Source organism: Microbacterium sp. RU33B (assembly GCF_900155915.1).
GTDB lineage: Bacteria > Actinomycetota > Actinomycetes > Actinomycetales > Microbacteriaceae > Microbacterium.
This window is the reverse complement of record NZ_FTPO01000003.1, coordinates 343,238-400,908: the sequence shown is the minus strand read 5'-3', so window position 1 is coordinate 400,908 and position 57,671 is coordinate 343,238. Positions and strand designations below refer to the sequence as shown.

The window sequence follows — 57,671 nt, the reverse complement described above, 5'->3', positions numbered from 1 at the left end:
ACCGCGCTCAACACCGCCAGGACGATGAGCCCGATCGTTGACAGCAGTTCTACTCGAGTCCACAGGTGGGCCGCGCAATGGAACGGGATCACCTGGTCGCAGATCCGGACGAAGTCCTCGAGATTCGACGCTACGGGACGCAGGGTGAGCCCGAACGCGACGAAGGCAGCTGTCAAGACGAGGGCTGCCCCCAGATACCAGTCCACCCTCCGCTCACGTACACCCTCCACGACAAGCATCGACGCGAGAAGGACGAGTGCGATCGAACCCTGCTGTACGTGAACGATCGCGATGAGCGGCGCGAGCACGATGACAAGGATGCGGCGACCGGTGAGCAAACCTGCGATCAACAGGTATATGAGATTGGCCGAGAGAACGGCGGGAAGAGCCTGCGCGATCATCCCTGAGCCTGTGCCACCGATGGCCCAAGGAGTGATGGCCGTGACGATAGTGACGCCCACCGCGACGGGCCAGACGATGGACGGGAAGAATCGATAGGCGATGAGGGCCGTGGCAAGGCTGAACGCAACAAGCCCGAGGCCCCAGAACACCACGTAAACCAACGACAGGATTCCCAGGCTCTCGCCGGCAAAGGTGAGCACATCGAAGAACCAGTGCGGCTGAGGTGCGACTTCCATGAACCAGTCGTTGCGAAATGCTCCTGGATGGGCCCAGCTGAGTCCCTCGACGGACAGCACGAAGTGATCGCCCCACCCGGCGAAGTAGCCGAATCCGATCGTCCCCCAGATCTGCAGGACTGCGAGCAGCGCAGTGAGGACTCCGGTGAGAGGCAACAGTCTGCGTAGAGACCCCCCGCGCGCAACTGAAACGCCCTCATCGGTGCGCGCCGTCACGGCGTTACCTGTCAGCACGCGTACTCCCCTCCCTGGCCCTGCTCTGCTCTTCTTCCAACTGGGCAGTCGTTCGTGTCCAGGTCTCATTGGCGTAATCGTCTTTGTAGACCGCAAGCCGAGTGAACCCGACAACCGATGCCCAGGCATCCGCAAGACGGAATCGGCTCGAGCCTGTCTCGTGCGCATCGCTCAGTGAGACGGGGACCTCTTCTACCCTGATCCCCTGCTGCTCGGCAGCGAGCACGAGCTCGGTCGTCCACATCAGACCCATCTCGCGCGAGAGGAGGGCGAAAGAACGAGCCCAGTCGCCCTCGACCCAGATTGTCCCTTGACTGTCTCCGACCCGAGACTGCAGAAGTGCCGCACGCAGGAAACGAAAGACGCGGGACTGAATGACACGTCTGCTGCTGCGGACGACCTCGGACTCCGGGTGCGCCTTCGACCCGACCGCGACCACTGTATCTGCCGACAGCTTGTTGAACTCCTGCAGATCGGAGAAACCGAAGGGCAGGTCATCCGCAGTCAGCAACAACCACTGACCGGAGCTCGCAAGAACTCCTGTGCGCAATGCTTCGCCGAGACCGGCGCCCGAATGCAACACCACGAGAGCGCATCCATGGCTCCAGGACCCCTCCAGATCTTCGAGCACGGCGGTGGTGCGATCCGTCGAGCCGTTCTCTACGACGATGATCTCGTCGCCTGAGCGAAGGCGTTCTGCCAACTGATCGATCGTGTCGCCGATGACGGACTCGCCGTTGCGAGTGGGCACGATCACGCTGGTGTGTGACCGGACGTCGTCGGGCGCGAGGCGCGCCCCCAGACGCCGACTGAGCCGACTGCGCTCCATCGAGCGCACGTGGGACGGCATGGAGGTGAGCGACCAGACCAGTCCTCCGAGGGATACCGTCACCAACAGGCCGAGGGCAGCGGACAGCTCTGCGTAATGATAGAGGTCGGGAAGTACCAGCACGGCCGACGCGAGCCCAACCATGAGCGTCGGCGATGCGATGGCGAGAGAGGCCTTGAGCAATCTTCGCTGGGGTGATCGTCTCATCATCGCGATCACGTACGCCACGATGATGAAGGCGATCATCGCACCGAACTGCTTGATCACGTAGAGGGCCTTCGCCAGGTACAGACCCACGGCGTCGAGGGGTTCTGCTGAGATGGCCGTGAAGTACGCATCGCGGAGGATCGCATCGTACTCGGCACTTCCGACCGTGACCTCGGGCGCGACCTCAGCGACAAGTTCGCGCGTTTCCTCAGGATCGGGTGAGATCTCGAAGACCGACGGCTCACCTGTGATCGATTGAGGGTGCGACAGTCCCAGGTACAACTGCTGCCATGTGCCGTGGAAATCGGGCGTCTCCGCGCTGGTCGTCAAGATCGCGCTGGAACGCCCCGCGTCGACGAGCGTGGTGACCGCTGTCTGAATGCCGACCGACAGGGAAACGGCCACCACGGCTGCGGCAAGAGCGCGAACCCATCTGAGACGGTCGTTCACCATGAGCCACCACAAGACCCCAACCGCGATCGCGACACCGACGCCGGAAAAGGACTTGGTGACGTTCCCTAATCCCGCAATGAAGACAAGGCCGGCACTCGCCACGATGACACGCGTCCACGAGAGTCTGTACGTACTCAAGTGCAGAATGAGCGCCAAGGAGAGAAATGCAAGGGACGCCGCGACGCCGTAGAACGCGTGTACGCGCAGAGTGCTCACGCTGTCCGAGAGCCCGTACTCCGTCCCCACGAGGATCGTTCCTTGATTGAGCAGCCACATCGCGGCGGGAAGCAAGATCAGTGCATACCCGGCTCTGGCTCGACGGAAGATGCGTGCGACGGACGTGGGGAGCCAGAGCAGTGGCGTCGCTACGAGGATCGCCATGAGGAGGGAGAGGCCGGGGTACGGAGACGTCGAGCCGGTGAGATGACCCATCAGGCTTGCAGCGAGATACGCGCCAGTGTCGTCATTCCATGCAGCAGCGATCAGTTCGACACGATCGCTGCCCGGGTCCGAAGCGGCCGCGCTCTGCGTCCGCGGCGAACCCGTGTCGATCTGTTTGACGAGAAGAACGCCAGTCTCGTGATACGTCTCGTACGTGGCCCTCAGTTCGGCGCCCCGATCCGCCTCCCACGCAAGCTCCGGCATGCTGACGACGGCGGCGAACGACGCGAAGCTGAGGACGGCACCCACGAGGAGGAGAAAGAGACTCGTCGAACGCGGCCACATCCTGTTGGTCGCGGAAAGAGAGCCTGACGAGTGCATGGATCCTTCTCGTTCGAATGGCAGGGTTGTCGGACGGCCTCGACCGTCGCACGCCCGGGAACAGCGGACACTTTCAGCATCCGATCAATCGCGTCCGTCATGGCCGAGCCAACACCGGCCCGACATGAGACAGTCGTCGAAAGAGAGCGAGATGACTCTATTGTGCCCGATCGGACGCTGGGAGTCCGTCGGACGCGGCGCGGCTCACTCCAGCTGATTGCTCCACATCGATAGAGCAGACCCTATGGCCATGTGCATGTCGAGGTACTGGTACGTCCCCAAGCGTCCGCCGAAGTAGACATCTTTCTCCGCTTCCGCAAGCCGCCGATAGGCCAGGACAGCGGTACGGTCGTCGGGCGTGTTCACGGGGTAGTAGGGCTCGTCAGCCGCGTCAGCGAACCGCGAGTACTCACGGACCACCACAGTCCGGTCAATGGGGTAGATGTCGAACCGCTCAGGGTGGAAATGCTTGAACTCGTGGATGCGGGTGAACGGGACGTCGAGGTCCGCATAATTCATCACCGCCGTCCCTTGGTAGTCACCGACGTCGAGTACCTCTTGCTCAAAGTCGAGTGTGCGCCATGCGAGTTTGCCTTCGGAGTGGCCGAAATAAGCGTCGAGCGGCCCGGTATAGACCACGGGAACCTGACCGACGACGTCGCGCTTGTTCAAGGGCTGTCCCTCGTCGAAGAAATCCGTCGAGAGAACCACGTCGATCCGGGGGTGGTCCGCCATGTTCTCGAGCCACGCCGTGTACCCGTCATTGGGTAACCCTTGCCAGGTGTCGCTGAAGTAGCGGTTGTCGTAGGTGTACCGAACCGGCAGGCGCGTGATCACCTCGGCGGGCAGTTCACGCGGATCGGTCTGCCACTGCTTCGCCGTGTAGTCGCGGATGAAAGCGTCGTACAGAGGCCGACCGATCAAGGCTATGCCCTTCTCCTCCAGACTTGTCGCGTCCGACAATGACGAGCCCGACGTCTGCGATTGCAGAAGCTGTCGTGCCTCTGCGGGTGAATAGGCCGATCGGAAGAACTGATTTATCGTGCCAAGGTTGATTGGCATGGGGTACACCACGCCGGCGTGCGTGGTGAAGACGCGGTGTTCGTACGAGGTGAACCGCGTAAAACGATTCACGTAGTCCCAAACTCGCTGATTGGACGTATGGAACAAATGGGCGCCGTACTTGTGGACCTCGATGCCGGTGGTCGGCTCGCGTTCACTGAATGCGTTTCCGCCGATGTGGGCGCGGCGGTCGATAACGGTCACACTGCGCCCTGCAGCGGCGGCTCGTTCGGCGATCGTAAGGCCGAAGAATCCCGACCCTACGATGAGGATATCCATCGTCCTGACCTCCCGGTTGTTGGCCTCCAGCCCACACTACCGGCGCCGTCGAAGGCATGTTCCCGGCGCGGCGCATGTGATGATGGAGAACATGCATTCGGACCGCTTCTCCCGGTCGGCGTCGCTGATCTCCCGCGCATGGTCGTCGAGCGCCGTCAGGTATCTGGCCGTCGGCGGCTTCAGCTTTCTCTTCGATGTATTCGTGCTGTGGCTACTGCATGAGGTCTTCCTCGTTCCCCTTACTATCAGTACCCCAGTCGCGTTCCTCACGAGTTTTGCCGTGACCTACACGCTCCAGCGAACCGTCGCATTCCGGGCCACAGACGGCGTCGCCCCCAGCGTGGTGAAATACGCGATCCTCGTGGGTGTCAACACGGTCGCGACCACCGCCATCGTCTGGGCAGCAGATGCCCTGGGTCTCCCCTGGATCGTGGGCAAGGTGGCCGCAGTGGTCACCACGACGATCTGGAACTACTTCGCATATCGTTACTGGGTCTTCGCAGCCCGGAAAGTTGTTGACTGATGTACAAAGGCGCTCGGATCGCGGCCGTCGTTCCCGCTTACAAAGAAGAACTGATGATCGCACGGGTCATCGAAACCATGCCGGAATATGTCGACGACATCATCATCGTCGACGACTGCAGTCCGGATGACACGAGCGGCGCGGTCGCCAGGGTCGCGGATGCACGTGTCACGCTGATCCGCCACGAAGTGAATCAGGGCGTCGGCGGTGCCATCATCACGGGGCACAAGGCGGGGATCGAGCTCGGCTCGGACGTCCACGTCATCATGGCCGGAGACGCACAGATGGATCCGGACTATCTTCCGGCCCTTCTCGATCGCGTCACCGACGACGGCTACGGGTTCTCAAAGGCAAACCGCTTCTACTCACCAGAGTCCTTCGACGGAATGCCCCGCTACCGGGTCTTCGGGAACATCACTCTTTCCTTTATGACCAAGCTCGCCTCCGGTTATTGGAACCTCTTCGACCCCCAGAACGGCTACACGGCCGTGCGCACCGAAGTATTGCGCAGGCTGCCGCTCGATCGTGTCGCCAAGCGCTACAGCTTCGAGAACGATCTTCTCATGCACCTGAACATCCTTCAGGTGCCCGCGGTCGACGTCCCCATCCCAGCGGTGTACGGGGACGAAGTCTCGAGCATCAAGCTGCGCAACGTCGTGCCCGAGCTCATCAACCGGCTCACCGTGGGATTTTGGACCCGAGTCTGGTATCGCTACGTACTCTGGTCGTTCTCCCCGATCGCGCTGTTGCTGTTCCTCGGCCTTGCTCTCTTCCTATTCGGAATCGCGGTGAGCATCTGGATGGTATTCCAGATTGCCGCCTCGGTCATCGCAACGGCAGCCACTGTCATGCTGGCCGCGCTCCCACTCATGATAGGCACCCAGATGCTGATCAGCGCGTTGCAGCTCGACATCCAGGCAACGCCCTCAACACCGTCGTATGCACCGTTCCGCGACGCCGATGAGGCCGGGCCTAAGCGCGGACGGTAGAGACGACGGCGCCGCCGCCCGACGCGGACCGAAGCGCAGACTCAACGACTTCGAGCGTGTGCGCGGCCTCAGCCATGGTTGACAGCTCGGTGGGAGCTCCGAGGACCGCGTCCCTGAACGCCTCGAGCTCGGCGCGCAAAGGCTCTTTCTTCGCGAACGCGAATCGAGTCACATCGCCCTCCGACACTCCGCGGAAGGAAGAGACCGACTCCCACTCCAAGGCGACAGTACCGTTCGCGTAGAACGTGAGGTCACCAGTCGCAGTGTCGGCGATGAACGTTCCTCGCTCCCCGGTGACTACGGTAACCCGCTCCTTCATGGGGCTCAGCCAGTTGATCAGGTGATTGGCAATGATTCCATTTCTCAGCCGCCCGGTCATCGAGATCATATCTTCGTGAGCGCGACCGCTCTTATGGGCAGTCTGCGCCGACACCGACGCATAGCCCGACTGCGCCACCCACGCAGTGAGGTCCACATCGTGCGTCGCGAGATCCTTCGCCACACCGACGTCGCCGATCCGACCGGGGAAACTGCTCTGGCGGCGTGTGGCGATCTGATACACATCGCCGGCGTCGCCTGCAGCCAGCCGCGCGCGCAACTGCTGCAGAGCGGGATTGAATCGTTCGACGTGTCCGACGACGCCTACGAGACCACGTGCGGAGAACGCCTCTGCCACCGTGTACCCGGTCACGGTGTCTTCAGCGATCGGCTTTTCTACGAGGGTGTGAATCCCCGCTTCAGCGAGCGCGAGCGCGGCTTCCGCATGAAATCTCGTCGGAATCGCGACGATGGCCACGTCAAGCCCGACAGCGATGAGGTCATCGACACCATGAAGGACACTCAGCCCACCGGCGACACGATGAGGATCGCCCCCCGGGTCAGCAACGGCAACCAGTTCAACACCCGGCACGTCCCGGAGAATGCGGGCATGATGGCGACCCATCATGCCCAGCCCAATGAGCCCCGCACGAAGATCGGCCATCAGGCACCCGCCCGCGCGACAGCGTTCACCGCAGTGACCACGCGCTCGAGGTCGTCCTGCGTCAGCGAGGGATGGACGGGAATCGAGACGACTTCGCGCGATGCGCGTTCCGTCTCAGGAAGCTCGAGACCTGGGGCGTACGAGGCGAGAGACGGGAGACGGTGATTCGGAATCGGATAGTAGACACCGCTTCCGATTCCATACTCATCGCGCAGTGCCTTGACGAATCCGTCGCGGTCATCAACGACACGGATCGTGTACTGGTGGTAAACGTGCACGGCGCCATCGCGGACCGGCGGGACGACAACGCCCGACAGATTAGCATCCAGGAACGCCGCGTTGTCCTGCCGAGTCTTGGTCCAGCCACCAACCTTTGTCAACTGAACTCGTCCGATGGCGGCGTGGATGTCTGTCATGCGAGCGTTGAAGCCCACGATCTCGTTCTCGTACTGCTTCTCCATGCCCTGGTTTCGCAGGAGCCTCGCGTTGCGTGCGATCGACTCATCGGCCGCGACGATCATGCCGCCTTCGCCGCTGGTCATGTTTTTCGTTGGGTAGAGAGAGAACATTGCGAACGAGCCAAAGCCTCCGACAGGGGTTCCGTGAAGCGAGGCACCGTGTGCCTGGGCTGCATCCTCGTAGAGGGCAATACCGTGCTTGGCGGCGATCGCTCCGAGCTCACCCATGAGCGCGGGATGACCGTACAGATGGACCGGCATGATGCCCTTCGTCCTCTCTGTGATCACCGCCTCGACGGAGTCGGGAGACAGTGTGAAAGTATCGGGCTCGATGTCGGCGAATACGGGCTTTCCGCCCGCTAATGCGACAGAGTTCCCGGTCGCAGCGAACGTAAATGAAGGCACGATGACTTCGTCGCCTACTCCGACACCGGACGCGATCAAGCCGAGATGCAGTCCTGCCGTACCAGAGTTGACGGCCACGCTGGGTCGACCCGGCACGAAGTGTGCGGAGAACTCTTTCTCGAACGCCGCGACCTCGGGCCCCTGCGCAACCATTCCGCTGCGCAGAACTCGGTCGACGGCAGCGCGCTCATCGTCCCCGATGATGGGCTTGGCTGGGGGAATGAAATCGATCACTGTTCCGCCTTTCTGAGGATCCCGTCGATTTCGACGTATCGCTCGCCGGTCGTGGGGCATTCCCACTCTCCGGGCTCCATTTCTCGCAACGGGATGCCGGCGGTCCCGACCCAACCGATGCGCCTCGCCGGCACACCCGCCACGAGGGCGAAAGCCGGCACGTCCTTGACTACTACGGCACCCGCGGCCACCGTCGCCCACGCACCGACAGTGACCGGCGCGACGCAGGTGGCGCGCGCGCCGATCGACGCACCTCGCTCGACCGTTACACCCACAGGGTCCCAGTCGTGCGCGCTCTTGAGTGAGCCGTCCGGGTTGATGGCGCGAGGGTAGGTGTCGTTGGTGAGAACCACGGCGGGCCCGATAAACACCCCATCGGCGAGTCGAGCGGGTTCGTACACGAGGGCGTAATTCTGAACCTTGCAATTGTCGCCGAGCACGACCCCGGTGCCGATGTAGGCGCCACGTCCTACGACGCAATTGATTCCGAGCGAGGCATCCTCGCGAATCTGAGCCAGATGCCAGATCGAACTCCCATCACCGATGATTGCGCTCGGCGAGACGTCTGCTCCGTCCGCCACGCGAACAGAAGAAGGTACGCCCCCGGTAGAAGGGGGTTGGGAATCAGGTGCGGACACGTCTACGGAGTCTAGTCGGGGATCCGATCCGGTCACGACTACCATGGGACGGTGATAAACGGATCCCCTGGAAGAGCCCGGCGAGTGGCATCCATCGCGGTTCCGATTCTTTTCTTGATGACACTCGTCAGTTGGGCATTTGCTTCCCCAGTCGGCTCGAGCCCCGACGATAACTTCCATCTCCCATCGATCTGGTGCGGTCTGGGCGATCGCGAGGGCCTCTGCGAGCCGTCGGGAGACGACTCGACCCGACTCGTTCCCACACCTGTCACGACAGCGCCTTGCTACGCATTCCAGCCCAACGAGAGTGCCGCCTGCTGGATCTCCGATGAATCTGGCCTGTCCGAGGCCACTTGGATGAACGCGGTCGGACTCTATCCGCCCCTCTTCTACACCACGATGTCTGTCTTCGTCGGACCGGACGTGACGACATCTGTGATCACTATGCGGATCTTCAATTCGACGTTGATCGTAGGCATTCTGTCCACAGTGTTCTTCGTTCTGCCAACGCGCCTACGGCCCGCTCTAGTGATCTCCATACTGGCAACGTCCGTGCCACTGGGACTTTTCGTCTTCGCGTCCACCAACCCTTCGTCATGGGCCATGCTCGCCGCAGCGATCATCTGGGTTTCCCTCTACGGGGCTACGCAAACGACGGGTCGTCGCCAAGTCGCCCTGGGCTCGCTCGCTGTGTTGGGGGCAGTGCTCGGGGCCGGTTCACGGGCCGACTCCTCCATCTACGCGGTGTTCGCGGTGGTGCTCGCAGCCGTCCTCGGCGTACGCCGAGGACACGCACGGTCCCTCCTCGTGCCCGGTATCGCCGCCGCCGTCATCGTCGCCGTCTGCGCAGGGTTTTACCTGTCATCGGGTCAGAGCGCTTCACTCGCCGCGGGTCTTCCGACAGACAACCCACCCCTGACGGGCGGACAGCAGCTCGCGAATCTGTTTGGTGTCCCCGTCTTGTGGTACGGGGCGTTCGGTGCATCGGGCCTCGGCTGGCTGGATACTGTGCCCCCGGCTGCCGTCACCAATCTCGCCTTCGCCGTGTTCGCCGCAACCATTTTCATCGGGATTCACCGCCTTACTGCGCGGCGGGCACTGGCCGTCGCGGCAGCCTTCGGCGCGCTGTGGCTCGTTCCTTTCGTCCTGCTTGCCCAGTCCAGGGCCGTCGTCGGTACGGAGGTGCAGTCGCGGTATCTGCTCCCCCTCATCATCATTCTCGTCGGAGTCGCAAGCCTGACTCCCCAAGCGAGTGCCGCATGGCAGGGGCCGCGTTCGCTCGTCGCAGGGACGGCGCTCGCCGTAGCGATGTCGCTTGCCCTGCACGCGAATATCCGCCGATACACCGTTGGCGCAGACAGCAACGCCATCGATCCCGGGGCCGGTGCGGAGTGGTGGTGGGTGACAGGCCCGTCTCCCATGGGGATCTGGATCATCGGGACGGTGTGTTTCGCAGGTATCTTCGCCCTCCTCTACGTCGTGCTGCGCAATGGCGTCGTCGAACCCGGAATCGACAGTGAAGAGCTCACGCGCTGATGGCGGTCCCGCTCACGATGCTTTGTTGCTGATGCCGTCCCTCGTGCCGCGCATGGCGGCGGCGATCTTCTGAGGACGGTCTCGCTCGCAGAGCAGGACCTTGATCCACGCCTTGAGGTTGTAGGCGACGTCTTCGCGGAACCACGGACCCGGCCCGAACCGGCGGAGAAGGAGGAGCCGATTCCGCGACATGTAGTACTGCCGCATGGGCGAGTAATTGGACAGATAGACCCGTCTGCCGAAGAGACGCGCTTCCTGCGATGCACCGAAGCGATGGTCGAGCACCGTATCGAACGCCTTGAGGTTGACCCATCCCGCGCGACGGGCGCGGAGAGAGATGTCGTGGTCGACGTAGTCGATGAACAGCGATTCGTCGTGCAGGCCGATCTCCTCGAGCATCCCGCGAGGGAAGAGCGCGCCCGAGGAGATGAGCACCTCGCGTGGAGCCCATCCCGATCCCCGCTCCGCGTTATACATGAATCCGGTCTCCTCGGCGCGGAGCGCCGGCCCGACGATCCCGGCCCGAGGCCCGGCCGCACCGTGCACCGAGAGGAGCACCTCCAGCATGCCCGGAGTCACCGTGCTGTCCTGATCGAAGATCCAGACGAAGTCGTACCCCTCGGTCAGCGCGCGACGCATGCCGGCGTTGAATCCCGCCGCCACCCCCACGTTCCCGTCCTGCGTCAGGAAGGTGACCCGTGGGTCGTCGCCGAACCTGGAGAGCACCTCGCGCGCCGAGCCATCTGGGGAGTTGTCGACCACGAAGACCCGGTCGACCTCGCCGAGGAGGGCGACGAGGTTGCCCTCGGTTTCGGCAGGGGGGTGGAACGTGAGCATGACGCCCGCTGTGGCGGATCGGGTCACTCGGAGCGCTCCGCCACGCTCACCTTGGCCGACACCGTGCCCATCGTGCTGGTGTCGCCGCGGACGGTGAGGAGCGCGCCCTGCTTGAGGCCGTGACTGCTGGGCTCACTCACTCCGGCGGCGTTCGCGTTGATGAAGTACTGACCGGGACCGAAGTGCACCTGCGCGATGGAGAGGTCGACGCGGGTCGGTCCGGAGATGGGGGCGAGGCGGACCCCGAGGATGTCGGTGTTCGATGCGAGCACCATCTGCCCGAGCGGTGTGTCGATGCTGAACCCGACCTCCCAGCGCTCCATCGGGCGCAGAGCGTCGACGGAGACCCGGATCGTCATCGGATCACCCTCGGAGATCTCGGCTGCAGGCTGGCCGTCCGCATCCAGGATCTCGATCCTCTTCACCTGGATCGGGTGGATCGTCTCCTCGCGTGCGGCCTCGTCGGCGCGTCGGCCGTCGAGAACGTTCCGCAGCGCGCCGATGGCCTCGTTCGTGTCGCCATCGAACACCACCTTGCCGTCGCTGAGGACGACGCCGCGATCGCACAACTCGGCGACCTGCTGCGCGGAGTGGCTGACGAGGATGATGGTGCGCCCCTCCTCGCGGAACAGCTGGATCCGCTCCATGCACTTGCGTTGGAACGCCTCGTCGCCGACGGCGAGCACCTCGTCGACGAGGAGGATGTCGGGGTCGGTGTGCACGGCCACGGCGAAAGCGAGGCGCACGTACATGCCCGAGGAGTAGAACTTCACCGCGGTGTCGATGAAATCGCCGATCCCGCTGAACGCGACGATGTCGTCGAATCGTTCGTCGATCTGAGCGCGGGTGAGACCGAGGATGGATGCATTCAGGAAGACATTCTCACGTCCGCTGAGGTCGGGGTGGAATCCCGCCCCGAGTTCGAGCAGAGCCGCCATCCGACCGCGCGTCTGCACCGTTCCGCTCGAGGGCGACACGATCCCGCCGATGAGCTTCAGCAGGGTGCTCTTGCCCGACCCGTTCGCTCCCATGAGTCCGACCGTGGTGCCCGCCTCGATCGTGAGCGTCACGTCGTCGACAGCGTAGAAGTCCTGTCGGTGGGCCTTACCGAGCCGCCCGAGATGCACGATGCGGTCCTTCAGGCTGTTGTCCTTGCGTACCCGGAAGAACTTCGTCACGCCCGCGAGGCGCACGATGTCGGGCCGTGCCGTGGTCATGTCGTCGGTCATCACAGCTCCTGCGCGAAGTTGCCCTGGAGGCGGGTGAAGACCCGCTGCGCGATCCACAGGAGGACGAGGCCGATGAGGCCCGCGATCAGCATGCGCAGACCCAGGTTGGGCGGGTAGTCCGCCAGCGTCCCAGCGCCCCAGAAGGCCCGGTGGAAGCCCAGGACGCCGATGGTGATCGGGTTGGCGGCGTAGATCTCCAGAACCCACGACGGCAGCGAGAGACGGTTGATGGCGTCGGTCACCATCTGCCACGAGTACACGATCGGCGACGCCCACATCGCCAGCATCATGACGACCTCGGTGAGGTACTGGATATCGCGGAGGTAGACGTTCAATGCGGAGAGGAGGAGTCCGATCGCCACACCGTAGACCAGGATCAGTCCGACGGAGGGGAAGAACCACAGCATCTCGGCGGGTGCGGGAAGCGCTTTGAAGAGGACCGCCGCGAGGAGCAGGATCCCCAGCTGGACGACGAACATGAAGGCCGCGCCGCCGATGCTCGCGAGCGGGAAGATCTCGCGGGGCAGGTAGATCTTCTTGACCAGCCCGGCATTGCCGATGATCGATCCCGTCGAGCCGAAGACCATGTCGCTGAAGAACGCGAACAGGGTCAACCCGGAGAAGAGGTAGATCGCGAACTGGTCGATGCCCTGGGCCGCGCGCAGGAACTGACCCAGAACGATGAAGTACATCAGGAACTGGATGATCGGGCGGATGACGGTCCACAGGAACCCGAGGAAGCTGTCTCGGTAGCGCGCTTGGAGGTCTCGCCGTACGAGCAGGTTGAGAAGCTCGCGGCGGGACGCGATCTCGCGCAGTTTGCCTCCACGCCGGTTGGTGCGGAGACCACCGGGGTCGACGGTGATGAACGGCTCGCGAGCGAGCCGTTCGAAGCGTGCGGAAGTATCCACGGTTCCTACTCGGGTCTCAGAACGGTCACTGCACTATATCCGCGCGCAGGTGGGCATCCGCCCGACCGTCGTGCGGCGCGAGGCTCACGACGTCCCTCCGGCGTGGCCGAGGCTGCGGCGGAGGCGCCTGAGCGCGCGACGCGGGATCGACAGGACACGGCGCGGCACAGTCAGCGCGCGATGAAAATGGCTCGAGCGATCCAGCATCCACCCGAGCTTGCGGCCGACGCGGGGATGGAGGGAGAAGTACATGCGCACGAAGTCCCGTAGACGACCCTCGCCGGTGTAGCCGGCGCTCTTGATGAACATCGTCTTCTCGACATTGTCTCCGGGCAGAGTCGTCGAGATCTGATCGAGGTTGAACTCCAGCGACGTGTGGCTGATCGACATGTACTCGGCCGTGGAGATCGTGCGGGTGTGGAAGCCCAGCTCCGCCGCGGCGTATGACGGCATCCGCTCGAGCACGTGCGCGAGTCCGCCGTCCTGGTAGGCCTCCGCCCCGCCGAACTGCCCGTACGTCCAGTCGTGCTCCACGAGGAGTCGGAGCGATTCGGGACGAGCGATGTACATGGACCCGTACGGTGCGAGCGGAGAGATCTCGTCGAGGGGAACCCGGATGCCGAGCACATGGCACAGCTTCTCGAATGCCGGCTTGTTCGACCACCATCCACGGCCCATGGCGGGGTAACCGATGTGGATCATCGGTGGGTAGACGAGGCCGAGACCCGGCTCCTTCTGGAACAGTCCGAGAACGTTGGCGGTGTAGCCGGGGCTGTTGAGGAGATTCGTGAACTGCTGCGACTTGAAGTGACGACCGATGTTGTATCCGTCCTGGGGCGTCTTCTTCGAGTGGAGCTTCACGACGAGGTCGTAGCGGTCCGATGTGAGGATGTCGCGACAACCGATGAGGAAGGCGCTCTGATCACGGCCGTCGTTGGAGGCGAGCACGCGGACGTCGACCCCCCGACCGTCGCGGGGACGCCGTGCCACGATCTCTCGGATCTGCTGCGCCCTGTCGGCATCCGGTGTGGTCACGACGAGGTCGTATACGCCCGGAAGCGTGTCGACGAGGTCGAGCATCTCGTCGGTCATCTCGACGTAGAAGATGTGCAGCAGAGCGGCGATCCGGAACGGCCGTTCGGGGTCGTAGGAGACGTCGATCTCGGGCAGGACCTCGTGCATCGCGAGATCGGCATTGAACGCCTTCGGCTCGACATTGCGTGCCAGGTTGCTCAGGATGAGGTCGACCGGATACCCGTATCGCCGGGCGTCGTCGACGAGCCACCTGCCGATGACGCCGTGCCGGTCCAGGAAGGGCGGCCAGTGGAAGAACGGACGACGCTTGAGAACAGGACACCCGTCCGCGAGCAGGAGATCCGCATTGAACAGCGCCGGATGATCCGTCGGATAATCCGCCGACGGATACGCCACCCCCGACGAGAACCCCCGCGACAGGAAATGCTCCGTGAACACCGCCTCGTGCTTGAGGACCGCATCGAAATACCCCGGCATCACCGGCAGATCCCGCCAATACTCCGCCCACGCCTCCGACAGGAACATCTCCCGCCGCACCGCGATCCAGAACGACTGCAGGTGATAATCCAACACACCCTCACCCGTGAACGGATTCGGCTCCTCACGCGCATGATCGGTCATCCCCCAGAAATGAACCGACTCCGCACCCATCCGCTCGAACACCGGACCATACGGACGCACCGGACCGAACCACGTGTCATTGGTCAGCAGAACCTCATCGAACTCCGAGAGCCCCGCACCCACATGATCCAACGCATCCTTATGCGCCCAGATATCGAACCCACGGTTCTCGCGCACCAGGATCTCATCCGACACCGGCTCCAGCTTCGCCCGACCCTCCGCCGACAACGAACCATTCACCACCACCAGCACACGAGCCGCATGCTCCCGCAACCCCGCCAACGCGAACGGAATATAGTCCTCGACCTCACCCCGCCGATCCCACACCACATACACCACAAGACGACGACCACCCACAGGAAAAACCGCAGGCGCGGCCGACGCGCTCACGAGCGTCCTCGCAGTCGATCGTTGAGCACGCGCGCCCGGATGACCGCACGCCGCGCGGCTTGGTACACCGGGTCGATGGCGTGGGAGACCCGGGGGTGATTGAGGCGGAGGTACATCCGCGCGAGCGGCACCGCTCCCCCTCGCCCGGTCCATCCGGCACGGTGGAGGAACTGGATCTGATCGATGGGGTAGCCCGGGGTCGTGGACGAGAGCTGGTCGAGCTTGAACTCGATCGCCGTATGGCTGATGTCGGCATGCTCTGCATTCAGGACGGTTCGGCAGTGCATGCCGCTCTCGCCCGCCGCATACGCGATCAGACGCTCCTGGACGGGGCCGAGCAGGAGTCGATCCTTGCCCTTGGGCGCATAGTCGTCGTACGTCCACTCGCGACGCAGGAGCACTCGGAGAGCTTCGGGACGGGCGAAGAACATGCCCCCGAGCGGGGCGAGCGGCGACACGTCGTCGAGGGGAACCTTGATGCCGAGCTCCTCCACGAAGTCCTCGATGAGCGGGCGGTAACCCGACCATCCCTGGCCCATGGTGGGGATCCCGATGTGGACCATAGGCGGGAAGACGACGCCGAGGCCAGGCTCCTTCTGGAACAGCGCCAGCACGTTGGCGACGTACCCCGGAGAGCTGGAGAGGTTCTCGAACTGGTGGCGCGTGAAGTACCTGCTCGCGTTGTGCGACTTCTTCGACGACCTCTTGGAGTGGAGTTTGAGCACGAGGTCGTAGTCGTCGGAGAGCAGGATGTCGCGACAGCCGATGAGGAAGGCGCTCATATGGCGCCCGAGCTTCGACGGCACGACCCGCACTTCCGTGCGACGATCGGCTGGATGTGGCCGCTCAGCGAGCAGCCGACGGATCTTCTCCGCGCGTCGCTCCTCATTCGTCGTGATCACCAGGTCGGCGCCCGGGAGGTGGTCGACGCGGTCCAGCATCTCGTCAGCCATGTCGACGTTCGTGATGTTGAGGATGGCGACGATCCGCAGGGGTCGCTCGGGGTCGTACGAGACGTCGATCTCGGGAAGCACCTCGAGCATCGCCGCATCCGCGTTGAGCGTCTTCGGCGGGACATTGCGGGCGAGGTCCTCCCACAGCAGCGGCATCGGATAGTCGTAGGCCGCGACCTTCTGCAGGATCTCGCGGCCGATGACGCCGTGTCTGTCCAGGAACGTCGGGTAGTGGAAGAACGGACGACGCTTGAGAACAGGACACCCGTCCGCGAGCAGGAGATCCGCATTGAACAGCGCCGGATGATCCGTCGGATAATCCGCCGACGGATACGCCACCCCCGACGAGAACCCCCGCGACAGGAAATGCTCCGTGAACACCGCCTCGTGCTTGAGGACCGCATCGAAATACCCCGGCATCACCGGCAGATCCCGCCAATACTCCGCCCACGCCTCCGACAGGAACATCTCCCGCCGCACCGCGATCCAGAACGACTGCAGGTGATAATCCAACACACCCTCACCCGTGAACGGATTCGGCTCCTCACGCGCATGATCGGTCATCCCCCAGAAATGAACCGACTCCGCACCCATCCGCTCGAACACCGGACCATACGGACGCACCGGACCGAACCACGTGTCATTGGTCAGCAGAACCTCATCGAACTCCGAGAGCCCCGCACCCACATGATCCAACGCATCCTTATGCGCCCAGATATCGAACCCACGGTTCTCGCGCACCAGGATCTCATCCGACACCGGCTCCAGCTTCGCCCGACCCTCCGCCGACAACGAACCATTCACCACCACCAGCACACGAGCCGCATGCTCCCGCAACCCCGCCAACGCGAACGGAATATAGTCCTCGACCTCACCCCGCCGATCCCACACCACATACACCACAAGACGACGACCACCCACAGGAAAAACCGCAGGCGCGTGCGCTGGAAGCCCGGTGGACATCAACGATTGCCCTGGGCGAGCGCTTTCAGAAGGTACGCTCCGTATCCGCTCTTCACCAGGGGCTCAGCGCGGTTGCGGAGCTCGTCGTCCGAAAGGAATCCCATCCGCCATGCGACCTCTTCCGGGCATCCGATGGACAGACCCTGGCGCTTCTCGACCGTGCGGATGAAGTCGGTCGCCTCGCTGAGGGAGTCGAAGGTTCCGGTGTCGAGCCAAGCCGTTCCGCGAGGGAGGAGCTCGACGCGCAGGTCGCCCCTCTCGAGGTAGACCTTGTTGATGTCCGTGATCTCGAGCTCTCCGCGCGGCGACGGCCGCAGGGCCTTGGCGATCTCGATCACATCGTTGTCGTAGAAGTACAGGCCAGGCACGGCGTAGTTGCTCTTCGGGTGCGACGGCTTCTCTTCGAGCGACACGACGCTGCCGTCGGAGTCGAATTCGACGACGCCGTACGCGGAGGGCTCGTCCACCCAGTATCCGAAGACCACCCCGCCGGTCAGCTCGGTGTACTGGCGCAGACGTGTGCCCATGCCCTGTCCGTAGAAGATGTTGTCTCCGAGCACGAGCGCAGCGGATTCGGACCCGATGTGCTCCTCGCCGAGGATGAACGCCTGCGCGAGACCATCGGGAGACGGCTGGGTCTTGTACGTGATCGAGACGCCGAACCGCTCGCCGTCTCCGAGCAGCCGCTGGAACTGGTCGGAGTCCTGGGGGGTCGTGATGATGAGGATGTCGCGGATTCCCGCGAGAAGCAGGGTCGACAACGGGTAGTAGATCATCGGCTTGTCGTACACAGGAACGAGCTGCTTCGAGATGCCGAGCGTGATCGGATGAAGCCGCGAACCCGTGCCGCCGGCCAAGATGATTCCGCGCATTGATCTAGTCTCCCATCGAGGACGGGCCGAGCCAACCTGAAACACCTCTGCCCGCCAACTCCACAGGAAGCCACCAGTACCCTGGACGCATGCGCAGACTCCTCGTCACCGGGGGTGCCGGATTCATCGGCTCCAACTTCGTCCACCACGTCATCTCGCACACCGACGACCACGTCACGGTGCTCGACAAGCTCACCTACGCGGGCAACATCGCCTCGCTCGACGGGCTCCCTGCCGAGCGACTGGACTTCGTGCACGGCGACATCGCCGATGCCGAGCTCGTCGACCGGCTCGTGGGCGACGCCGATGCCGTGGTGCACTACGCCGCCGAGTCGCACAACGACAACTCGCTGCACGATCCGCGACCGTTCCTCGACACCAACATCATCGGCACGTACACCCTGCTCGAGGCAGCCCGCCGTCATGACCGCAGGTTCCACCACATCTCGACGGATGAGGTGTACGGCGACCTGGAGCTCGACGATCCGGCGCGTTTCACCGAGCAGACGCCCTACAACCCCTCATCGCCGTACTCGTCGACGAAGGCCGGCAGCGACCTTCTCGTGCGTGCGTGGGTGCGTTCGTTCGGCGTGCGGGCGACGATCTCGAACTGCTCGAACAACTACGGGCCGTACCAGCATGTCGAGAAGTTCATCCCCCGTCAGATCACCAACGTCATCCGCGGCATCCGTCCGAAGCTCTACGGCGCAGGCGAGAACGTTCGGGACTGGATCCACGCCGACGACCACTCGTCGGCAGTGCTCACAATCCTCGACAAGGGAAAGATCGGCGAGACCTACCTCATCGGCGCTGACGGCGAGAAGAACAACAAAGATGTCGTCGAGCTGATCCTCGAGCTCATGGGCCAGCCGAAAGACGCGTACGACCACGTCACAGACCGCGCCGGTCACGATCTCCGCTACGCGATCGACTCCACCAAGCTGCGCACGGAGCTCGGCTGGGCACCGTCGTACGGCGACTTCGAAGCCGGGCTCGCGGCCACCGTGGAGTGGTACCGCGACAACGAGTCGTGGTGGGCGGGCACCAAGGACGGCGTCGAGGCCTTCTACGCGACCAAGGGCCAGTGATGACGGAGTTCGGCAAGCAGCTGACCGCCCTCGAGACACCCATCCCCGGGATGGTCGTGCTCGAGCTCCCCGTCCACGGCGATTCGCGCGGCTGGTTTAAGGAGAACTGGCAGCGCGAGAAGATGACGGCGCTCGGCCTTCCGGACTTCGGCCCGGTGCAGAACAACATCTCCTTCAACGATGCCGTCGGCACGACCCGCGGCATCCACGCCGAGCCGTGGGACAAGTGGGTCTCGGTCGCCACCGGCCGCATCTTCGGCGCGTGGGTCGACCTGCGCGAAGGTCCCTCGTTCGGCACGGTCTTCACGATCGAGCTCGACCCCTCCCGGGCGATTTTCGTCCCGCGCGGCGTGGGCAACTCGTATCAGACGCTTGAACCCGACACGGCGTACACCTATCTCGTGAACGACCACTGGTCGCCTGACGCGTCGTACTCGTTCCTCAACCTGGCCGACGAGACCGTGGCGATCGACTGGCCCATCGCGCTCTCCGACGTCGAGATCTCCCCGAAGGACCTCGCCCACCCGCGCCTCGCCGACGTCACCCCGATCCCGCCGCGGAAGATCCTGGTCGTCGGCGCCGGCGGCCAGCTCGGACTCGCGCTGCGCGAGGAGTTCGCCGGCGAGGACCACGTCGAGTTCGCGACCAGAGCCGAGCTCGATGTCGCCGACCCCGGCCTCGTCGACGCCCGCCGCTGGCGCGACTACGGCGCGATCGTCAACGCCGCCGCCTACACGGCGGTCGACACGGCCGAGACGCCGGAAGGCCGACGGGATGCCTGGGCGTCGAACGTCACCGGTGTGGCGGCGCTCGCGCGGATCGCCGCCGAGAACGGGCTGACCCTCGTGCATGTCTCGAGCGACTACGTCTTCGACGGCTCGCTGGAGCGCCCGTACACGGAGGACGACGCCATCAGTCCGCTCGGTGTGTACGGCCAGACGAAGGCGGCCGGCGATGCGGTCGTGTCGGCGGTGCCGCGCCACTACATCGTCCGGACGTCGTGGGTCATCGGCGAAGGCAAGAACTTCGTGCGCACCATGGCCTCGCTGGCCGAGCGGGGCATCGATCCGAAGGTCGTCGATGACCAGGTCGGGCGCCTGACCTTTACGGGCGACATCGCGCGCGGCATCCGGCACCTCCTCGAGAGCGGGGCGGCGTCCGGGATCTACAACCTCACCGGCGGGGGCGAGCCCACGACGTGGGCGGACATCGCCCGGCGGGTCTTCGAGCTCACCGGGCACGATGCGGCGAGGATCACAGGGGTGTCGACCGACGAGTACTTCGGCGCGGCCTCCGCACCGGTGGCCCCTCGCCCGCGCAACAGCGTCCTCGACCTGTCGAAGATCACCGCGACCGGACTCTCCGTCGCGGACGCCGCCGCGTCGCTGCCTGCGATTCTCAACGCGTCCACATGAATCTCACCGCGGCCTCAGCCGGCCGCGGTGAGATTCGGGGTGGGATCGTCAAAGAACCCGGAGATCGCGGGTCAGGGCACCGTCACGTCCCGGCAACCCATCAGTGTGTGGCCACCGACGCCACTGTTGATGGCGTACACGCAGATGCGATGCACGCCCGCTGCGACGGCAACCCGCTCAGAGATTCCGTGTCGATCTCCGAAGGCGGGGTACGCGCGGGCCACATCAGACCTCGACTTGTCAGCCGTGTACTCCGCACCCGCAGGCCCGACATACACGTGAGTCTTGATGGGCGCGGAGGTGTCTGGATCGATCGCCCAACCCACGACATCTACTGCTCCCGTAACGGCGGTGACCGACTCGAGGTTCCCAAATGGGGCGCGCCCCAGATCGGGACTCGTCGGCACCACATTCACCACCCTGCAACCAAGGAGTGGGTGCCCTCCTGCTGCGTTATTGATCGCGTAGACGCAAATGGTGGAAGTGCCGGTCGGCAACGTGATCGTCTCCGAGAAGCCGTGATTCGCGCCCGAACTCGGGTAGAGTGATCCGACATCGCTCCGAGCCTTATCCGCGGTGTACTCGAAGCCCGCACCCCCCACATAGACGTGCACCTTGATCGGAGCTGCGGTGTCGGGGTCGATCGCCCAGCCCGAGACGACGGCGATGTTCCCAGCGAGAGTGACCCCTTCATAGTTGCCGAAGGGCATGCGACCGAGATCAGCGGTGGGAGCAGCTACTGTGACGTTCTTGCACCCGAGGAGGGTGTTGCCGCCTGCCGCGTTGTTGATCGCGTAGGCGCATACGGAACTCACTCCGACCGGGAGGGCAACGCTGTCGAAGAATCCATGGTCAGGCCCGAACCCGGGGTATTGCGCACCGATATCAGATCGTGGTCTGTTCGCGGTGATTTCGCTCCCGGCTGCTCCGACGTAGAGGTGGACCTTGATAGCCGCGGTCGTGTCAAGGTCGAGTGCCCACCCCGTAACCTCCGCTCGAGCGCCGACAACGACAACCGATTCCAATGCCCCGACCGGCGCGCGCCCGAGCTCGGCTGCACCGGGCACCGTAATTGTCTGGCACCCCAGTGCCGTGGTCGTGCCCGGGCCAGAGTTGATCGCGTACACACATACTGTGTATACGCCCGGAGCCGCGGCGAGCTTCGCGTCAAAGCCATGGTTTACCCCATAAACCGACGGGTAGGCGACCGAGACAAGATCGGATCGAGCCACCCCCGCGTTCAGTGCCGTCCCTGCATTGCCCACGTAGACGTGCACCGAAGTCGGACCGACCAGATCGGGATCAAGAGCCCAACCGGTGACTTGAACACCTCCGTCGACGCCACGCACGGACTCGAGCTTGCCTTGGGGCGCTCCACTCATCGCATCCGTGAGCTGACAGCGAAGGAGGACGTTCGCCCCCGCACCTACGTTCATGGCGTACACGCACACGTTGACACTTCCCGATCCCGTCGCAGGGATCTTCACGTCGAATCCGTGCTTGCTGCCCAACGCCGGGTACGCCGCACCGACATCTCCACGCTCGACTGCTGCCAAGTGAGCCGACCCCACGGGGCCAACGTAGACATGGATGGCCAGCGACTCCGTGGAGTTGGGGTCGGCCGCCCACCCCACGACGCGATACTCGCCGGGGGATGCCGCGACGAGTTCGACATTGCCGAAGGGACTGTTGGCTGCCACTGAGCTTGCGCCGAACCAGTCATTGAAGAACTGATAGAAGTTCCTGTTGCCGTAGGCCGAACATCCATCGCCGAGCCCGTAGCCCGCACGCAGCGCTGCGGCGTTCGGCTGGTACGGCGTGTAGTAGTACAGCGCAGCGGTCGCCTTGTTCTCGATCAGCACGGGGGAGGAACCGCACGCTGCGTTCGGGTTGTAGAGGACATTGGAGACGCGCCCGACGGGGTACCACGTGAAGTACTGGCTCGTTCCGGGTGGGTTGCCGTAGCGCTTCAGCTGCCACGCGGCTCCCATGACCTGATTGAAGAAGCCGTAGTAGCGCGTGTCGCACGCCGCGGTGTCGGGGCAGCCCTGCCCCATCGCGATCCGGTAGCGCGTCGCACTGGGGTTCGTGTGGGTGATCAGGCTCTGTTCCTTCTCGAGCATCACCAAGATGACTTGGGGGTTGAGTCCACACGCCTGCGCGACCCGGAAGATGATGGTCGAGGCTCGCTCTCTTCCTCCGCCTTGGTAGGCGCCGCACATGGCGTTCGCCTCAATGGCGCGCGACGTGTCGTAGTAGTCCTTGAGGCAGGTGTTCCCTGCGGCACACGATCGGACCTTCGAGTCGAGGAACGCCTGGATCTGCCCCTCCGACATGGTGCCGGAGTTGTAGAAGACGGCGTCGGAGATGATGTTCCCGGGGCGGAACTGCGACAGGTCGGCTGTCAACGCGGGACCACTCGGACCGGCGATCGCCGGAGCAGGGCCCGTCGCCGCCGATGCCGGAGCCGTGGGGAGCAGTCCGACACAGAGCGCGGCGCAGATCGCGAAGGCGACGGCGAGGCGCGCTGTCGACGCGCGCACCGAACGTCCGAGAACAAGCTTCATGTGATCAGTGTGACTGAAGTGACTGGTGAATACCAACGATCAGTTGGAGAGCACTGCAACACGCCGGGCTCGTGATGACCTCTCGGGCGGTCGAGTCCTACAGCTCGGCGTGCAGCTCCCACACGCGGTTCGCGGCATCGCGCCAGTCGAAGGCCCGTCCGCGATCGCCCGACAGCACGCCGAGCCGCTCAGCGGCGGCCGAGGAGCCCAGCGCCTGCGCCAGAGCGGCGCCCGCGGCATCCGGCCCCGACACGAGCAGACCGCCGTCGACGATGATCTCGCGATGCACGGCGGTGTCCTCGGCGATGACCGGGACGCCGAGGGCGAGCGCCTCCACGATCCTCCAGGGAAACGCGGTGCCCTGCCCGGCGGTGACATACGCCACCGACGCGCCGAGCACGGCGGCGCGATCGGGGTCGTCGAGCGCACCTCTCACGTGCACGACGCCTTCGCGGATGCCGGCGGCCGAGGCGAGGTCCGCGATCGCGGGCTCCTCCCCCTCCCGCGCGCCGATCACGACGATCGGGAGGTCGACGCCGGACGCCGCGACGGCCGCGAACGCCTGACCGAGACCGTCGGAGGGGTCGGCCGACCCGGCGAGCAAGACGAAGCCCTCGGGAAGCCCGAGATCGCGGCGGCGTCCGATCTCGTCGCGCGGCACGATGAAGCCGAGCGGCGCTGCGCCGGCGACCACGCGCACGCGATCGCCGAGCTTCGGCGCGATCTCCCGCAGACGGGCGGCGTGGGCGTGAGTGGGCACCACCACGGCGTCTGCGTGCTTGACGGCGCGCTTGAGCATCGACTTCTGCCACGCCGCGGCTCCGCGACCCACCTCGTCCGGCGCCTCCCAGGCGCGCAGGTGCCAGATCGTCACGACGGTCTGGTCGCCGGAGTGCACGCGATCGTGGCGCACGAGCGGAGCGAACAGCGACGGCGAGTGGATCAGGCCGCCGCCGATGCCCGACGGCGCACCGAGCTGCAACGCCGTCGCGAGCTCGCGCCGCGGAAGGCGCGAGGTGTACACGTCGGACAGGCCGGGGACGGCGTCCCGCACGCCGTCGCCGTCGCCGGCCGGGGCGATCGCCTCGACCTCGCAGCCGCGTGGGGTGGTCGCCACGAGGGCCCGCGCCAGCTCGCGCGAAGCGATGCGCAGATCGGGCTCGGGTGACGTGTCGAGGACGACGCGGAGTGTGGCGACCACCGGTCACCCCTCCGGTGACGGTGTCGGCGTCGGGGGGTGGAGCGACGCGTCGACCAGCGACCGGATGTAGGAGAAGTCCGGGTCGAACTCGTCGATGCCGCCGGCGGGGGTCAGCTCGATCGTCGAGACGGCCTGCTCCTTGGCCTTGATCGCGAGCTCGGCGAAGTACGGGAGCATCGACTGCGGCAGGTCCGTCTCGACGATGGCCGAGCCGGCAGCGGCGATGTCGTTGAACCGCGTGAGCACCGTGGTGGGGGTGAACTGCGCGAGGATCGCCTCCTGCAGCTGGCGCTGCCGCAGCATCCGATCCCAGTCGTTCGTGGTGTACCGGGAGCGGGCGTACCACTGCGCGGTGTCGCCGTCCATGTGCTGGGCACCGGGCTCGATCCAGCCGATCGCCCATTCCTCGGCCGACTGACCCGCGTACGCGGGGCCGCCGCCCTTGGGCAGACGCTCGGCGACGGTGATGTCGACGCCACCGAGCGCGTCGACGAGGGCGGCGAAGCCGTGCATGTCGATGAAGACGTAGTACGGGATCTCGATGCCGAGGATGCCTTCGGCGGCATCCTTCGTCGCCTCGACCGCGGGGCGCGAACCGACCGACGCGGTGTCGGGGTAGAGCGCGTCGCCGTCGCCGCAGATCTCGACCGCGTTGACGAGCTGGTTGATGCCCGAGCCCCAGCCGCACGTCGACGAGTCGTGCCCCTGCAGACCGTCGGGGTAGAGCGCGTGCATCGGGCTCGTCTCCGGGAACGGCGCGTGCGGGAGGTCGCGCGGGATGCCGGTGATCGTGACGGCGCCGGAGTCGGCGTTGATCGAGACCACGGAGATGCTGTCGAAGCGCATCGAGTCGCGGCCCTCGCCCGAGTCCGCACCGAGCAGGAGGACGTTGTAGTACCCGTTCGACGGCGGCACGGTGGGCCCGCTCTGACCGAACACGAGTCCGATCGCGTCGCGCGTGGAGCCGGCGAGCTGCGACGCGTACACGGCTCCCCCGCCCGACACCACGAAGAGGACGACCGCGAGGATCGAGATTCCGAAGCGCGACGCGGACTTCACGCGGACGAGCCGCACGAGCCGCAGCGTGTCGATCGTGAGGACGACCCAGAGCAGCGCGAACGCGAGCAGGACGACCTGGACGAACAGCAGGAAGAACCAGTTCGTCGCGACGGTGACGAGGGCCTGACGCCAGAGCAGCCCCACGGCGACCGTCACGATCACCGCCACCCACAGCGCCAGCGTCGCTCCCAGTCCGATCCGGCCGAGGCGGCGGTTGCCGGCGAGAGCCTGCGCCGATCCCGGGATGAGGAAGTTCAGGACGACGAGCCACCAGCCGCGACGCGTCATCATCGACGGCGAGCCGTCGGGGTGGCGCAGCGGCCGCTCCTCGACGACGGAGCGCGGACGCGGGGCCGTCGCCTGCGGGCGCGGCGGGCTCATGACGCTCACAGTCCGTCCTTGAGCCGCTGGTTCTTCTCCTCGACGACCGCCTCGAGATCGCGCGCGTACTGCTCGACGCGGTCGGCGAGCTCGTCGTCGGACGTGCCGAGGATGCGTGCCGCAAGGAGCCCGGCGTTCTTCGCGCCGCCGATCGAGACGGTGGCGACGGGGATGCCCGCGGGCATCTGCACGATGCTGAGCAGCGAGTCCATGCCGTCGAGGTAGGCGAGCGGCACCGGCACCCCGATGACGGGGAGCGCGGTGACCGATGCGAGCATGCCCGGGAGGTGAGCGGCTCCGCCGGCTCCCGCGATGATGACCCGGATGCCACGACGACGCGCCTCGCGTCCGTACCGGACGAGCTTGTCCACCGTGCGGTGAGCCGAGACCACCTCGACCTCGTGGGCGATCCCGAAGTCGGTGAGCGCCTGCGACGCGTCGCTCATGACGCGCCAATCGGAGTCGGAGCCCATGACGACGCCGACGAGGGGCGCGTGGGACGAGTGCAGCGGCACGTCGTTCACAGGGACATTCACTCGACCAGGCTAGGGCGCACACCTGCGAGAACCCCGCAACGGCGCGCGTCGCCGCCGACGAGGGGCGGGCATCCTGTGCCGCCAGCACGGAAGAGGGAAGTTCGGCGCCCCGCCCGGCGTTGTCGCGGGCATGACCTCGACTTCTCCGCTCGACCACGATCCCCTCGATGTCAACGCGCTCCTCGCCGAGCGCTACGGGTCGGGCGCGCCCCGGTTGACCGAGCCCGCCCTGCTCGCTTCGGACACGCTGGCCCGGCTCCTCTCCCACCGCTCGGTCCGGCAGTTCCGCGAGCAGCCGATCTCGGAGGAGACCGTCACCGCGATCGTGGCCGCCGCGCAGTCGGCGTCGAGCTCGTCGAACAACCAGGCCTGGAGCGTCGTGGAGGTGCGCAGCGCCGAGGCTCGCCGGCGCCTCGTGAACGAGGCCGGCGGCAGCGCGCTGATCGCCGACGCTCCCGTCATCCTGCTGTTCGTCGCCGACTGGGCGCGCGCGGCCGCGATCGCGGCGGGAGAGGGGGAGGCGGCCGTCGCCGTCGACTACCTCGAAACCACTCTCGTCGGCTTCGTCGACGCCGCGATCGCGGCGCAGAACGCCGTCGTGGCGGCCGAGTCGCTGGGTCTGGGCACGTGCTACCTCGGCTCGCTCCGCAACCACCCCGCGATCACCGCGGAGATCGCCGGGCTCCCGCCGCGTGCCGTCGTGACGTTCGGCGTCGCGCTGGGCTGGCCGGATCCGCACGAGCGCGCCGGGATCAAGCCGCGGCTCGGCATCGACGTCGTGCACTCGCGGGAGACCTATGTCCCCGTCCAGCCCGCCGCCGTCGCCGCCTACGAGCAGACCCTGCGCGCGTACAACGAGACGCACGGCCGCGCCTCGGGGTGGGTGCGGGCCATCGTGGCGCGCGTGCGCGACGTGGCGGGTCTGCACGGGCGGGAGCCCATGCGCGACTGGCTCGCGCAGCGCGGGCTTCCGTCGCGCTGACGCCTGCGCGCCTCACTTCTGCGGAGATCCACGCTTCGTCGGACAGTCGCGACGTGGACCGTCCGCGCGAGAGCGGATCTCCAGCGCGGAACGTCAGTCCAGGAAGTGGGATGCGGCGGCGCGCGCCTCGTAGGCGACGTCGTCGAGGTCGTCGCCCGACACCGTGACGTGGCCGACCTTGCGACCGGGACGCGGTGCCTTGCCGTACGTGTGCACCTTCGCGGCCGGATGGGCCTCCATCGCCGCGGCGAAGCGGTCATCGAGCGCGTCGCTCTCGGGCCCGCCGAGGATGTTCACCATGACCGACCAGGGAGCGCGCGGCGACGGGTCGCCGAGCGGCAGGTCGAGCACGGCCCGCAGGTGCTGTTCGAACTGCGAGGTGACGGCGCCGTCCTGGGTCCAGTGACCGCTGTTGTGCGGACGCATGGCGAGCTCGTTGACGAGGAGTCGCTCGTCGGTCGTCTCGAACAGCTCCACTGCCAGCATCCCCGTGACACCCAGTCCTTCCGCGATGGCGACCCCGATCTGCGCCGCCACGTCACTGCAGCGGATGCTGGCGTGCGGGGCGGGGGCGAGTACCTCGGCGCACACTCCCCCGCGCTGCACGGTCTCGACGACGGGGTAGGCGCGCACGTCGCCGGAGGGGCGACGGGCGACCTGCTGCGCGAGTTCGCGGGAGAAATCGACCAGTTCCTCGACGAGCAGCCGGCCGCCGTGCGTGTCTTCGGCGAGCGCGGCGAACCAGTCGTCCGCCTCCGTGGCGGCGCCGATCACGCGGACGCCCTTGCCGTCGTATCCGCCGCGCGGAGTCTTGACGACCGCTCGTCCGCCGTGCGCGTCGAGGAAGACCTGCAGCTCATCGGTGTTCGAGACGGCGGCCCAGTCCGGCTGAGGCATCCCCAGCTCGGCGAGTCTCGTGCGCATCACGATCTTGTCCTGCGCGTGACGGAGCGCGTCGGGCCCCGGATGGACCGCCACCCCGCCGCCGACGAGGGCGGCGAGCACGTCCTGAGGCACATGCTCGTGATCGAACGTCACGACGTCGACGTCCTGCGCGAAGGCGAGGACGGTGTCGACGTCGCGGTAGTCGCCCTCCGCGGTGGCGGCGAGGGATGCCGACATTCCCGCCTCCTCGGCGAGCACCCGGATCTCGATCCCGAGCTCGACGGCCGGGGCGATCATCATGCGGGCCAGCTGCCCTCCGCCGACAACTCCGACACGCAGCGCCATGAGGTTCCTCTCGTCGCCTCCATCATTCCAGGTCGGCTCGGTGCGCGCGGCCGGTCCGAGGCGGCACGGTCAGCGCGCCGAGGCGGCTCCATCGGGAAGCGGCGGCGGCGTGAGCGCCTGCGCGTCGCGGTGGGCGAGGATCTGGCTCACCTCGACCTGATCCACGAGCGCCTCGTGGACGAGGCCGACGCTGGGGATGTTGACCAGCCGGAGGGGCTCGTCGACGGCGTTCGACAGGACGAGGGTGCCGGCGCCCCACATCCGCTGCAGAGGACCGCGCCGCACCTGGATCGTGTAGCCGCGGACGTGCGTGAGTTCGCGCCGGTGGGTGGAGAGCATCCCGTACCGCTCGATGACGCGTCGCGTGGTGATCGTGTAGGTGCGCGACCACCAGGCCAGGAACGGCAGGAGAGCGAGGAAGAACACGGCCACGGCGGCCGCGGCGACGAGCATCCAATTCTCGAACGGAGCGGGAAGGTTTCCGTAGAAGTAGCCCACCGCCCCCGCCGAGGCGACCAGGATGAGCGCGGGCCACACGAGGCGACGCGCGTGACCGCGGAACTTCGCGACGCGCAACTCCGGCGTCGGCGCGCCGGGTGCCGGGGTGAGGGGACGCCCTCCCACGGTCGGCGGCTGGCTCATGCTCCCATTGTGCGGGGCGCCGTCGACACGGCGCGCCATTGCCCCGGGGTGTCCTCCGACGCGTCAGCGCACGTGGACGACATCGCCCGCCGACACGGCCGTCTCGGCGGGCCCGGCCTGCACGACCAGGCGGCCGTCGGGGTCGATGCGCAGCGCGCGCCCCTCGAGCGCGGCACCGTCGGGCAGCGAGACCACGACGTCGCTTCCGACCGTCGCGCACAGCGACTCGATCTCGCCGCGCACACCCGCGGCGGCGGCATCGCCGTGGGTCTCGGCGAGCGCGACGAGCTGCTCGTCGAGGGCCGTGAGGTAGTCCGCGAGCAGCCGATCCTCGTCGGCTTCCAGGCCCAGCGCATGGAACGAGGTGGCCGTCTCGACAGGGAGGTCCGGGCGCGGCATGCGGGTGTTGACGCCCGCGCCCACCACCACGGCATCCGGATGCCCCGGCACGACCTCCGCGAGGATGCCGCACACCTTGAGGCCGTCCAGCAGCACGTCGTTCGGCCACTTCAGGGCGGCCGTGTGACCGGTTCCGCGCACCTGCGCCGCGACGGCGCGGGTCATGGCCGCGCCCGCGATGAGCGGGATCCAGCCCCGAGCGAAGTCCGGCAGACGCTCCACGCGCACGAGCACGGACACGGCGAGCGCAGTGCCCGGAGGAGCCGTCCACGAACGGTGGAGGCGTCCGCGCCCGGCGCGCTGGTCGGTGGTCAGCAGGAGCGACAGGTGCGGCCACTCCGCCGGGGCGGAGGAGGCGGCGGCCACGAGATCGGCGTTGGTGGAACCGGTGTGCTCGGTCACCTGCACACGGGGGCTCACGGCGGCGGCGAGCGGGTATCCGGCTTCGGGAATGGGCATGACGCCACGGTACCTGCGGCCCCCGGGCGACGACGAGGGGTTGACGCGGGACCCGCGGACTCGCACAGCAGATCCGCCCGGCCGTTGTCGATCACCTCCCACCGGGGAGAAAACCCCGGCGCTAGGGTGGAATCCGTGACGGATGAGCCCGACCTCTCGACGACCGCCGGCAAGATCGCGGATCTTCGCAATCGCTACAACGAAGCCGTTGTGGCACCCGAGAAGATCGCGCAGGACAAGCAGCATGCGAAGGGCAAGCTGACGGCGCGCGAGCGCATCGACCTGCTCGTCGACCCCGGCAGCTTCGTCGAGCTCGACGAGTACGTGCGCCATCGCACGACCGCGTTCGGCATGGACCGCACGCGTCCGTACGGCGACTCGGTCGTGTCGGGTGTCGGCACGATCCACGGTCGCACCGTCGCGGTGTACGCGCAGGACTTCACGACCTTCGGCGGATCGCTCGGCGAGGTCGCGGGCGAGAAGATCATCAAGGTGATGGAGCTCGCGATGCGCAGCGGCATCCCGTGCATCGGCATCCTGGACTCCGGCGGAGCCCGCATCCAGGAGGGCGTGGTCGCCCTCGGCAAGTACGGCGAGATCTTCCGCCTGAACACGCGCGCGTCCGGCGTCATCCCGCAGGTCTCGATCATCATGGGTCCGGCGGCGGGCGGTGCGGTCTACTCCCCCGCCCTCACCGACTTCGTGATCATGGTCGACAAGACCAGCCAGATGTTCGTCACGGGCCCCGACGTCATCAAGACCGTCACCGGCGAAGACGTCGGCATGGAGGAGCTCGGCGGCGCCTATACACACAACACCCGCTCCGGCGTCGCGCACTACCTCGCCGAGGACGAGGACGACGCGATCGACTACGTGCGCACGCTCCTCGGCTTCCTGCCCGACAACAACATGGCCGAGCTCCCCGTGTACGAGACCGGGTTCGAGTGGGAGACGACGGATGCCGATCGCACCCTCAACTCGGTGATCCCGGATTCCGCGAACCAGCCCTACGACATCCACGGCGTCATCCGCACGATCGTCGACGGCGGCGAGTTCCTCGAGGTGCAGCCGCTGTTCGCTCCGAACATCGTCATCGGCTTCGGTCGGGTCGAGGGACGCAGCATCGGCATCATCGCCAACCAGCCGTCGCAGATGGCCGGCACCCTGAACATCGAGGCGGGCGAGAAGGCCAGCCGATTCGTCCGATTCTGCGACGCGTTCTCGGTGCCGATCGTGACGCTCGTCGACGTGCCCGGCTATCTCCCCGGCACCGACCAGGAATGGACGGGTGTCATCCGCCGCGGAGCGAAGCTCCTCTATGCGTACGCGGAGGCCACCGTTCCGCTCGTGACCGTGATCCTGCGCAAGGCCTACGGCGGCGCGTACATCGTCATGGGGTCCAAGCAGCTCGGCGCCGACATCAACCTCGCGTGGCCGACCGCGGAGATCGCCGTCATGGGCGGCCAGGGTGCGGTGAACATCCTGTACCGCGGGGAGATCAAGAAGGCGGAAGAGGCCGGCGAGGATGTCGCCGCCGTGCGCACGCGCCTCGCGAACGAGTACACCTACAACGTGGCGTCGCCGTTCCTGGCCGCCGAGCGCGGGGAGCTCGACGGCATCATCGAACCGGCCCAGACCCGTGTCGCGATCGCGAAGGCGCTGCGCGCGCTGCGCGGCAAGCGGGCCAGTCTGCCGCCGAAGAAGCACGGTAACATCCCGCTATGACGGGTCAGGGGGATCCGGTGGACGACACCGGCGTGACGGTCGACGTGCTGCGCGGAAGCGCCAGCGAGGAAGAGCTCGCCGCGCTCGTCGCCGTCGTCACCGAGTCCTACGAGCGCGAAGCCGCCGCGGAGATCGCCGACGACACTCCGGCGCGCTCCGCGTGGGCGGTTTCGGCCCGCTCGCTGCGTCCCCCGCTGCGTCGAGATGTGCCCTGGGGACGCTTCGCCGGCTGACCTCTTCAGGGCCTCGACAGCGCCCGCAGGAGAGGTCTTGACAGACTCGGGAGAAACTGTCCCCCGAAATACCTACAGACGGGATGCCCGCCCGGCTCGGATACTTAACGTGCTGGAACGCTCTCGCGTTCGGCTGTCCTGGCCCGCCGCACTGTGTCGGTCCTGGGTTCGGCCATACGGACGGTTTTCGGGTAACCGTCCGTCAGGTGAGGGGCGGGCGGCTTCGCCGCCCCTCACCTTCTCCGATCTACGCTCCCCGCACCAGGCATCCCTCCCCCGCCTGGGCGGGGAGCGCTTCACGTTCGGCGTGCGATCTCGCGCCACAGGTCGACGGCATCCTCGTCCGACAGCCCGGCGTGCTCGCCCGAGCGACCCACCACGGTGACGGCCACCGCGTCGTGCGCGGACGTGCGGATGAAGATGCGGTCCGACACCGCGGTGCGCAGGGTCTCGGCGAGCTGAGCGCGGATCTTGGCGAGCGCCGCGTCGTCCAGTCCGTCGAGTCCGCCTTCGTCGAGCACCGTGACGGTCGCACCACGGCGGCGCGCCGTGGTGAGTTCGGCGCGCACGGCGTCATCGAGCAGACGGGGTCCGCGCAGCTCGTCGCGGAGGGTCCCCTCGGCGATCAGCGCCTGCATCTTCTCCTCGTCGTCGAGGCGGCCGCCCGTGGCGATCACGCGGGCCAGCACGGGGCCGGCGACGGCGAGCGCACGCTGCACCTGCACGCGGCGCTCGCGCTGGCGACCGCTCTGCGAGGCCTGCCAGGCGGATGCCGCGCGCTGCAGCTGCGCGAGCTTGCTCGTATCGCGCGCGGCGCGATCCATCGACCACTGCAGCAGCTGTGCGACGCCGACCCACACGAACGAGCCGACGAGGCCCAGACCGAGGGCCGGGAGCGGCCCGAGCCAGAACATCGAGGCGGCGGCGAGCGCGGCCATGCCGATCCACGCGATCCACGGGCGACGGCGAACCATGACGATCGTCATGAGAGCGCCGATGCCGCCGAGATACCACGTGGCGTACAGGGCGCTGCGCGCATCAGGGCCGACGGCGATGGAGATGGCGCTCGGGACGATGATCGCGCAGGCGAGGGCGAGGAGGGCTGCCCAGATGGGCATGGCGGGGCTGTGCCGGGGCACGGTGATCGCGTCGGTCGCGGTGGTCGCCGCTTCCCCCGCGCGGGCGGGGCGCAGCTCCCAGAACAGGCAGAGCCAGGTCGTGGCGAGGTAGAGGCCGAGAGCCGCGAGGATCACGAAAGGCTGCTCGACCGGGGTCGGTCCGGTCCACCACAGACCGCGGGCGGCGAGGTAGCCGGTGAACGCGAAGCCGAGGCCGACGAGGATGGTGCGGACGCTGATCATGACTCGCCCTCCCGCCACTCCAGGCGCACCGTCGTGCCGACGCGGCCCGAATCGATGCGGGAGGTGCCTCCGACGGCCGCGACGCGCGCGATGATCGACCCTCGGATGCCGAGGCGGTCATCCGCGACCTCGTCGACCGCGAATCCTCCACCCGTGTCGCGCACGTCGATGCGCACCCCCACGGGATTGGCCACGCCGCGGATCGACACGGTGAGGCCGCTCGCCTCCGCATGCTCGATCGCGTTCGCGATCGCCTGCGTGGCGGCGAGGACGAGCGCCCGGGCCACGCGGCCGGGGATCGCGGCGGGGCAGGGTTCGATCGTGCGCTCCGCGACGATCGAGAAGCCGAGGTCGCCCGCCGCGCGTTCGATCGCGTCCGCGATGGCGCTGGCATCGGTGGGTTCGTCGGTGCCCTCGCCGGAGTCCTGCTCGGTGTTGGCCAGACGGGTGAGCGCCTCTCTCGCCATCGCGATCGCGAGCGTGCGCTGGCGCGGGGAGTCGGCGCGCTCGGCCGCGATGAGTGCGGCGAGGACGCTGTCGTGCATCAGGGCGGCGACGGCGACGCGCTCCTTCTCCGCGGCATCCGCCGACGCAGCCGCGGCATACGACTCCACGGCGTACGCCCGGGTGATGTCGACGTTGTTCGCGACCGAGCGGAAGACCCAGCCGAGACTGAGGAGCACACCGCCGAGGATGAGCGCGAACGACACGTCCAGCGCCACCGCGATCCACAGGTCCTCCGGGCCGAAGCCGCCCATGGAGAGCCGGACGACGCCGTAGACGACCGGGATGAGCACGGTCCAGAAGATCTGCAGCGGCAGAGGGAACGCGAGCACCGTCGCGAGGGTCGCGATGTTGACGAGGAACCAGATCCACGGCGCGTGCGTGGGCGACGGCGTGGCACCCGCCGTGGCGATGGGCCAGAGCGCGAGGCAGGCCAGGTAGACCATCGCGAACAGGCCCGCGGCGATCTTCGCGCCGCGGCCGACGAGGCACGCGACGATCATGAGGGTCAGAGATCCGAAGATCGCGATGAGCAGCGGGAGGTGCCAGCCGGGATTCTCGTCCGTCGAGCCGAGTGCGCTCAGGAAGGCCTGAAGGCCGAGCGCGAGGGACCCGAATCCGATCGCGATCGCGATGATCCGCTCGACGCGGGTCCGCGTGAACGAGCCCGTGCCCGCGGTCGTCTCGTGCGTCTGGGGAATCAGACCCCACGCTTCGTCGAGGATGCTCTGCCGGGCCTCCGTCACCGTGCTCAGTTCTCCTCCCGCTGATCCGGGGCCGGCTGCGAGAGGATGCCGTCCTCCATCGCGCGCCGGAGGAGATCGACCTTCGTGGGGGCGGGGCGCCCCACCTCCACGTACTTCACCCGGACGCGCGTGATGTTCTCCTTCGCGGTGGAGTACGCCACGCCGAGCCGGTCGGCGACCACTTTGAGCGGCAGACCGGCCGCGTACAGCCGCAGGACGTCGCGCTCGCGCGCCGAGAGCTGCGCATCGGCGAACGCGCGATCGCTCTCCACAGCGCTGGCCCACTCCACGTTGTTGAGAGGCTCGCCCCGGGCGACCGTGCCGATCGCGGCCATGACGTCGTCGATGCGGGACGACTTGCTGACGACCCCGGCGGCGCCGGCGGCGAGCGCTTCGCGCACGGCGGCGGGGCGGTCGGCGACGGAGTGGATGATCACGCTCGACCCGTCGGCGACGAGGGCGCTGACGTTCTCGGTGACGGTGGTGCCGTCGCCGAGCGTCAGATCCAGCACGACCACATCGGCCGGCGCAGCCTTGCTGAAGATGCGCCAATCGAGGTACGACGTCACGGTGCTGCCCGAGAACACGACCTCCTTGGCCTCGGCGCGCGCGCACGCCGCTTCGAGCCCGAGCCGCACGGACTCGTGATCGTCGATGAGGGTGATGCGCGTCATGTTCCTCAGGCTAGCGCGGTGCTCTCCGGCGGGTCAGCGTCGCCACGGCTTCGACGTGATGCGAATTCGGGAAGATGTCCACCGCATTGATCGCCGTCGTGTCGTACCCGACCCCGCGGAACACGGCGAGGTCGCGGGCCAGCGCGACCGGATCGCAGGCGACGTAGACGACGGTGGCCGGGGCGAGCTCGGCGATGCCCTCGACGACCTGGCGTCCGGCACCCGAGCGGGGCGGGTCGAGCAGCACGACGCCGCGAGCCAGCCGATCGCGCTCCGCTGTCGACGACTCCGCGCCGAGCCTGGCCACGAATCGGTCGACGCGATCGGTCTCGGCCCGCGCGCCGATCCACTCCGCCAGGTTCTCTCCGGCGTGCTCGGTGGCGCGCGGGTCGGATTCGACGCTCGTGATCCGGGTCGACGGCCCTCCGAGGTCGCCCAGGGTCGCGGCGAACAGACCGACGCCGCCGTACAGGTCGAGGTGCCACCCGTCGGGGTCGATGGCGGCACCCTGGTCACCCAGGCGACGCAGGGCCGTGTCGACCGTCCGGGTCAGCGTGTGCGCCGCAAGACGGTGCACTTGCCAGAAGCCGCCGGCGTCCACGCGGAACTCGCGCCCCCCGACCCGCTCGACGACGACCTCGCGCGTCGGGTCGTTCTTCGCCGGGGCGGGTGCCGGCGGGCGGCGCCGTCCCCTCTTCCGCGGCTCGCGTCGCTCCTCCGGCCGCGGGAGGACGCGCACGCGGCCGTCGGCCGGCTGCACGAGATCGACGCGGCCGGCCTGCGCGAGCGCGAGCCGGAGGGCCGCGCCCTCGACCCCCGCGGTGGCGAGGGGCAGGTCGTCGACGGGGATGACGCGGTGGCTGCGGGCGGCGAAGGGCCCGATGCGTCCGTCCGCGTCGACGTGGAGACTCACGCGCGTCCGCCACCCGGTGCCGTCCGCCGACTCGGGCTCCTGATCGTCGGGTGCGGCAGCGGAGGCCACGACGACGGACGGATCGTCGAAACCGCCGATGCGCTCGAGCGCGTCGGCGAGCACGCGCTGCTTCAGCTCGCGCTGGTGCGCGAGGTCGATGTGTCCGAAGTCGGCGCCGCCCGGTCGATCCTCGGGCGCGACGTCGATGTCCGCCTGGCGCCACACGTGCGCCTGGCGGTGCGGCGACGCATCGAGCACCTGCAGGGTGTCACCGCGCCAGAACGACGCCTTGCCGACGTCGGTGAGGCGCACGCGCACCCGCTCGCCCGGGATCGCATCGGGAACGAACACGACGCGCCCCTCGTGCCGGCCGACGAACACGCCGCCGTGCGCGACGTCGGTCACGTCGAGTTCGATGAGGTCTCCGGCATCCACCCCTCGACTCTTCCACACGCGACGACTCGCCACATCGCTAGCGTGGGAGCATGCGCGTCTGCCTCGCCTCCACCTCCCCCGCCCGGCTCATGCTCCTGCAGCAGGCGGGGATCGAGCCGGAGACGGCGTCGCCGGATGTCGACGAGGAAGCCGTGATCGCGGCGGTGGAGGCATCCGAGGGGCGCGTTCTCGCCCCCGCCGAGCACGTGCTGCTCCTCGCGCGCCGGAAGGCCGCGGAAGTGGCCGCGCGGCTCGACTCGCTCGGCTTCGACGGCGTCGTGATCGGGGGCGACTCGATGTTCGAGCTCGACGGCGAGGTGCTCGGCAAGCCCTACACGCACGAGGCGGCGACGACGCGCTGGCACGCGATGCGAGGCCGCACCGGCGTGCTGCACTCCGGTCACAGCGTGTATCGCCTGCAGCCGGGCGCGTCACCTCGCGAAGCGCACGCCGTGGCCGAGGCATCCGTGTCGTTCGCCTCGGATGTGACGGATGCCGAGATCGACGCGTACGTCGCCTCCGGCGAACCCCTCCATGTCGCCGGCGCCTTCACGATCGACAGCCTCGGCGGGCCGTTCATCCAGCGCGTGGAGGGCGACCCGTCGACGGTCGTCGGGATGTCGCTGTCGACACTGCGGCGCCTCGTGCGCGAGCTCGACGTCGAGTGGACGGACCTGTGGAACCGGCCAGACACCCCGTGACGGACGTCCTGCGTTGTAGCAGGACGCCCACGTATTGACCTGCTTCTTGTGCGAAGCGGTCAAAGGAGAGCCGAGTGTGCTCGCTAGGCTGGCATCCATGCCTCAGATCGCCAAGGTGCTCATCGCGAACCGCGGCGAGATCGCCGTCCGTGTCATCCGCGCCGCGCGCGACTCCGGGAAGGCGTCGGTCGCCGTCTACGCCGACCAGGATCGCGACGCGATGCACGCCAAGCTCGCCGACGAGGCGTACGCCCTCGGGGGTGAGACGAGCGCCGACACGTACCTCTCCATCGAGAAGATCCTCTCCGTGGCGCGACGCTCGGGCGCCGACGCCGTGCACCCCGGCTACGGCTTCCTCGCCGAGAACGCCGACTTCGCCCGCGCCGTCATCGACGCGGGCCTGATCTGGATCGGCCCCTCCCCCGAAGCCATCGAGGCACTCGGCGACAAGGTCACGGCACGCCACGTCGCCGAGAAGGTGGGCGCACCCCTGGCCCCCGGCACCCCGGGTCCCGTCGACGGAGCCGATGAGGTCGTCGCCTTCGCCGAGGAATTCGGCCTGCCGATCGCCATCAAGGCCGCATACGGCGGCGGCGGACGCGGACTCAAGGTCGCGCGCACGATCGAGGAGATCCCCGAGCTGTTCGACTCGGCCACGCGCGAGGCCATCTCGGCGTTCGGCCGCGGCGAGTGCTTCGTGGAGAAGTACCTCGACAAGCCGCGCCACGTCGAGACGCAGTGCCTCGCGGATGCCGCCGGCAACGTCGTCGTCGTCTCGACTCGCGACTGCTCGCTGCAGCGGCGCCACCAGAAGCTCGTGGAGGAGGCGCCTGCGCCCTTCCTGTCGGACGCGCAGAACGAGATCCTCTACACCGCGTCGAAGGCGATCCTGCGGGAGGTCGGCTACGTCGGCGCGGGCACGTGCGAGTTCCTCATCGGCGCCGACGGCACGATCTCGTTCCTCGAGGTGAACACCCGGCTCCAGGTCGAGCACCCCGTCTCCGAAGAGGTCACCGGCCTCGACCTCGTACGCGAGCAGTTCCGTCTCGCCGAGGGCGGCACGCTGGACTACCCCGACCCGGTGGCCGAGGGCCACTCGATCGAGTTCCGCATCAACGGCGAAGACCCCGGACGGGGCTTCCTCCCGCAGCCGGGCAACATCCACCAGTTCAAGACGTTCGGCGGCCCCGGCATCCGTCTCGATTCCGGTGTCACGGCGGGCGACAGCGTCAGCGGGGCCTTCGATTCGCTCCTCGGCAAGATCATCGTGACCGGACGCACCCGCGAGGAGGCGCTCGCCCGCTCCCGTCGCGCCCTCGACGAGTTCGAGGTGTCGGGCATGCCGACGGTGCTCCCCTTCCACCGCAAGGTCGTGCGCGACCCCGCCTTCACGGCGGAGGACGGCGAGTTCGGCGTGTTCACGCGCTGGATCGAGACCGAGTTCGTCAACGACATCCCGCCGTGGGACGGCGAGCTCGAGAGCCCGACCGAATCCCCCTCGCGCCACACCGTGGTCGTCGAGGTGTCGGGCAAGCGCCTCGAGGTGAGTCTTCCCGACCGCATCGTCGCGTCGCCCACCAAGATCGGGCGGCCCGTGGCCGTGCCGCCGTCGCGCCGCTCGCACGCGCCGACCGTCATGGCGGGAGCATCCGGCGACGCCGTGAAGGCTCCGATGCAGGCGACGATCGTCAAGGTCGCCGTGACCGAAGGTCAGCCGGTCGTCAAGGGAGACCTCGTCGTCGTGCTGGAGGCGATGAAGATGGAGCAGCCCATCCAGGCGCACAAGGACGGCGTGATCGGCGCGATCGACGCGCCTCCCGGCACCACCGTGTCGGCCGGGCACCAGCTCCTCACGATCCTCACGCCGTAACGGCCGACGCGACCGGAACCTCTGGACCCGTCCGTCTCGCTTCTCCGGAGATCCGCACTCGTTCGGATACCCGAGCCCGACGTGATCCGCGGAACGACGGATGTCCGCAGTTCTGAAGCGCGGAGCACGCCCGCGCGGGCGGATCAGGCCCCGTAGATGGTGTGGTCGACCACGTGCATCGCCCGCGCGGCATCCGTGATGCTGCCCGAGAGCGACGGGTACACGGCGAACACGCGCGAGAGCTGGTCGACCGTGAGCCGGCGCTCGACGGCGATCGCGATCGGGTAGATGAGCTCGGAGGCGCGGGGGCCGACGATCACGCCGCCCACGACGCTGCCGGAGCCCTGCCGCGCGATGAGCTTCACGAAGCCGTCCTTGATGCCCATCATCTTGGCCCGCGGGTTCGCCGCCAGCGGCAGCTTGTGCACGACGGCGTCGATCGTGCCCTCGGCGATGTCCTTCTCCTGCCAGCCGATCGTCGCGATCTCGGGAGCCGTGAAGATGTTCGAGGTGATGCGACGGCGCTCGAGGGGGATGACGACGTCGCCGAGCGCGTGGAAGACGGCCGTGCGGCCCTGCATCGACGCGACCGACGCGAGCGGCACGAACGTCGTGCAGTCGCCCGCGGCGTAGACGTTGGGCACCGAGGTGCGCGCGACGCGGTTGACCTGGATGTGACCGGACTCGGTCATCTGGACGCCCGCCTCCTCGAGGCCGATGCCCTGCGTGTTGGGGATCGATCCGACCGCCATCAGGCAGTGGCTGCCCTCGACCGTGCGTCCGTCCGAGAGCGTGACGAGGACTCCGTCGCCGATGCGCTCGACCCGGTCCGCGCGGGACTTCGAGAGCACCGTCATGCCGCCGCGGGTGAACACCCGCTCGAGCACAGCCGCGGCATCCGCGTCTTCGCCCGGGAGCACCTGATCGCGGCTGGAGATGAGCGTGACCTGCGAGCCCAGGTTCATGTAGGCGCCGGCGAACTCGGCGCCGGTGACGCCGGAACCCACGACGATGAGGTGCTCGGGGAGCGCCTTCATGTCGTACAGCTGGGTCCACGTGAGGATGCGCTCGCCGTCGGGCCGGGCGCTGGGCAGCTCGCGCGGAGACGCGCCGACCGACACGACGAGCGTGTCGGCCTCGATGCGGTCGAAGTCGGTGCCGCCAGGGCCCGTCGACACGACCACCGCGTTGTCGGTCTCGAGGCGTCCGTGGCCGGAGATGATGCGCACGCCGGCATCGACGAGCGAGGCGCGCATCTCGTCGGACTGCTGGCGCGCGAGCGAGAGCAGACGCCGGTTCACCGCGGCGAGGTTGATCGCGATCTCGGGCTTCAAGGGCCTGCCGGCCTCGGTCTTGGCGAACAGCTGCACGCCGAGCTCGCCCGCCTGCGAGATCGCCACGGCCGCGTCTGCTGTCGCGATGAGCGACTTCGACGGGACGACGTCGGTGATGACGGCCGACCCGCCCACGCCCGCCCGTTCGACGAGCGTCACCTCTGCTCCGAGCTGCGCGGCGGCGAGTGCCGCCTCATAGCCGCCGGGGCCGCCGCCGATGATCGCGACGCTCTGGGTGCGCTCGAAGCTCAAGGACATGTCGTCCATTCTCCCAGGCGCGACCGCGCCCCACGACCAGGGTGCGCGCGGCGGCTGGCCTCCCCCGCGCCGCATCCCTACAGTGGGGGCATGTCAGATGCCATCGACAACCCGCTCGACGACCCCACGGCCGACCCGTTCGAGATCGCCGCGGAGGCCGCCGCCGACATCGCACGACTGACCGGGGTGGAGCGCCACGACATCGCCCTCACCCTCGGCAGCGGCTGGGGCCGCGCCGCGGAGCTCATCGGAGAGACGACCGCGACGATCCCGGCCACCGAGGTCACGGGTTTCAGCAGACCGGCCCTGGAGGGCCACGTCGGGTCGCTGCGCAGCATCCGGACCCCGAAGGGGCGCAACGTCCTGATCATCGGCGCGCGCACGCACTACTACGAGGGCCACGGGGTGCGCCGGGTCGTGCACAGCGTGCGCACCGCCGCCGCGACCGGTGCGCGCACGATGGTGCTCACGAACGGCGCCGGCGGCATCAAGCCCGCATGGAGCCCCGGGCAGCCCGTGCTCATCAGCGATCACCTCAATCTGACCGGTGCGTCGCCGCTCGAGGGCGCGACGTTCATCGACCTGACCGACCTGTACTCGCAGCGTCTGCGCGACCTCGCCCGGTCGATCGATCCGAGTCTCGATGAGGGGGTGTACTGCCAGTTCCGTGGTCCGCAGTACGAGACGCCGGCCGAAGTGCGCATGGCCCGAACGATCGGCGGACACATCGTGGGCATGTCGACGGCCCTCGAGGCGATCGCCGCCCGGCAGGCGGGCATGGAGATCCTCGGCATGTCGCTCATCACGAACATGGCCGCCGGCATCCAGACGACGCCGCTCAGCCACCAGGAGGTCATCGAGGCCGGACAGGCAGCCGAGCCCGTAATCGCCTCGCTCCTCGCCCGCGTGGTCGGCGCGCTGTGAGCGACGCGATCGCGCGCGCCGAAGCCTGGCTCGCGCAGGATCCGGACGGCGAGACGCGGGCGGAGCTGCGCGACCTGCTCGCCCGGGCCGACGCCGGCGACGCCGACGCGCGCGCCTCGCTCGAGGACCGCTTCGCCACGCGACTCGCGTTCGGCACCGCAGGGCTCCGCGGCGAGCTGGGAGCCGGGTCGAATCGCATGAACCGCGTCCTGGTCGCCCAGGCCGCCGCAGGTCTGGCCGCGTACGTGCTCGAGACGGCGGACGAGGGGACCGAGGCATCCGCCCCGCTCGTCGTGATCGGATACGACGGACGCCGCAACTCCGACGTGTTCGCGCGCGACTCCGCCGAGCTGTTCGCCGGCGCGGGCCTTCGCGCCGTGCTCCTGCCCCGCCTGCTGCCCACTCCCGTGCTCGCTTTCGCCGTGCGCCACCTCGGCGCCGCCGCCGGCGTCATGGTGACGGCATCCCACAACCCGCCGAACGACAACGGCTACAAGGTGTACCTCGGCGGCGCGAACGACGGCGCGCAGATCGTCTCTCCTGCCGACGCCGAGATCGCCGCGCACATCCAGCGCGTCGCGGACGCCGGCGACGTCGCCGCGCTCCCCCGCTCGCTCGGCTACGAGATCGCGCCGGAGTCCGTGGTCGACGCCTACATCGCGGCGACCGCGGCCGTGGGCCCCGCGCCCGCGGGGGCCGAGGGTCTCACGTGGGCCTACACGGCGATGCACGGGGTCGGGTGGGAGACCTTCTCCCGCATCCTGGACGTCGCGGGCTACCCGTCTCCTGTCCTCGTGGAGCGGCAGATCTCGCCCGACGGGGCGTTCCCGACGGTCGCGTTCCCCAATCCCGAGGAGCCCGGCGCGATGGACCTCGCGTTCGAGGCCGCGCGCGAGGCCGGCGCCGAGCTCGTCATCGCGAACGATCCGGATGCCGATCGACTGGCCGTCGCGATCCCCGACGACACGGCCGACGGCGGCTGGCGCCGCCTGACGGGCAACGAGATCGGCCTGCTGCTGGGCTGGCGTGCCGCCCGACGGGTTCAGGATGCCGCGCCCGGTGCGTCGCTCGCGTGCTCGCTCGTGTCGTCGCCCGGCCTGCAGACGGTCGCCGAGCACCACGGCCTCGACTTCCACTCCACGCTGACGGGCTTCAAGTGGATCTCGCGGGCTCCCGGACTGATCTTCGGGTTCGAGGAGGCGCTCGGATACCTCGTCAACCCGGAGACGGTGCGCGACAAGGACGGCATCTCCGCCGCCATCGCGATGCTCGAGATGGCGTCCGAGGCGCGGGGTCGCGGTGCCACGGTCGCCGATCTGCTCGCAGAGTTCGGAGAGACGTTCGGGCACTTCGCGAGCGACCAGATCTCGGTGCGCGTGGACGACGTGTCGATCATCGCGAAGATCATGTCGGCCCTGCGGGGGCAGCATCCGGAGCGCATCGGCGAGACCGCCGTGACCGGAGTCGACGATCTGCTCGAGGGGGTGGACGGATTCCCACCGGGAGACGTGCTGCGCTTCTGGCTCGAGAACGGCTCGCGCGTCATCGTGCGCCCGAGCGGCACCGAGCCGAAGCTCAAGCTCTACCTCGACGTGCGCGGAGCCTCGGCGGGCGACGCGCAGGAGCGCATCGCCGCGCTCTCGGCGGGCGCGCGGGAGATGCTCGACGCGGTCGGCTGAGCCCGGCTGACGGCGCGTCGGCCGCCTGTGCTAGGGTGCAACTCGCGATATATCGTGAGAAGGCGACCGGGGCGGAGACATGGCAGACGACAGCAGGGCGCACGACGCCGACACCCGTGCGACCGACGCCGCGGCCGCCGACCCAGCGGCCGTCGCTCCCGAAGCATCCGCCCCCGAGCCCGCCGACCCGCCCCGATGGCTGCGCCGCACCGTCGCGTTCCTGGCGGGGCAGACCGTGAGCCTCTTCGGGTCGATGCTCGTGCAGTACGCCGTGTTCTGGTACCTCACGATCACGTACCAGTCGGGCCTCATCATGACGCTCGCGGCGGTCTTCGGATTCCTCCCCCAGGCGATCGTGTCGATCTTCGGCGGCGTCTGGGCGGATCGCCACAACCGCAAGCTCCTCATCATGGGGGCGGATGCCGCGATCGCGGCCACGACGCTGACGTTGGCGATCATCATGATGACGGGCGTGGACGCCGTCTGGCTGATCTTCGCGACGCTGGCGATCCGCTCGGCCGGTGCGGGCATCCAGACCCCGGCCGTCTCGGCCCTCCTCCCCCAGGTCGTGCCGACGCGCCACCTCATCCGCGTGAACGGCGTCTTCGGCTCGGTGCAGTCGGCGATGGCGCTGCTCGCGCCCGCCGCCGCCGGCGCGATCTACGCCGCCGCCGCGATCTCGAACGACGGCTCGGCGACATCGCTGATCCCGATCTTCTTCATCGACGTCGTGACGGCGATCATCGGCATCGGCATCCTCGCCTTCATCGCCGTGCCTACGATCCGTCGCGCCGCCGACGTGCAGACCGGGTACTTCGCCGACCTCGTCGACGGGGTGCGCTACGTCGCGCATCACGCGTTCGTCCGCTGGCTGCTCGTGCTGTTCGCCATCATCTTCGTGCTGACCGTGGCGCCGTCGAACCTGACGCCCCTCATGCTCGTGCGCTCGTTCCCGGCGGGTGCGGCGCAGGATGTCGTGAACCTCGCCGTGCTCGAGGTGTCGTTCTCGATCGGCATGGTGCTCGGCGGCATCCTGATCGCGACGTTCTTCGCGAAGCGCAGCCGCATCGGACTCATCATCACGTCGTCGCTCCTGTTCGGCGCCCTCTCGATCGGACTCGGCCTGTCCCCCAGCATCTGGGTGTTCTTCGGGTTCATGTTCCTCACCGGCCTGATCGTGCCGTTCTTCTCGACTCCGTCGATGACGCTGCTGCAGGAGACGGTCGAGCCCGAACGGCAGGGCCGCGTCTTCGGCTTCGTCGGCATCGTTATGTCGGTCGCCATGCCGTTCGGGATGCTCGTGTTCGGCCCCCTGGCCGACGTCGTGCCGATCGAGATGCTGCTCGTCGCGGCGGGCATCCTGACGTTCGTCGTCGTGGGCGCCGCCGTGGGGCTGCCCGCCGGGCGCCGCGCAGTGGCGGCGGCGCGTCAGGCGGCCGGCGCCGCCGACCCCGCGTCGGGCGCGGCGGCAGCCGAGTCGGCGATGCACGAGTCCGACCGGGTCTGAGCCGGGTTCGGCGCGGCCCGGGCTCTAGGCTCGCGTCATGCTCCTCACCGATCCCGTCGCGCTCGAGAACGAGTGGGTGCGCCTCGAGCCGCTCTCACTCGATCACGCCGACGACCTCGCCGCGGCATCCGTCGGGCTCGAACACGCCTGGTACACGTCGGTCCCCTCGCCCGAGACGATGGCGGCGGATGTCGCGCAGCGCCTCGCGTGGCGGGACGCCGGGACGATGAACCCGTGGGCCGTGCGGCGCCGCGACACGGGGAAGGTCGTCGGCACCTCCACGTTCTGCAACATCGACCAGCAGAATCGTCACGTCGAGATCGGCCATACGTGGATCGGCGTGGAGGCGCAGCGCTCGGCCGTGAACACCGCGTCGAAGCTCCTGCTGCTCGGCCACGCGTTCGAGGCGTGCGATGCGATCGCCGTCGAGTTCCGCACACACTGGCACAACCGCCAGTCGCGGGCCGCGATCGCCCGGCTCGGCGCCCGGCAGGACGGCGTGCTGCGCAACCACAAGCTGGGCCCCGACGGCACCCTGCGCGACACCGTCGTCTTCTCGATCCTGCCCGCCGAGTGGCCGGCCGTGCGCCTCGGCCTGCGCGAGCGACTCGCGCAGGGCTGACCGCACCCGGAACGACCGGCGCGCGAGGCGCAGACCCCGCCCGCGCCGCCCGGATCAGCCGTCGATGACGGCGACGAGCTCGTCGAGGAAGGCCGTGAACCCGGTGCCGCGACGCACGATGCGCTGCACCGAGTCGCGCTCGCTGAACACCTCGACGAACTGCTCGAACACGGTCTGGAAGGCCTCGCGGTCGGTCTCGGAGAACGCCACGAGCGCCACGACCTGCACGCGCCCCTCCCCCCACGGGATCGACGGATCGGCGATCCCGATCGCGATCTCCGTACGCGTCGCCGTCATGCCCAGCGCGTGCGGAACGGCGAGCGCGTCGGTGAACGCCGTGGACGACAGCTGCTCGCGCTGGATCGTGCGCTCGACGTAGTCGTCGTCGATGACGCCGCGATCCACCAGCAGCGCGCCGAGGCGCCGGATGACCTCGTCCTCCGTGAGTCCGTCGAGCCCGCGCACGAACGCCGTGGGCGAGAAGTAGCGCGACAGCTCGTCGCGCAGGCGTGCGAGGCGCCGGCCGCGACGGATGCGTCCTGCCGCAGCCTGCACGCGCTCGACGTCCGCCCCCGTCAGGAACGGCTGGATCCGCACGATCCGATCGCCCGGGACCGCCGGCTCGATCGTGGTGAGCACGAGGTCGGTGTCGATCGACGCCCAGTCGGGATCGACCCGGGTCTCGACGCCGACCACTTCGATGGCCTGGCCGAGCGAGCGGTCCACCGACGAGCGCAGCAGCTCGTGCAGCTCGTAGTACCCCGGGCACACGATGGTCGCGGTGAGGAGCTGGTCGGCGCGGCGGCTGCGTTCGAGGCGCCCGCCCACGTGCATCGCGATGTAGGCGATCTCATCGTCGAGGAGCGGGATGCCGAGCCGCTGCTGCAGACCGGAGGCGATGAACACCGCGACCTCGAAGATCATCGGGTACGTGGCCTTGAGCGAGCGCGTCAGGGGATTGCGCGACCACGCCTGCTCCTTCGACCGGTGGAGCAGGTTCTGCACGTGCAGCGCGAGGCGCAGGAGGAAGTCCTCGTGCACGACGTCGACGAGGAACTCGGATGCCGCGAGCCCGACGACCTCGCGCACCGCCGCCTCGACCTCGGGGTCGAGCCGCTCGCGCGCGGCAGCCGACGGCGAGGCCCCGGGCGCGACGACCCGGGTGAGCACGAGCGTCGACAGGTGCTGCACGTCGCCTGCGCCCAGCTCGATGCCCAGATGCGCCGACGCCAGGCGTGCGAGGATCGCGCCGACCTCGGCCTGATCGGGCTTGACGTCGCGCACCACGGTCTCCAGCGCCCGGTCACGGGCGACCCGGTCGGCCGCGATGGCGATGTGCATGACGACATCAGAGATGCCGTACTCGTTGACGAAGTAGCCGAGCGCGCCGAGCTCGGCGACGAGTTCGGCCTTGAACGGACCGAACGCGCGGGCGCCGACCGACTCCGTGCCGAGCGTGCGGCGGAGCGCTTCCAGGTCGAACGATCCCGCATCCATCTCATCGTGCGCGAGCCGCGACAGGAGGCGGCGCTGCGCCGCTTCGGTCCCCCGCAGACGCGCACGGGACGCCGACCGCTCGAGCGTGAGCTCGGTGCCCCCGAGAAGGCTCCGCACGCGCGCGAGATCGGCGTCGAGGGTCGCCGAGCTCACGTGCAGCGACTCGGCGGTCTCGAAGACGTCGATGCCGTCCGACGAGTCCAGGAGGAGCCGCACGAGCGTGTGCAGCCGGTCGCGGGGAGTTCCGGCATCCGTCGCCGCGCCGGCGCGCTGCGCGGCGGCAGCCTCGGATCCGATGCGATAGCCGAGCGGACCCGACTCGATCGCCGCACCCCCGGGCACGCGGGCGTTGACCGCGGTGACATAGCTGCGGATGCTGCGGGGCGTGACGCCCAGCACATCGGCGAGCGTCGCGGCTGTGGCCCACTCGCCGTCGCGCGCGAGGAGACCGAGCAGGCGGTCCTGGCGCGCTCTGGTCACGATGCTCCTCCGGCGACGCGCGCCGTCCTCGCTGCGCGCGTCTCCAGTCAACCACGCGCGACGGGCGGCGACCCCGATCCGCGTCCCCGCGGGCACGGATCGTTCCGCAGGGGCGGAAACAGACGTGGTTGTCCGTTCCCAGCGTTTTCACAAGAATCGACGCAGAGGAGTTGAGATCAATGCGGATTCTCGTGGTGTGCGGCGCGGGCGCGTCGAGCACGTTCGTCGCACAGCGGGTGCGTCATGCGGCGCAGAACCGCGGTCTCGCGTACTCCGCCTTCGCCGGCACCGAGCTCTCACTCCCGATCGATCTCGATGCCGCCGACGTCGTCCTGGTGGGTCCGCACCTCTCTCATGCGCTGGAGCGCATCGAGCGGGATGCCGTCCCCCGCGGGACGACGGTGATCCTGCTGCCGCCGGACATCTTCACCGATCTCGACGGCACGCGGACGCTCGCACTCGTCCGCGACGCGGTCGGAAGCTCCGGGGGGAACCTTCCGACCGCGGGCGGCGTGCCCTCCGCGCGTCCTGTAGACGCGCGGCCTTCGACAGGCGACGCTGAGGACACCGACTCATGACGTACGACAGAGAGGACAACGACATGGCCCCCACGACCCGGACCGTGCGCATCGGTTCATCCCACGGACTGCACGCCCGTCCCGCGAAGCTCTTCGCGGCCGCCGCCAAGGACTCCGGCATCCCGGTGACGATCGCCAAGGACTCGGGCACTCCGGTCAACGCCGCGAGCATCCTCGGGGTCATCTCCCTCGGCATCGAGCACGGCGACTACGTCACGCTGTCGGCCGAGGGCGAGAACGCGGTCGACGTACTCGACACGCTCGCCGACCTGCTGTCCACCGACCACGACGCGGAGGCCTGAACCATGCCCGAACTCAGAGGAGTGGGAATCGGCCTGGGCGTCGCACAGGGCCCGGTGGCCCGGATGTCGGAGCCGCTCCCGGCTCCGAGCGACGCACCGAGCGAGAAGACCGCCGACGAGGAGACGGCGCGCGTCCGCGAAGCCGTCAGCGCGGTCGCCCGCGAGCTCGAGGAGCGCGGAGCCAAGGCGGGCGGCGCCGCCCGCGACGTGCTCGAGGCCCAGGCGATGATGGCCGAGGACCCGACCCTCGAGTCCGAGGTCGACACCAGGATCGGCCAGGGGAAGACCGGCGAATGGGCCGTGTACGACGCCTTCGCGTCGTTCCGCGACCAGCTGACGGCGATGGGCGGGTACCTCGGCGAGCGCGCGGCCGACCTCGACGACGTCGCGCAGCGCGTCATCGCCCACCTCCGCGGAGTGCCGGCACCCGGCGTGCCCGACCCCGGCCACCCGTTCGTGCTCGTCGCCAAGGACCTCGCACCGGCCGACACCGCTCTCCTCGACCTCGACAAGGTGCTCGCACTCATCACGACCGACGGCGGCCCCACATCGCACACGGCGATCCTCGCCCGTGAGAAGTCGATCGTCGCGATCGTCGGCGTGGCCGCCGCCGCGGCACTCGCCGAGGGCGAGCCGGTCATCGTGGATGCCGCGAAGGGCGTCGTGACGACCGCCCCCACCGCCGACGAGCTCGAGCAGGCGCAGAACCGCGCCGACGCGCGCCGCGACGCGGCATCGGCTCCCCTGACGCCGGGCGCTCTCGGCGACGGCACGCCGATCCCGCTGCTGGCGAACCTCGGCAAGCCCGGCGGCGCGGCCGAGGCCGTCGAGCTCGGGGCCGAGGGCGTCGGACTGTTCCGCACCGAGTTCCTCTTCCTGAGCTCCACGAACGCCCCGACCGTCGAGCAGCAGCGCGAGGCGTACACCGAGCTGCTGGACGCGTTCCCCGGCAAGAAGGTCGTCGTCCGCGCGCTGGATGCCGGAGCCGACAAGCCGCTCGCGTTCCTCAACGACGCGCACGAGGAGAACCCCGCGCTCGGCCTCCGCGGCCTGCGCGCGCTCCGGGCGAGCGAGGACATCCTGCGGGAGCAGCTCACGGCGCTGCAGCAGGCGGATGCCGCGACGCAGGCCGATCTGTGGGTCATGGCGCCCATGGTGGCCACGGTCGAGGAGACGCGCTACTTCACCGACCTGTGCCGCGACTACGGCATCAAGACGGCCGGCGTCATGGTCGAGGTCCCCTCGTCGGCACTCCTCGCCGACCGCGTGCTGGCGATCGCCGACTTCGCCTCGATCGGGACGAACGACCTCACGCAGTACACCCTGGCCGCCGACCGTCTGCTCGGCTCGGTCGCATCATTCCAGGACCCGTGGCACCCGGCGGTGCTGCGCCTCATCCGTGAGGTCGGCGATGCCGGCCGCACCAACGGCAAGCCGGTCGGCATCTGCGGCGAGGCCGCCGCAGATCCGCTGCTCGCCGTCGTTCTCGTCGGTCTCGGCGCGAACTCCCTCTCCATGGCACCGACCGCGCTGGCAGATGTGCGCGCGTCGCTGCTCGACTACACCCTCGACGATGCCCGCGTCATCGCCGAGGCGGCTCTCACGGCGGACGACGCCGCGGGAGCACGCTCCGCCGCGCTGGAAGCCGCGGCAACCCGAAAGAAAGAGACACAGCCATGACAACGGCGTCTTCACCCGCAAAGACCGGACCGGGTGCACGCGTACGCGTGCAGCGCTTCGGCACCTTCCTGTCCGGCATGATCATGCCGAACATCCCCGCCCTGATCGCGTGGGGCATCTTCACGATGTTCTTCATCGCGAAGGGCTTCACCCCCAACGCCGACCTCGCCACGATCGTCGGCCCGTTCATCCACTACCTGCTGCCCCTGGTCATCGGCTACACCGGCGGCTACATGATCTACAAGCAGCGCGGTGGTGTCGTGGGCATCATCGCCACGATGGGCGCGATCGCGGGTTCCGACCTGCTGATCGCACAGTTCAACGCCGCGGCACTGGCGGAGAACCCGGATGCCGGCGAGCTCGGCCAGGTGCACATGTTCATCGGCGCGATGATCATGGGCCCCCTCGCCGCGTGGACCATGAAGTGGCTCGACTCGCTGTGGGACGGCAAGATCCGCTCGGGCTTCGAGATGCTCGTCAACATGTTCTCGGCGGGCATCTGGGGCTTCGTGATGGCGATCGTCGGGTTCTACCCGATCGCGTGGCTCGTCAACGGCCTGATGAACGTGCTGAGCAACGCGGTGAACTGGCTCGTCGAGGCGAACCTGCTGCCGCTGACGAGCATCCTGATCGAACCGGCGAAGGTGCTGTTCCTCAACAACGCCATCAACCACGGTGTGCTCACGCCGCTGGGTCTCACGCAGTCCGAGGCCGACGGCAAGTCGATCCTCTTCCTGCTGGAGGCCAACCCCGGCCCCGGTCTCGGCCTGCTCCTCGCGTTCACGTTCTTCGGCATCGGCGCAGCCCGCGCCTCCGCCCCGGGCGCCGCGGTGATCCAGTTCGCCGGCGGCATCCACGAGGTGTACTTCCCGTTCGCGCTGATGAAGCCGAGCCTCATCCTCGCCCTGATCGCCGGTGGCGCCACGGGTGTCACCACGAACATGCTCCTCGGCGGCGGTCTGGTCTTCCCTGCCGCCCCGGGCAGCATCTTCGCGGTCAGTGCGGCGGCGGTGGCCGGCGGCGTGCCGAACCTCCTCGTCGTACTGCTGTCGGTCGTGCTCGCCGCGGTCGTGACCTTCCTGGTCGCGAGCGTCATCCTGCGGGCCTCCCGCAAGCGCGACCTGCTCGCCGAGGGCGACGCGTTCGCCAGCGCGGTGTCGCAGACGGCCGCCAACAAGGGCAAGTCGTCGGCGGCGCTGGACGCCCTCCGTGCGGCGGACCCCGGCGACCGTGAGGCCGTCCGCGAGGCGCAGGAGGCCGTCGACCGTCTCGAGACCGAGGCCGAGACGGGCGGGATCGCCGACGGCGGGATCGTGGCGACGAAGCAGATCACGAACATCGTGTTCGCCTGCGACGCCGGCATGGGCTCGTCCGCCATGGGCGCGAGTGTCCTGCGCAACAAGATCAAGAAGGCCGGCATCGAAGGGGTCACGGTCGTCAACAAGGCCATCGCGAACCTCGACGGCACGGCCGACCTGGTCATCACGCAGAACCAGCTGATCGACCGCGCACGCACGCAGACGCCCGGTGCGATCCACGTGTCCGTCGACAACTTCATGAACTCTCCGAAGTACGAAGAGGTCGTCAAGCTCGTCGAGGACCAGAAGCACGGCGCGTAGCAGAGACCGCTTCGGAGCCGGGCCGGCGTGATGCCCCCGGCTCCGAAGCCTCCGCCGTGGGGACCCGGCCGCGCAGTCCGGGCCCCGACGGGAGAGACTGGTCTCACGACGCCGTCCGCGACGACGGCATCGGGTGACAGCATCCGAAACCGAAGAAAGGCGAAGACCATGGCACGTGACGTCCTCCAGATCGGGCAGGTGCGCATCCACTCCGGCAGTGCGAGCCGTGAAGACGCGATGCGGGAAGCCGCCGACATCCTCGAATCGTCCGGCGCCGTGACCAGCGCCTACTTCGACGCGATGCAGCAGCGCGAGGAGACCGTCTCCACCTACATGGGCAACGAGCTCGCCATCCCCCACGGGACCAACGAGACCAAGAGCGCGATCCTCGCCTCGGCGCTGTCGGTCGTGCGCTACGACGGCGGCGTCGACTGGGACGGCAACCCCGTGACGTTCGTCATGGGCATCGCCGGGAAGGGCGATGAGCACCTCGAGATCCTGTCCGCGATCGCCATCCTGTTCTCCGACGAGGACGAGGTCGAGCGTCTGAAGGCGATCGATTCGCCCGAGGAGCTGTTCGCCGCTCTGGCCGGGTCGGTGAACGCGTCGTGAAGGCCGTCCACTTCGGCGCCGGCAACATCGGGCGCGGATTCGTGGGCCTGCTCCTCCACGAAGGCGGCTACGAGGTGGTGTTCTCGGATGTCGCGTCCTCGCTGGTCGACGCGATCAACGCGGCGGACTCCTACACCGTGCACGCCGTGGGCGAGGGCGGCGGCGACACCGTCGTCACGGGATTCCGCGCGATCAACAGCGCGGCGAACCCCGCCGAGCTCGTCGAGGAGATCGCCGGGGCGAACGTGGTCACCACGGCCGTCGGCCCCACGATCCTGAAGTTCGTGGCGCCGCCCATCGTGGCGGCGCTCGCGCTGCGCGACCCGTCGTCTCCGCCGCTGCAGATCATGGCGTGCGAGAACGCGATCAACGCGACCGACATCCTGCGCGAGGAGATCATGCTGCAGGCCGGTGACGCGTGGGACGCCCTCGCATCGCGTGCCGTGTTCGCCAACACCGCCGTCGACCGCATCGTCCCCGGACAGCCCGAGGGGGGCGGGGTCGACGTCACGGTCGAGCCGTTCTTCGAGTGGGCGATCGAGCTGCCCCCGTTCGGCGACGATCCGCCCACGATCCCCGGCGCGCACTTCGTCGACGACCTCGCGCCGTACATCGAGCGCAAGCTGTTCACCGTCAACACCGGCCACGCCACGACGGCGTACTTCGGCGCCGAGGCGGGCATCGAGCGGATCTCCGACGTCCTGGCCGACGAGGCCATCGCCGCGAAGGTGGCGGCGACCCTCGAAGAGACCTCGGCGCTCCTGGAGGCCAAGCACGGGCTCGATGCCGCGGAGCTCGCGGCGTACCGCGCGACGATCCTGAACCGCTTCCGCAACCCGCTGCTCCCCGACACCGTCGGTCGCGTCGGACGCCAGCCGCTGCGCAAGCTGTCGCGCCACGAGCGCTTCGTCGGACCCGCGGCCGAGGCCGCCGAGCACGGTCTGGGCGTCGACGCGCTCGTCGCGGCGATGGCGGCCGCCCTGCGGTTCGACGACGCCGAGGACGAGCAGTCGGTGTCCCTGCAGGCCGCGCTCCGCGAGCAGGATGCCGAGGACTTCACGGCATCCGTCACCGGTCTGGACACCGACCACCCGCTGTTCCCGCGGGTGCAGGCGATCGTCGAGGCCCGCCAGGCCGAGCTGGCCGGCTGAGCACTCCCCGGGGGTCACAGGCGCCACGTAGACTTGCCGCCCGTGACCCCCGACTCCCCCGCGCCGTCGCCGAAGCCTCGCCGCCGCGGCCGCCGCATCCTCCTGTGGATCCTCGCGTCGATCGGCGCGCTCCTCGTGGCCGCCGTCCTCGGCCTGGTCGTGTGGAGTCAGGTCGGCGTCATGGCCGCCGAACCCGAGCCTCTCGCGGCCGTGCGGGCCGACGACCGCATCGTCGTGACCGACGACGGGGGCGCGATCGTGCTCTCCCCGGCATCCGGAGCCACCGACGTCGGGCTCGTGTACATCCCCGGCGCGAAGGTCGACGCCTGGGCCTACGCGTCGAAGATGTCGGGCGTCGTGGCAGAGGACGGCGTGACCGTCGTGATCACGAAGCCGTGGCTCAACCTCGCGTTCTTCGACCTGCGACCGCTCTCGGCCTTTACCGACCTCGCCCCCGACGTCGACGTGTGGATGGTGGGCGGCCACTCGCTGGGGGGCGTGCGCGCATGTCTTCTCGCTGAGGACGCCGATGCCCTCGTGCTGTTCGCGTCGTACTGCTCGAACGACCTGTCGGGCACGGATCTCCCCGTGCTGAGCATCGCAGGGTCGGAGGACGGATTGTCGACTCCGCAGAAGATCGCGGATGCCCGGCCGCTGCTGCCCGCCGATGCGATGATGATCGAGATCCCGGGTGCGAGCCACGCCTCGTTCGGAGACTACGGCCCCCAGGCGGGCGACGGCACGCCGACGATCTCGGATGCCGACATGACGGCACAGCTCACGGAGGCGGTCGGCGCCTTCGCCGGCGGACTCCGGCAGTGATCCTGCTGGCGTGCGTCGCGGCCTTCGTCGCGGCGGTCATCCAGCGCATCACGGGTCTCGGCTTCGTGCTCGTCCTGCTCGGCCCCGTCGTCCTCCTCTTCGGACCCGTCGAGGGCATCACGATCGGCCTCCTCCTCGCCCTCGTCGCGTCGTCGTCCGCGGTGCCGCTCGTGTGGCGGGAGGTCGAGTGGAAGCGCACGTGGTGGCTCGTGTGGCCGGGTCTCGTCGCCTCACCGTTCGCCGCCGTGCTCGTGCGTGTGCTGCCCGATGCGGCGCTCCTCCTCCTCATCGCGGCCATGGCGTACTTCGCGCTCGTCGCGGGGTGGATCCCGGCCCTGTCGACTTCGCTCCAGGGGCGTGCGGGCGCGGTCGTGGCGGGCTCGGCCGCGGGCTTCATGCACGTCGCGAGCGGGCTCTCCGGCCCGGCGCTGGCCGCGTACGCGGTCGGCGACAGATGGGAGCAGCGCCGGTTCGCGGCCAGCGTGCAGGTGATCTTCGTCGCCTTCAGCCTCGTGTCGGTCGCGCTGCGGGGCCTTCCCGCCTCCCCCGCAGGAGACGTGTGGCTCCTGGTCGCGGCGACGGTCGGAGGCATCCTCGTCGGCACCCTCCTCGCGCGTCTCGTGCCCGCACGCGTCGCCCGGCTCGCGATGCTGTCCATCGCCTGGGCGGGCGCGACCGTCGTGCTCGTCCGCGGAATCCTGGCCCTCCTCCCCGTGTGATTCGCACCTCGGTTAACAGCGGCTAACATCGAGGGGTCGCACGGGCACTGGGGCCCGGGACGAAGGAGTGGCACAGCGATATGGGCGATCCGACGTACGCCGTCATCGGGGCAGGGCCATCGGGCCTGTCGGCAGCACGGGCGCTGCAGAAGGCCGGCATCGACTTCGACGGCTACGAGGCTTCGCGCGGTGTCGGGGGGCTCTGGGACATCGAGAATCCGCGGTCCACCATGTACGAGTCCGCGCACCTGATCTCCTCGCGCACGACGACGGAGTTCGCCGAGTTCCCCATGGACACCACGGCCGACTATCCGAGCCACCGCACCCTCATCCGCTACTTCCGCGACTTCGCCGACCGATTCGCACTCACCGAGCGGTTCCGCTTCGATACGCGGGTCACCTCGGTCGCCCGGGAGGACGACGGCACCTGGATGCTGCGAGCCGCCGGTGCCGCGGGGCCGGTCGAGAAGCGCTACGCGGGGATCGTCCTGGCCAACGGCACCCTCGCCGAGCCGAACGTCCCCACCTTCCGCGGCGAGTTCTCCGGCGAGCTCATGCACACATCGGAATACAAGACCGCGACGCAGCTCACGGGGAAACGCGTACTCATCGTCGGCGCCGGAAACTCCGGCTGCGACATCGCGGTCGACGCCGTGCACCACGCGGCATCCGTCGACATGAGCGTGCGCCGCGGGTACTACTTCGTGCCGCGCTATCTCTTCGGCCGCCCCTCCGACACCCTCAATCAGGGCAAGCCCCTGCCCGCACCGCTCAAGCAGTTCGTCGACCGGCGCGTGCTGAAGGCCTTCACCGGCGACCCCGTGCACTTCGGGTTCCCCAAGCCCGACTACAAGATCTACGAGTCGCATCCGATCGTCAACACGCTGATCCTCAATCACCTCGGCCAGGGCGATCTGCAGATCAGGCCCGACATCGACCGATTCGACGGCGACACGGTGCGCTTCCGCGACGGCTCGTCCGGCGAGTACGACACGGTGCTGCTGGCGACGGGCTACACCCTCGACTACCCGTTCGTCGATCGCGCCGAGCTCAACTGGACGGGCTGGTCGCCCCGGCTCTTCCTCAACGTCTTCCCGCCGTCGTTCAACGGTCTCTTCGTCATGGGCATGATCGAAGCATCCGGCATCGGCTGGCAGGGGCGCTACGAGCAGGCGGAGCTCATCGCCGCCTACCTCTCCGCTCCGCCGTCCCGGCAGGCGGCCTTCCGCGCGCGTGTGGCAGGCGAGCCCTGGCCCGACCTGACCGGCGGATACCGCTACCTCGGCCTCGAGCGCATGTCGTACTACGTCAACAAGGACGCCTACCGCTCCGCTGTGCGCGCCGCGACGACGCAGCTGCGTGAGGTTCCGGATGCCGGGGTCCCGGCGAAGCGCCGACGCATCCGGCGATCATCCCTCCGTCCGACCTCGAAGGCGAGCTCATGAACATCGACGACGTCGTCCTGAACTTCACGCCCGGGACGCTGATGATCCTCAACGTCGTCCTCGGCCTGATCATGCTGGGCATCGCGCTCGACACCACGCCCGACGACTTCCGCGTCGTGCTGCGCCGCCCCAAGCCCCTCGTCATCGCGATCCTTGCGCAGCTCGTCGTGCTCCCGGCCGTGACGTTCGGCCTCACGCTCGTGCTGCGGGTGTCGGCCTCGATGGCGCTCGGCATGATCCTCGTGGCGTGCTGCCCGCCGGGGAACATCTCGCAGGTGCTGACGCACCGATCGGGCGGCAACGTGGCCCTGTCGGTGTCGATGACGGCGGTGGGGAACCTGATCTACATCTTCGCGCTGCCGCTGTCGATCGCATTCTGGGGATCGCTGCGCGACGACACCCGCGCCCTCCTGCAGGCGGTCTCGCTCAACGGCTGGCAGATGCTCGTCGAGATCCTCCTCATCATCGGCCTGCCTTTCGTGGTCGGCCTCACCGTGCGGGCGAAGCTGCCGGCGCTCGCGAAGCGCGTCCAGCCGTTCGTGAAGTGGTTCAGCCTGATCGCGCTGGTCGGGTTCATCGTGGCCGCGCTGGCCGGCAACTGGGCGTACTTCATCGCGTTCATCGGCGTGATCCTCGCCGCCGTCGTCATCCACGACGCGGTGGCTCTCGCGATCGGGTGGTCGACCGCCGCTGTCGGCGGGCTCGGCACGCGGGAGCGCAAGGCGATGACCTTCGAGGTGGGCATCCGCAACGCGGGGCTCGGCCTCGGCCTGGTCTTCACGTTCTTCGGCGGCCTCGGCGGCATGGCCATCGTCGCCGGCTGGTGGGGCATCTGGGACATCATCGCGGGGTTGGTCGTCGCGGCGCTGTGGGCGCGGCACACGAAGCGCCGCACCGGCTCCGTCCGCGGTGATGCGACCCGGCGCGGGCTCGCCGAGGCGGCGGAGGCGGCATGAGCGCCGGAGCTCGCGTCCTGGTCACCGGGGGCGCCGGATTCCTCGGCTCGCATGTCGCAGCGGCGCTCGTCGCCCACCCCGGCGTCGCCCTCGTCGTGGCCGGGGATGTGCGCCGGCCGGAGCATCCGCTCGACGGTGTCGTGTACGAGGACTGCGACGTGACCCGGCCGGCCGGCATCGTGCCCCTTCTCGAACGGCACGGGATCGACGTCGTCGTCCACCTGGCCGCGATCGTGAACCCCGGCCGCGACCACGAGCTCGAGTACCGCGTGGACGTCGACGGGTCCCGCCACATCCTCGAGGCGTGCGTCGCCGCCGGCGTGCG

General features: G+C 68.2%; 50 protein-coding genes (2 of these 50 running past the window's edge). 25 read left to right on the top strand and 25 right to left on the bottom strand.

The features are described from left to right. From B0B14_RS15210 to glf, 3 genes are all read right to left on the bottom strand, one after another. On the bottom strand, positions 1-872 hold the beginning of the coding sequence (locus B0B14_RS15210; protein WP_143733741.1) for a DUF6798 domain-containing protein. 886 nt of this gene lie to the left of the window's left edge; the window shows 872 of its 1,758 coding nt (coding positions 1-872); it begins with the start codon at positions 870-872; its stop codon lies beyond the left edge, outside the window. Then, a complete protein-coding gene (locus tag B0B14_RS15205) occupies positions 859-3,051 on the bottom strand; it encodes a glycosyltransferase (RefSeq protein WP_179085347.1) in 2,193 nt (730 codons plus the stop codon). Before B0B14_RS15205 ends, B0B14_RS15210 begins: the two co-directional genes overlap by 14 nt. A 276-nt stretch (positions 3,052-3,327) precedes the next feature. Further along, entirely contained in the window at positions 3,328-4,464 is a 1,137-nt protein-coding gene (gene glf, locus B0B14_RS15200) for a UDP-galactopyranose mutase (RefSeq protein ID WP_076683370.1), read from the bottom strand. Here glf and B0B14_RS15195 point away from each other — a divergent pair. Continuing rightward, positions 4,451-4,987 carry a GtrA family protein gene (locus B0B14_RS15195; RefSeq protein WP_083710665.1) on the top strand — a complete coding sequence of 179 codons (537 nt, stop codon included), beginning with the start codon at positions 4,451-4,453 and terminating at the stop codon, positions 4,985-4,987. The genes glf and B0B14_RS15195 overlap by 14 nt on opposite strands. Continuing rightward, positions 4,987-5,976: a glycosyltransferase family 2 protein gene (locus tag B0B14_RS15190; RefSeq protein WP_076683368.1), complete on the top strand. Its 990-nt coding sequence runs from the start codon at positions 4,987-4,989 to the stop codon at positions 5,974-5,976. The genes B0B14_RS15195 and B0B14_RS15190 overlap by 1 nt, the downstream gene beginning before the upstream one ends. Here B0B14_RS15190 and B0B14_RS15185 read toward each other — a convergent pair. The 3 genes from B0B14_RS15185 to B0B14_RS15175 are packed head-to-tail and all read right to left on the bottom strand — an operon-like array spanning position 5,960 to position 8,636. Then, positions 5,960-6,958 (bottom strand): Gfo/Idh/MocA family protein, encoded by a 999-nt coding sequence (locus B0B14_RS15185; protein ID WP_076683366.1) that lies wholly within the window; start codon positions 6,956-6,958, stop codon positions 5,960-5,962. The two genes, B0B14_RS15190 and B0B14_RS15185, sit on opposite strands and share 17 nt — an antisense overlap. Further along, entirely contained in the window at positions 6,958-8,055 is a 1,098-nt protein-coding gene (locus tag B0B14_RS15180) for a DegT/DnrJ/EryC1/StrS family aminotransferase (protein ID WP_076683364.1), read from the bottom strand. The genes B0B14_RS15185 and B0B14_RS15180 overlap by 1 nt, the downstream gene beginning before the upstream one ends. After that, positions 8,052-8,636 (bottom strand): acyltransferase, encoded by a 585-nt coding sequence (locus B0B14_RS15175; protein WP_256714413.1) that lies wholly within the window; start codon positions 8,634-8,636, stop codon positions 8,052-8,054. Before B0B14_RS15175 ends, B0B14_RS15180 begins: the two co-directional genes overlap by 4 nt. A 174-nt stretch (positions 8,637-8,810) precedes the next feature. Between B0B14_RS15175 and B0B14_RS15170 the strand changes: the two genes are divergently transcribed. Then, positions 8,811-10,229, top strand: a complete 1,419-nt coding sequence (locus B0B14_RS15170) for a DUF2142 domain-containing protein (protein WP_256714423.1) — start codon at positions 8,811-8,813, stop codon at positions 10,227-10,229. Between the two features lie 12 nt (positions 10,230-10,241). On the opposite strand, the gene B0B14_RS15165 is transcribed toward B0B14_RS15170, so the two are convergent. The 6 genes from B0B14_RS15165 to rfbA form a co-directional block, all read right to left on the bottom strand. Further along, on the bottom strand, positions 10,242-11,093 hold the full coding sequence (locus B0B14_RS15165; protein WP_076683358.1) for a glycosyltransferase: 852 nt from the start codon (positions 11,091-11,093) through the stop codon (positions 10,242-10,244). After that, entirely contained in the window at positions 11,090-12,295 is a 1,206-nt protein-coding gene (locus tag B0B14_RS15160; protein ID WP_076683356.1) for an ABC transporter ATP-binding protein, read from the bottom strand. The genes B0B14_RS15165 and B0B14_RS15160 overlap by 4 nt, the downstream gene beginning before the upstream one ends. Beyond that, positions 12,295-13,206, bottom strand: coding sequence for an ABC transporter permease (locus B0B14_RS15155; RefSeq protein ID WP_256714412.1), 912 nt, complete (start codon positions 13,204-13,206; stop codon positions 12,295-12,297). The genes B0B14_RS15160 and B0B14_RS15155 overlap by 1 nt, the downstream gene beginning before the upstream one ends. An 84-nt stretch (positions 13,207-13,290) precedes the next feature. Further along, on the bottom strand, positions 13,291-15,219 hold the full coding sequence (locus B0B14_RS15150; protein ID WP_256714411.1) for a rhamnan synthesis F family protein: 1,929 nt from the start codon (positions 15,217-15,219) through the stop codon (positions 13,291-13,293). Positions 15,220-15,248: 29 nt separating this feature from the next. After that, on the bottom strand, positions 15,249-17,168 hold the full coding sequence (locus B0B14_RS16845; RefSeq protein WP_076683352.1) for a rhamnan synthesis F family protein: 1,920 nt from the start codon (positions 17,166-17,168) through the stop codon (positions 15,249-15,251). Next, positions 17,168-18,040, bottom strand: coding sequence for a glucose-1-phosphate thymidylyltransferase RfbA (gene rfbA / locus B0B14_RS15140; protein WP_076683350.1), 873 nt, complete (start codon positions 18,038-18,040; stop codon positions 17,168-17,170). Before rfbA ends, B0B14_RS16845 begins: the two co-directional genes overlap by 1 nt. An 89-nt stretch (positions 18,041-18,129) precedes the next feature. On the opposite strand from rfbA, the gene rfbB reads away from it, so the two are divergent. Both rfbB and B0B14_RS15130 read left to right on the top strand, forming a co-directional pair. Continuing rightward, positions 18,130-19,128 (top strand): dTDP-glucose 4,6-dehydratase, encoded by a 999-nt coding sequence (gene rfbB / locus B0B14_RS15135; protein ID WP_076683348.1) that lies wholly within the window; start codon positions 18,130-18,132, stop codon positions 19,126-19,128. Beyond that, on the top strand, positions 19,128-20,543 hold the full coding sequence (locus B0B14_RS15130) for a sugar nucleotide-binding protein (RefSeq protein ID WP_076683667.1): 1,416 nt from the start codon (positions 19,128-19,130) through the stop codon (positions 20,541-20,543). The genes rfbB and B0B14_RS15130 overlap by 1 nt, the downstream gene beginning before the upstream one ends. 71 nt (positions 20,544-20,614) lie before the next feature. Here the strand turns inward: B0B14_RS15130 and B0B14_RS15125 are convergent, their stop codons facing one another. From B0B14_RS15125 to purE, 4 genes are all read right to left on the bottom strand, one after another. Continuing rightward, positions 20,615-23,110, bottom strand: coding sequence for a hypothetical protein (locus tag B0B14_RS15125; RefSeq protein ID WP_076683346.1), 2,496 nt, complete (start codon positions 23,108-23,110; stop codon positions 20,615-20,617). Between the two features lie 97 nt (positions 23,111-23,207). Next, positions 23,208-24,311, bottom strand: coding sequence for a glycosyltransferase (locus B0B14_RS15120; protein WP_076683344.1), 1,104 nt, complete (start codon positions 24,309-24,311; stop codon positions 23,208-23,210). A 3-nt stretch (positions 24,312-24,314) separates the two neighbouring features. After that, positions 24,315-25,760 carry an LCP family protein gene (locus tag B0B14_RS15115; RefSeq protein WP_076683342.1) on the bottom strand — a complete coding sequence of 482 codons (1,446 nt, stop codon included), beginning with the start codon at positions 25,758-25,760 and terminating at the stop codon, positions 24,315-24,317. Next, positions 25,757-26,224, bottom strand: a complete 468-nt coding sequence (gene purE, locus B0B14_RS15110; protein WP_076683666.1) for a 5-(carboxyamino)imidazole ribonucleotide mutase — start codon at positions 26,222-26,224, stop codon at positions 25,757-25,759. The genes B0B14_RS15115 and purE overlap by 4 nt, the downstream gene beginning before the upstream one ends. 193 nt (positions 26,225-26,417) lie before the next feature. On the opposite strand from purE, the gene B0B14_RS15105 reads away from it, so the two are divergent. Beyond that, positions 26,418-27,269: a nitroreductase family protein gene (locus B0B14_RS15105; protein WP_083710646.1), complete on the top strand. Its 852-nt coding sequence runs from the start codon at positions 26,418-26,420 to the stop codon at positions 27,267-27,269. Positions 27,270-27,362: 93 nt separating this feature from the next. Here B0B14_RS15105 and B0B14_RS15100 read toward each other — a convergent pair whose 3' ends face one another. The 3 genes from B0B14_RS15100 to B0B14_RS15090 form a co-directional block, all read right to left on the bottom strand. Next, the gene (locus tag B0B14_RS15100; RefSeq protein ID WP_076683340.1) at positions 27,363-28,499 is read right to left on the bottom strand and encodes a 5-(carboxyamino)imidazole ribonucleotide synthase; all 1,137 of its coding nucleotides are present in this window, start codon (positions 28,497-28,499) and stop codon (positions 27,363-27,365) included. 69 nt (positions 28,500-28,568) lie between these two features. Further along, a complete protein-coding gene (locus tag B0B14_RS15095; protein WP_076683661.1) occupies positions 28,569-29,141 on the bottom strand; it encodes a PH domain-containing protein in 573 nt (190 codons plus the stop codon). Positions 29,142-29,204: 63 nt separating this feature from the next. Further along, positions 29,205-29,999: a biotin--[acetyl-CoA-carboxylase] ligase gene (locus tag B0B14_RS15090; protein WP_076683338.1), complete on the bottom strand. Its 795-nt coding sequence runs from the start codon at positions 29,997-29,999 to the stop codon at positions 29,205-29,207. A gap of 135 nt (positions 30,000-30,134) precedes the next feature. On the opposite strand from B0B14_RS15090, the gene B0B14_RS15085 reads away from it, so the two are divergent. After that, positions 30,135-31,724 (top strand): acyl-CoA carboxylase subunit beta, encoded by a 1,590-nt coding sequence (locus B0B14_RS15085; RefSeq protein ID WP_076683659.1) that lies wholly within the window; start codon positions 30,135-30,137, stop codon positions 31,722-31,724. Continuing rightward, positions 31,721-31,957 carry an acyl-CoA carboxylase subunit epsilon gene (locus B0B14_RS15080; RefSeq protein ID WP_076683336.1) on the top strand — a complete coding sequence of 79 codons (237 nt, stop codon included), beginning with the start codon at positions 31,721-31,723 and terminating at the stop codon, positions 31,955-31,957. The genes B0B14_RS15085 and B0B14_RS15080 overlap by 4 nt, the downstream gene beginning before the upstream one ends. A 296-nt stretch (positions 31,958-32,253) precedes the next feature. Here the strand turns inward: B0B14_RS15080 and B0B14_RS15075 are convergent, their stop codons facing one another. From B0B14_RS15075 to B0B14_RS15060, 4 genes are read right to left on the bottom strand one after another with little or no spacing between them, the layout of a single operon-like run. Further along, positions 32,254-33,318, bottom strand: coding sequence for a hypothetical protein (locus B0B14_RS15075; RefSeq protein WP_076683334.1), 1,065 nt, complete (start codon positions 33,316-33,318; stop codon positions 32,254-32,256). Next, complete coding sequence (locus B0B14_RS15070; RefSeq protein WP_256714409.1) at positions 33,315-34,568, bottom strand: sensor histidine kinase; 1,254 nt, start codon at positions 34,566-34,568, stop codon at positions 33,315-33,317. The genes B0B14_RS15075 and B0B14_RS15070 overlap by 4 nt, the downstream gene beginning before the upstream one ends. A 5-nt stretch (positions 34,569-34,573) precedes the next feature. Beyond that, positions 34,574-35,242, bottom strand: coding sequence for a response regulator transcription factor (locus tag B0B14_RS15065; RefSeq protein WP_076683332.1), 669 nt, complete (start codon positions 35,240-35,242; stop codon positions 34,574-34,576). Positions 35,243-35,252: 10 nt separating this feature from the next. Continuing rightward, positions 35,253-36,590 (bottom strand): class I SAM-dependent RNA methyltransferase, encoded by a 1,338-nt coding sequence (locus B0B14_RS15060; protein WP_076683330.1) that lies wholly within the window; start codon positions 36,588-36,590, stop codon positions 35,253-35,255. Positions 36,591-36,640: 50 nt separating this feature from the next. On the opposite strand from B0B14_RS15060, the gene B0B14_RS15055 reads away from it, so the two are divergent. Continuing rightward, positions 36,641-37,291, top strand: coding sequence for a Maf family protein (locus B0B14_RS15055; RefSeq protein ID WP_076683328.1), 651 nt, complete (start codon positions 36,641-36,643; stop codon positions 37,289-37,291). Positions 37,292-37,388: 97 nt separating this feature from the next. Further along, positions 37,389-39,161: an acetyl/propionyl/methylcrotonyl-CoA carboxylase subunit alpha gene (locus tag B0B14_RS15050; protein WP_076683326.1), complete on the top strand. Its 1,773-nt coding sequence runs from the start codon at positions 37,389-37,391 to the stop codon at positions 39,159-39,161. A 143-nt stretch (positions 39,162-39,304) separates the two neighbouring features. On the opposite strand, the gene B0B14_RS15045 is transcribed toward B0B14_RS15050, so the two are convergent. Continuing rightward, a complete protein-coding gene (locus B0B14_RS15045; protein ID WP_076683324.1) occupies positions 39,305-40,762 on the bottom strand; it encodes an NAD(P)H-quinone dehydrogenase in 1,458 nt (485 codons plus the stop codon). A gap of 81 nt (positions 40,763-40,843) precedes the next feature. Here B0B14_RS15045 and B0B14_RS15040 point away from each other — a divergent pair, with 81 nt between their 5' ends. From B0B14_RS15040 to B0B14_RS15025, 4 genes are all read left to right on the top strand, one after another. Then, positions 40,844-41,677: a purine-nucleoside phosphorylase gene (locus B0B14_RS15040; RefSeq protein ID WP_076683322.1), complete on the top strand. Its 834-nt coding sequence runs from the start codon at positions 40,844-40,846 to the stop codon at positions 41,675-41,677. Continuing rightward, complete coding sequence (locus B0B14_RS15035) at positions 41,674-43,356, top strand: phospho-sugar mutase (protein WP_076683320.1); 1,683 nt, start codon at positions 41,674-41,676, stop codon at positions 43,354-43,356. The genes B0B14_RS15040 and B0B14_RS15035 overlap by 4 nt, the downstream gene beginning before the upstream one ends. 79 nt (positions 43,357-43,435) lie before the next feature. After that, the gene (locus B0B14_RS15030; RefSeq protein WP_076683318.1) at positions 43,436-44,863 is read left to right on the top strand and encodes an MFS transporter; all 1,428 of its coding nucleotides are present in this window, start codon (positions 43,436-43,438) and stop codon (positions 44,861-44,863) included. A 37-nt stretch (positions 44,864-44,900) separates the two neighbouring features. Then, positions 44,901-45,485, top strand: a complete 585-nt coding sequence (locus tag B0B14_RS15025; RefSeq protein WP_076683316.1) for a GNAT family N-acetyltransferase — start codon at positions 44,901-44,903, stop codon at positions 45,483-45,485. A gap of 54 nt (positions 45,486-45,539) precedes the next feature. Here the strand turns inward: B0B14_RS15025 and B0B14_RS15020 are convergent, their stop codons facing one another. Further along, positions 45,540-47,462: a BglG family transcription antiterminator gene (locus tag B0B14_RS15020; RefSeq protein ID WP_076683314.1), complete on the bottom strand. Its 1,923-nt coding sequence runs from the start codon at positions 47,460-47,462 to the stop codon at positions 45,540-45,542. 179 nt (positions 47,463-47,641) lie between these two features. Between B0B14_RS15020 and B0B14_RS15015 the strand changes: the two genes are divergently transcribed. From B0B14_RS15015 to B0B14_RS14970, 11 genes are all read left to right on the top strand, one after another. After that, entirely contained in the window at positions 47,642-48,040 is a 399-nt protein-coding gene (locus B0B14_RS15015) for a PTS sugar transporter subunit IIB (RefSeq protein ID WP_256714408.1), read from the top strand. 23 nt (positions 48,041-48,063) lie between these two features. After that, positions 48,064-48,342, top strand: coding sequence for an HPr family phosphocarrier protein (locus B0B14_RS15010; protein ID WP_076683655.1), 279 nt, complete (start codon positions 48,064-48,066; stop codon positions 48,340-48,342). A 3-nt stretch (positions 48,343-48,345) separates the two neighbouring features. Next, positions 48,346-50,022: a phosphoenolpyruvate--protein phosphotransferase gene (ptsP, locus tag B0B14_RS15005; RefSeq protein WP_076683312.1), complete on the top strand. Its 1,677-nt coding sequence runs from the start codon at positions 48,346-48,348 to the stop codon at positions 50,020-50,022. Continuing rightward, the gene (locus B0B14_RS15000) at positions 50,019-51,641 is read left to right on the top strand and encodes a PTS mannitol transporter subunit IIBC (protein ID WP_256714407.1); all 1,623 of its coding nucleotides are present in this window, start codon (positions 50,019-50,021) and stop codon (positions 51,639-51,641) included. The genes ptsP and B0B14_RS15000 overlap by 4 nt, the downstream gene beginning before the upstream one ends. A gap of 168 nt (positions 51,642-51,809) precedes the next feature. Then, positions 51,810-52,253, top strand: coding sequence for a PTS mannitol transporter subunit IIA (locus B0B14_RS16840; RefSeq protein WP_256714406.1), 444 nt, complete (start codon positions 51,810-51,812; stop codon positions 52,251-52,253). Next, positions 52,250-53,404, top strand: a complete 1,155-nt coding sequence (locus tag B0B14_RS14995) for a mannitol-1-phosphate 5-dehydrogenase (RefSeq protein WP_076683309.1) — start codon at positions 52,250-52,252, stop codon at positions 53,402-53,404. The genes B0B14_RS16840 and B0B14_RS14995 overlap by 4 nt, the downstream gene beginning before the upstream one ends. A 42-nt stretch (positions 53,405-53,446) precedes the next feature. Further along, positions 53,447-54,226: an alpha/beta hydrolase gene (locus B0B14_RS14990; RefSeq protein ID WP_076683307.1), complete on the top strand. Its 780-nt coding sequence runs from the start codon at positions 53,447-53,449 to the stop codon at positions 54,224-54,226. After that, positions 54,223-54,945 carry a TSUP family transporter gene (locus B0B14_RS14985; RefSeq protein ID WP_076683305.1) on the top strand — a complete coding sequence of 241 codons (723 nt, stop codon included), beginning with the start codon at positions 54,223-54,225 and terminating at the stop codon, positions 54,943-54,945. Before B0B14_RS14990 ends, B0B14_RS14985 begins: the two co-directional genes overlap by 4 nt. Positions 54,946-55,025: 80 nt before the next feature. Further along, positions 55,026-56,390, top strand: coding sequence for a flavin-containing monooxygenase (locus B0B14_RS14980; protein ID WP_076683303.1), 1,365 nt, complete (start codon positions 55,026-55,028; stop codon positions 56,388-56,390). Further along, positions 56,387-57,346 (top strand): bile acid:sodium symporter family protein, encoded by a 960-nt coding sequence (locus tag B0B14_RS14975; protein WP_076683301.1) that lies wholly within the window; start codon positions 56,387-56,389, stop codon positions 57,344-57,346. The genes B0B14_RS14980 and B0B14_RS14975 overlap by 4 nt, the downstream gene beginning before the upstream one ends. Beyond that, positions 57,343-57,671, top strand: the start of a protein-coding gene (locus tag B0B14_RS14970) for an SDR family oxidoreductase (RefSeq protein WP_076683299.1). 634 nt of this gene lie beyond the right edge of the window; only the first 329 of its 963 coding nucleotides appear in the window; the start codon lies at positions 57,343-57,345; the stop codon falls past the right edge of the window. Before B0B14_RS14975 ends, B0B14_RS14970 begins: the two co-directional genes overlap by 4 nt.

Excerpts from the sequence above, each read along its gene's own strand:
- B0B14_RS16840 (WP_256714406.1), top strand. The coding sequence starts at position 51,810 with ATGGCACGTGACGTCCTCCAGATCGGGCAGGTGCGCATCCACTCCGGC.
- B0B14_RS15010 (WP_076683655.1), top strand. The coding sequence starts at position 48,064 with ATGGCCCCCACGACCCGGACCGTGCGCATCGGTTCATCCCACGGACTG.
- B0B14_RS14980 (WP_076683303.1), top strand. The coding sequence starts at position 55,026 with ATGGGCGATCCGACGTACGCCGTCATCGGGGCAGGGCCATCGGGCCTG.
- B0B14_RS15105 (WP_083710646.1), top strand. The coding sequence starts at position 26,418 with ATGACCTCGACTTCTCCGCTCGACCACGATCCCCTCGATGTCAACGCG.
- B0B14_RS15160 (WP_076683356.1), bottom strand. The coding sequence starts at position 12,295 with ATGACCGACGACATGACCACGGCACGGCCCGACATCGTGCGCCTCGCG.
- B0B14_RS15130 (WP_076683667.1), top strand. The coding sequence starts at position 19,128 with ATGACGGAGTTCGGCAAGCAGCTGACCGCCCTCGAGACACCCATCCCC.
- ptsP (WP_076683312.1), top strand. The coding sequence starts at position 48,346 with ATGCCCGAACTCAGAGGAGTGGGAATCGGCCTGGGCGTCGCACAGGGC.
- B0B14_RS14975 (WP_076683301.1), top strand. The coding sequence starts at position 56,387 with ATGAACATCGACGACGTCGTCCTGAACTTCACGCCCGGGACGCTGATG.
- B0B14_RS15025 (WP_076683316.1), top strand. The coding sequence starts at position 44,901 with ATGCTCCTCACCGATCCCGTCGCGCTCGAGAACGAGTGGGTGCGCCTC.
- B0B14_RS15065 (WP_076683332.1), bottom strand. The coding sequence starts at position 35,242 with ATGACGCGCATCACCCTCATCGACGATCACGAGTCCGTGCGGCTCGGG.
- glf (WP_076683370.1), bottom strand. The coding sequence starts at position 4,464 with ATGGATATCCTCATCGTAGGGTCGGGATTCTTCGGCCTTACGATCGCC.
- B0B14_RS15170 (WP_256714423.1), top strand. The coding sequence starts at position 8,811 with ATGACACTCGTCAGTTGGGCATTTGCTTCCCCAGTCGGCTCGAGCCCC.
- B0B14_RS15030 (WP_076683318.1), top strand. The coding sequence starts at position 43,436 with ATGGCAGACGACAGCAGGGCGCACGACGCCGACACCCGTGCGACCGAC.
- B0B14_RS15095 (WP_076683661.1), bottom strand. The coding sequence starts at position 29,141 with ATGAGCCAGCCGCCGACCGTGGGAGGGCGTCCCCTCACCCCGGCACCC.
- B0B14_RS15045 (WP_076683324.1), bottom strand. The coding sequence starts at position 40,762 with ATGGACGACATGTCCTTGAGCTTCGAGCGCACCCAGAGCGTCGCGATC.
- B0B14_RS15050 (WP_076683326.1), top strand. The coding sequence starts at position 37,389 with ATGCCTCAGATCGCCAAGGTGCTCATCGCGAACCGCGGCGAGATCGCC.
- B0B14_RS15000 (WP_256714407.1), top strand. The coding sequence starts at position 50,019 with ATGACAACGGCGTCTTCACCCGCAAAGACCGGACCGGGTGCACGCGTA.
- B0B14_RS15055 (WP_076683328.1), top strand. The coding sequence starts at position 36,641 with ATGCGCGTCTGCCTCGCCTCCACCTCCCCCGCCCGGCTCATGCTCCTG.
- B0B14_RS15100 (WP_076683340.1), bottom strand. The coding sequence starts at position 28,499 with ATGGCGCTGCGTGTCGGAGTTGTCGGCGGAGGGCAGCTGGCCCGCATG.
- B0B14_RS15195 (WP_083710665.1), top strand. The coding sequence starts at position 4,451 with ATGAGGATATCCATCGTCCTGACCTCCCGGTTGTTGGCCTCCAGCCCA.
- B0B14_RS15080 (WP_076683336.1), top strand. The coding sequence starts at position 31,721 with ATGACGGGTCAGGGGGATCCGGTGGACGACACCGGCGTGACGGTCGAC.
- B0B14_RS15125 (WP_076683346.1), bottom strand. The coding sequence starts at position 23,110 with ATGAAGCTTGTTCTCGGACGTTCGGTGCGCGCGTCGACAGCGCGCCTC.
- rfbA (WP_076683350.1), bottom strand. The coding sequence starts at position 18,040 with ATGCGCGGAATCATCTTGGCCGGCGGCACGGGTTCGCGGCTTCATCCG.
- B0B14_RS15090 (WP_076683338.1), bottom strand. The coding sequence starts at position 29,999 with ATGCCCATTCCCGAAGCCGGATACCCGCTCGCCGCCGCCGTGAGCCCC.
- B0B14_RS15075 (WP_076683334.1), bottom strand. The coding sequence starts at position 33,318 with ATGATCAGCGTCCGCACCATCCTCGTCGGCCTCGGCTTCGCGTTCACC.
- rfbB (WP_076683348.1), top strand. The coding sequence starts at position 18,130 with ATGCGCAGACTCCTCGTCACCGGGGGTGCCGGATTCATCGGCTCCAAC.
- B0B14_RS15015 (WP_256714408.1), top strand. The coding sequence starts at position 47,642 with ATGCGGATTCTCGTGGTGTGCGGCGCGGGCGCGTCGAGCACGTTCGTC.
- B0B14_RS15185 (WP_076683366.1), bottom strand. The coding sequence starts at position 6,958 with ATGGCCGATCTTCGTGCGGGGCTCATTGGGCTGGGCATGATGGGTCGC.
- B0B14_RS15040 (WP_076683322.1), top strand. The coding sequence starts at position 40,844 with ATGTCAGATGCCATCGACAACCCGCTCGACGACCCCACGGCCGACCCG.
- B0B14_RS16845 (WP_076683352.1), bottom strand. The coding sequence starts at position 17,168 with ATGTCCACCGGGCTTCCAGCGCACGCGCCTGCGGTTTTTCCTGTGGGT.
- purE (WP_076683666.1), bottom strand. The coding sequence starts at position 26,224 with ATGGGCTCCGACTCCGATTGGCGCGTCATGAGCGACGCGTCGCAGGCG.
- B0B14_RS15190 (WP_076683368.1), top strand. The coding sequence starts at position 4,987 with ATGTACAAAGGCGCTCGGATCGCGGCCGTCGTTCCCGCTTACAAAGAA.